At 52.4% G+C, this 57,671-nt stretch carries 33 protein-coding genes; 21 read left to right on the top strand and 12 right to left on the bottom strand.

All coding sequences use genetic code 11. The features are described 5' to 3' along the window. Window positions 1-445 precede the first annotated feature (445 nt). Together KCR01S_RS03620 and KCR01S_RS03615 are read left to right on the top strand one after the other, a co-directional pair. On the top strand, window positions 446-1,234 hold the full coding sequence (locus KCR01S_RS03620; protein WP_061279792.1) for a histidine phosphatase family protein: 789 nt from the start codon (window positions 446-448) through the stop codon (window positions 1,232-1,234). Between the two features lie 64 nt (window positions 1,235-1,298). Continuing rightward, window positions 1,299-2,624 carry an OprD family outer membrane porin gene (locus tag KCR01S_RS03615; RefSeq protein WP_061279791.1) on the top strand — a complete coding sequence of 442 codons (1,326 nt, stop codon included), beginning with the start codon at window positions 1,299-1,301 and terminating at the stop codon, window positions 2,622-2,624. A gap of 78 nt (window positions 2,625-2,702) precedes the next feature. Here KCR01S_RS03615 and ansP read toward each other — a convergent pair whose 3' ends face one another. The 6 genes from ansP to KCR01S_RS03585 form a co-directional block, all read right to left on the bottom strand. Next, a complete protein-coding gene (ansP, locus tag KCR01S_RS03610) occupies window positions 2,703-4,145 on the bottom strand; it encodes an L-asparagine permease (protein WP_061279790.1) in 1,443 nt (480 codons plus the stop codon). A gap of 283 nt (window positions 4,146-4,428) precedes the next feature. Next, the gene (locus tag KCR01S_RS03605; protein ID WP_061280017.1) at window positions 4,429-5,022 is read right to left on the bottom strand and encodes a hypothetical protein; all 594 of its coding nucleotides are present in this window, start codon (window positions 5,020-5,022) and stop codon (window positions 4,429-4,431) included. A gap of 164 nt (window positions 5,023-5,186) precedes the next feature. Next, window positions 5,187-6,293 (bottom strand): DUF4056 domain-containing protein, encoded by a 1,107-nt coding sequence (locus KCR01S_RS03600; RefSeq protein WP_061279789.1) that lies wholly within the window; start codon window positions 6,291-6,293, stop codon window positions 5,187-5,189. Continuing rightward, window positions 6,294-7,424: a BamA/TamA family outer membrane protein gene (locus KCR01S_RS03595; RefSeq protein WP_061279788.1), complete on the bottom strand. Its 1,131-nt coding sequence runs from the start codon at window positions 7,422-7,424 to the stop codon at window positions 6,294-6,296. Then, a complete protein-coding gene (locus tag KCR01S_RS03590; RefSeq protein WP_061279787.1) occupies window positions 7,424-8,371 on the bottom strand; it encodes a porin family protein in 948 nt (315 codons plus the stop codon). The genes KCR01S_RS03595 and KCR01S_RS03590 overlap by 1 nt, the downstream gene beginning before the upstream one ends. Window positions 8,372-8,403: 32 nt before the next feature. Then, entirely contained in the window at window positions 8,404-9,462 is a 1,059-nt protein-coding gene (locus KCR01S_RS03585) for a BamA/TamA family outer membrane protein (protein ID WP_233269646.1), read from the bottom strand. 407 nt (window positions 9,463-9,869) lie between these two features. Here KCR01S_RS03585 and KCR01S_RS03580 point away from each other — a divergent pair, with 407 nt between their 5' ends. Beyond that, window positions 9,870-10,268, top strand: coding sequence for a hypothetical protein (locus tag KCR01S_RS03580; protein ID WP_061279786.1), 399 nt, complete (start codon window positions 9,870-9,872; stop codon window positions 10,266-10,268). A 56-nt stretch (window positions 10,269-10,324) separates the two neighbouring features. On the opposite strand, the gene KCR01S_RS03575 is transcribed toward KCR01S_RS03580, so the two are convergent. From KCR01S_RS03575 to KCR01S_RS24855, 4 genes are all read right to left on the bottom strand, one after another. Next, a complete protein-coding gene (locus KCR01S_RS03575; RefSeq protein WP_167348808.1) occupies window positions 10,325-11,581 on the bottom strand; it encodes a beta-barrel domain-containing protein in 1,257 nt (418 codons plus the stop codon). Then, window positions 11,562-13,739, bottom strand: coding sequence for a type I secretion system permease/ATPase (locus tag KCR01S_RS03570; protein ID WP_061279785.1), 2,178 nt, complete (start codon window positions 13,737-13,739; stop codon window positions 11,562-11,564). Before KCR01S_RS03570 ends, KCR01S_RS03575 begins: the two co-directional genes overlap by 20 nt. Then, a complete protein-coding gene (locus KCR01S_RS03565) occupies window positions 13,736-15,181 on the bottom strand; it encodes a TolC family outer membrane protein (RefSeq protein ID WP_082767927.1) in 1,446 nt (481 codons plus the stop codon). The genes KCR01S_RS03570 and KCR01S_RS03565 overlap by 4 nt, the downstream gene beginning before the upstream one ends. Window positions 15,182-15,418: 237 nt before the next feature. Next, window positions 15,419-30,505: a BapA/Bap/LapF family large adhesin gene (locus KCR01S_RS24855; RefSeq protein WP_061279784.1), complete on the bottom strand. Its 15,087-nt coding sequence runs from the start codon at window positions 30,503-30,505 to the stop codon at window positions 15,419-15,421. A gap of 1,928 nt (window positions 30,506-32,433) precedes the next feature. Here KCR01S_RS24855 and KCR01S_RS03555 point away from each other — a divergent pair. From KCR01S_RS03555 to KCR01S_RS03500, 12 genes are all read left to right on the top strand, one after another. Continuing rightward, the gene (locus KCR01S_RS03555; protein WP_061279783.1) at window positions 32,434-33,171 is read left to right on the top strand and encodes a glycine zipper domain-containing protein; all 738 of its coding nucleotides are present in this window, start codon (window positions 32,434-32,436) and stop codon (window positions 33,169-33,171) included. A gap of 89 nt (window positions 33,172-33,260) precedes the next feature. After that, the gene (locus KCR01S_RS03550) at window positions 33,261-33,743 is read left to right on the top strand and encodes a hypothetical protein (RefSeq protein WP_061279782.1); all 483 of its coding nucleotides are present in this window, start codon (window positions 33,261-33,263) and stop codon (window positions 33,741-33,743) included. Between the two features lie 130 nt (window positions 33,744-33,873). Next, window positions 33,874-34,986: a tellurite resistance domain protein gene (locus KCR01S_RS03545; protein ID WP_072277078.1), complete on the top strand. Its 1,113-nt coding sequence runs from the start codon at window positions 33,874-33,876 to the stop codon at window positions 34,984-34,986. A 50-nt stretch (window positions 34,987-35,036) separates the two neighbouring features. Beyond that, window positions 35,037-36,542, top strand: coding sequence for an SrfA family protein (locus KCR01S_RS03540; RefSeq protein ID WP_061279780.1), 1,506 nt, complete (start codon window positions 35,037-35,039; stop codon window positions 36,540-36,542). A gap of 17 nt (window positions 36,543-36,559) precedes the next feature. Further along, window positions 36,560-39,628: a virulence factor SrfB gene (locus KCR01S_RS03535; protein ID WP_061279779.1), complete on the top strand. Its 3,069-nt coding sequence runs from the start codon at window positions 36,560-36,562 to the stop codon at window positions 39,626-39,628. After that, window positions 39,628-42,342 (top strand): virulence factor SrfC family protein, encoded by a 2,715-nt coding sequence (locus KCR01S_RS03530; RefSeq protein WP_061279778.1) that lies wholly within the window; start codon window positions 39,628-39,630, stop codon window positions 42,340-42,342. Before KCR01S_RS03535 ends, KCR01S_RS03530 begins: the two co-directional genes overlap by 1 nt. After that, the gene (locus KCR01S_RS03525) at window positions 42,336-43,337 is read left to right on the top strand and encodes a hypothetical protein (RefSeq protein WP_061279777.1); all 1,002 of its coding nucleotides are present in this window, start codon (window positions 42,336-42,338) and stop codon (window positions 43,335-43,337) included. The genes KCR01S_RS03530 and KCR01S_RS03525 overlap by 7 nt, the downstream gene beginning before the upstream one ends. Beyond that, window positions 43,334-45,295 carry a vWA domain-containing protein gene (locus KCR01S_RS03520; protein WP_082767926.1) on the top strand — a complete coding sequence of 654 codons (1,962 nt, stop codon included), beginning with the start codon at window positions 43,334-43,336 and terminating at the stop codon, window positions 45,293-45,295. The genes KCR01S_RS03525 and KCR01S_RS03520 overlap by 4 nt, the downstream gene beginning before the upstream one ends. Beyond that, complete coding sequence (locus KCR01S_RS03515; RefSeq protein ID WP_061279776.1) at window positions 45,295-46,020, top strand: ABC transporter ATP-binding protein; 726 nt, start codon at window positions 45,295-45,297, stop codon at window positions 46,018-46,020. Before KCR01S_RS03520 ends, KCR01S_RS03515 begins: the two co-directional genes overlap by 1 nt. Beyond that, entirely contained in the window at window positions 46,010-47,224 is a 1,215-nt protein-coding gene (locus KCR01S_RS03510; RefSeq protein WP_082767925.1) for an ABC transporter permease, read from the top strand. The genes KCR01S_RS03515 and KCR01S_RS03510 overlap by 11 nt, the downstream gene beginning before the upstream one ends. Window positions 47,225-47,271: 47 nt before the next feature. Next, window positions 47,272-48,840: a formylglycine-generating enzyme family protein gene (locus KCR01S_RS03505; protein WP_061279775.1), complete on the top strand. Its 1,569-nt coding sequence runs from the start codon at window positions 47,272-47,274 to the stop codon at window positions 48,838-48,840. 45 nt (window positions 48,841-48,885) lie between these two features. Further along, window positions 48,886-49,389: a hypothetical protein gene (locus tag KCR01S_RS03500; protein WP_061279774.1), complete on the top strand. Its 504-nt coding sequence runs from the start codon at window positions 48,886-48,888 to the stop codon at window positions 49,387-49,389. Between the two features lie 56 nt (window positions 49,390-49,445). Here KCR01S_RS03500 and KCR01S_RS03495 read toward each other — a convergent pair whose 3' ends face one another. After that, window positions 49,446-49,901 carry an IrmA family protein gene (locus tag KCR01S_RS03495; RefSeq protein WP_072277077.1) on the bottom strand — a complete coding sequence of 152 codons (456 nt, stop codon included), beginning with the start codon at window positions 49,899-49,901 and terminating at the stop codon, window positions 49,446-49,448. 392 nt (window positions 49,902-50,293) lie between these two features. Here KCR01S_RS03495 and adiA point away from each other — a divergent pair, with 392 nt between their 5' ends. After that, window positions 50,294-52,561, top strand: coding sequence for an arginine decarboxylase (gene adiA / locus KCR01S_RS03490; protein ID WP_061279773.1), 2,268 nt, complete (start codon window positions 50,294-50,296; stop codon window positions 52,559-52,561). Window positions 52,562-52,682: 121 nt separating this feature from the next. Next, on the top strand, window positions 52,683-53,213 hold the full coding sequence (locus tag KCR01S_RS03485; protein ID WP_061279772.1) for a helix-turn-helix transcriptional regulator: 531 nt from the start codon (window positions 52,683-52,685) through the stop codon (window positions 53,211-53,213). Between the two features lie 56 nt (window positions 53,214-53,269). Here KCR01S_RS03485 and KCR01S_RS03480 read toward each other — a convergent pair whose 3' ends face one another. Continuing rightward, window positions 53,270-53,836, bottom strand: coding sequence for an HdeD family acid-resistance protein (locus KCR01S_RS03480; protein ID WP_061279771.1), 567 nt, complete (start codon window positions 53,834-53,836; stop codon window positions 53,270-53,272). Window positions 53,837-54,079: 243 nt separating this feature from the next. Here KCR01S_RS03480 and hdeA point away from each other — a divergent pair, with 243 nt between their 5' ends. The 4 genes from hdeA (at window position 54,080) to hdeB (ending at window position 57,447) form a co-directional block, all read left to right on the top strand. Continuing rightward, a complete protein-coding gene (gene hdeA / locus KCR01S_RS03475; RefSeq protein ID WP_061279770.1) occupies window positions 54,080-54,394 on the top strand; it encodes an acid-activated periplasmic chaperone HdeA in 315 nt (104 codons plus the stop codon). Between the two features lie 326 nt (window positions 54,395-54,720). Next, window positions 54,721-55,485 carry a helix-turn-helix domain-containing protein gene (locus KCR01S_RS03470; RefSeq protein WP_061279769.1) on the top strand — a complete coding sequence of 255 codons (765 nt, stop codon included), beginning with the start codon at window positions 54,721-54,723 and terminating at the stop codon, window positions 55,483-55,485. Window positions 55,486-55,601: 116 nt separating this feature from the next. Further along, the gene (gene adiC / locus KCR01S_RS03465; protein ID WP_061279768.1) at window positions 55,602-56,939 is read left to right on the top strand and encodes an arginine/agmatine antiporter; all 1,338 of its coding nucleotides are present in this window, start codon (window positions 55,602-55,604) and stop codon (window positions 56,937-56,939) included. A 190-nt stretch (window positions 56,940-57,129) separates the two neighbouring features. Next, window positions 57,130-57,447, top strand: a complete 318-nt coding sequence (gene hdeB / locus KCR01S_RS03460; protein WP_061280003.1) for an acid-activated periplasmic chaperone HdeB — start codon at window positions 57,130-57,132, stop codon at window positions 57,445-57,447. Window positions 57,448-57,671: the final 224 nt, after the last annotated feature.

Raw genomic sequence — 57,671 nt, 5'->3', positions numbered from 1 at the left:
AAGCAAAAAAAAACCTAAGACATTCGTCACAGTCACCCTGCGCAACGAATGTCTTAGGTTTTGCCTTATTCAGTAGCAATCCTGATATAGCGTTGGAAATTACCCGTTATGCGGCGTCGAGTCCACAGCAAATTTCAACCTCTGTGACTCAAATCTAAAAACAGATTAAGATTCGACTCTCATCCCTCGCCGATTATTTTACTTTACCTGCGTGATTACTCCTTAATTAGTACAGTCCCTATTAATATATGAAGAAGATCACAGATATCATCCTCTGTTATTAAAAATGGATGCCATCAATTTCTGTTGCTGATATCTTGCCGAAAAACTGGATTGTTACTGTATATAACAGGCAAAACCTGCATCACCTTCCGATAACGCTAATCGCTTTCGGAAAGGGATGCAGGTTTTTTGTTTTTGTAGCAAAAAATAAAAAGGAAATCTGATGAAGAGATTATTAATTGGTCTGCTGGCATTGACGGGTGCAATGACCTGCTCAGCCGCAGAAACCGCCCCCTCAGCGCACGATGACACCATCAATATTTACTTCGCCCGCCATGGGAAGACGCTGTTTAATACCTTTGATCGCGTACAGGGGTGGGCTGATACCCCGCTGACGCAGGACGGTATTCGCGTGGCGCGTTATTTGGGCGAAGGCTTAAAGGGGATCAAATTTGATCGCTTTTACTCCAGTGACGCCGGCCGCCAGCGGGAAACCATGGCCGTCATTACTCAGCAGATGGGCGTAACAAATTACCACCTCAACGAGCTACCTGGGCTGCGCGAAGCCTTCTTTGGCGGCTTTGAAGGCGGTTTTAATAAAGATATGGCCCAGGCCGGAGCCAAAGCGCTGGGGCTTGCTGATAGCGCTGCGCTGTTCAGCGCCATGAAGGCGGGAACCCTGTCGGTCGAAGACTCACAAAATGCGCTGGCCAAGGCCGACGAAAAGGGACTGGCGGAAAACTATGCGCAGGTTAAAAAGCGTACCCAGGCCGCGCTTGCCACGATCGTCGAACAGGCAAAAGCTAACGGCGATACAAATGTATTAGCGATCTCCTCTGGGACCTCAATGCAAATTATGATCTCAGATTTAACCACATCGCCGGAGAGAAATAAGCCTCTCGCCAATGCGGCGGTAGTCAAAATAACCTATAAAAATGGCCAGTACTCCGTTCCGGAAATTGGCACACTGAAATACATTGAGGCCGGGAAAAAGAATTTAGCCGCACAGTAATACCCTTTTATCTTTCAGGCCGGCCGGTAGCCATTGCTACCGCGGCCTTATTCTGGGATATCACATGAAAATAAATACAATAGCAGCAGCAATATTATTGCTGGGATGTCACACGTCGGTATGGGCCATCGATAACGATGGGCTTAACAATTCATTGCTAACCAACCCACTGTTTAGCGACTCCACAATGACTTTGTCATTTAAGAATTACTGGAAATATCTGAAGGAAGAAAACGCCAATCCCAAGCATGTCCACAACGCCTGGGGTCAAGGGGTTGCCGTGGATTATCAGTCGGGCTATTTCGCTGATTTTATCGGCTTTGACGCGGTGTACTATGGCGCAGTCAAGCTGGGCGCCAGCGACTATTTCAACTCGCGCGGCGTGCTGTATAACAACGGTGATGGCAATAAGAAAAGTAATGCTGAAGGCTTCTCGAAATTTGGCCAGCGTAATATTAAGCTCAAATATTCTCTTGCCGACGCGCATTTTGATGCGCGCTGGGGCTGGCAGGTGCTGAAGAACTATGGCGTGATTTCAACTTCAACCCGCCTCTCCCCGACCACCTACTCGGGGATCAGCGGCGGCGTAAACTATGGTGGCCTTACCCTGCGCGGTGCCTACGTTGAAAATTCGATGGACCGTAACTCGCCGGACAAAAAACAGTTCCAGACCAATACCGGGGCCAAGATAGACCATCTCGCCAGCGGCGAAGTGCTGTGGAAAAGTGATCTCTTTGACGCCCAGTATGGCTACGGCGAGAGTGCAAACTACCTGCGCCGCCATCTGCTGTTTACCAAGCTGAGGCCGGTAGAACGCCTGACTATTGGCACGCAAACCTACGCCACTCACGCGTTAGATGAGTATCTGGCCATGCCGGCCAGTAAGCGTGATTTTGATAATAACGCCTGGCATTTTGCCATTGATGCGTTATGGCAAGCCGACCACTGGAGCAGCAAATTTGGCGTCGGCTATACCAGCGCTAAAAAAGAAAATGAAATTGGCTTCTATCCGCGCCATATGAGTAAAAACTCACGCGGTACTTTTATTTCGATGGCCTATGCCGGCGATGACTATATGCGCGACGGTGAGCTGGTGCTGGCCAATATTTCGGAATACAAACTGACGCCGGACCTTGCGGTCGGTCTTGCCGGTAATATCGCGCAGTTTAACTACAAGGATAATCACGTCCGCAGCGGCGAGATTAACGCCTTCACCCGCTGGACGCCGTCTTCTGCACCGATGAAAAATCTCACCGTGTGGTTAATGTTTGGCCCGGGATGGTCTTATAAGATGAGCGGTAAAACGCCGGTATTAACCGATGGACACTATACCCGCACGCATACGCTCTCGTCGGAAGCGATTATCGAGTATCGATTCAAGATGTTTTAAGGGTGGCGCAGAGCAGAATTAGCGCGCAAGAAATGGTGTAGAAAGACAGCCCGGAGAGCATGCTCTCCGGGCTGATGATTATGGTGCAGTGCGGTGAATTTCCGCCACGCGCTTACGCACGCCGTACCAGCCAGCCACCAGCAGGATGGCAATCAGCGGCAGAGAGGCAATGGTGTATGTGCCGTTCGGATAATCGAACGCCATCAGCACCAGCACGCTCAGCAGGAACAGCAGCGTTAACCAGGAAGTAAACGGTGCGCCCGGCAGCTTAAAGCTGACATCCGCAGCCTGCCCTTCTTTGATCGCTTTACGCAGACGCAGTTGGCAAACCATGATAAACGCCCACGATGCGATAATGCCCAGCGATGCGAAGTTCAGCACGATTTCGAACACCTGAGACGGTACCAGATAGTTGAGGAATACCCCCACTACATACACCACCAGCGTCGCCATGATGCCCGCATACGGTACGTGCTGGCGGCTCATTTTGCTCATGAATTTCGGTGCAGAACCGCCCATCGCCATCGAACGCAAAATTCGTCCGGTGCAGTAGAGGCCCGAGTTCAGGCTGGAGAGCGCGGCGGTCAGTACCACGATATTCATGATGCTGCCGATATAGGGTACGCCCAGCTTCGAGAAGAAGGTCACAAACGGGCTCTGTCCCGCTTGATACGCCGTCCACGGCAGCAGCAGAACCAGCAGCACCACGGAACCTACGTAAAACAGGCCAATACGCCAGATAACGCTGTTGATCGCCTTCGGTACCATGGTTTGCGGGTCTTTACATTCCCCGGCCGCGGTTCCCACCAGCTCGATAGAGGCAAAAGCAAACACCACGCCCTGCACCAGCACCAGCGCAGGCAGCAGGCCGTGCGGGAAGAAGCCGCCGTTATCGGTGATCAGATGGAAGCCGGTGGCGTTGCCATCCAACGGTTTTCCGCTGCCCAGATAGACGGTCCCGACCACCAGGAACACCACGATGGCCAGCACTTTCACTAACGCAAACCAGAATTCCATTTCGGCGAACCACTTCACGCCAATCATGTTCATGGTGCCGACGATAGCCAGCGCCCCCAGCGCGAAGACCCACTGCGGTACATCACCAAAAGCGCCCCAGTAGTGCATATACAGCGCCACGGCGGTGATATCGACGATACCGGTCATCGCCCAGTTGACGAAATACATCCAGCCGGCGACGTAGGCGGCTTTTTCGCCGAGGAATTCACGTGCATAAGAGACGAAGCTACCGCTGGAAGGACGGTGCAGAACCAGCTCGCCAAGCGCGCGCAGTATGAAGAAGGAGAAAATACCGCAAACCAGGTAGACCAGCGCCAGCGCCGGGCCGGCCATCTGCAAACGTGCACCAGCGCCGAGGAATAGTCCGGTACCAATAGCACCGCCAATCGCGATCATCTGCACCTGACGGTTGCCCATCGCTTTGTGGTAGCCCTCTTCGTGGGCGTTAAGCCAGCGCCGTTTTGCCGCGTGTTGCTCCGCAGCCTGTGTGTTTTGTGTTTCCATCGTTTCCCTGTTACCTGTCTGATTAAAGGAATACATTTGGCCGCGCGAGAAGGAACGACTGTCCGCAACGGCCACAGGGTTTTTCCCGTCATTCTATGTAGGGATAAAACCGCCGCGAAGCATCCTACCCGCAATCAATAAGCGGCGCAAAACAAACGATTGCCTTCCCCCCATAAAAAAAGCGGCTCCCGAAGGAACCGCCATAACTATCGAATATTAAATAATATTTATCTTATCGATAGTTGAATATTATTTCAGCGCTGCGGAATTGGCCTTTCCATTTTCAGGAAGAGCGCTTTCCGCCCAATAAATTAACCGATGCGCCTAAGCACAGAATATAGCCAAACAGCTCGACGCCTTCTTCAACCATATTTTTAACAATACGCACGTAGCCCTCTTGTAAAATGGACTGCCACAGCATCGACATGCCAAAAAGTCTGGAGAATATCAAGATAGTCAGCAGGCCTGAGACCATCACGCCATAGGAAGGCGTGCTGGTATAAGCTATTAGCTGCCGGGCGACACGCGCAGGATCACGCACGGCATACAGGATGCTCGCCACGCTGACGAACAGCGCAAACCAGACCCAACTCCCGTGGCGAATAAGGTCAAAAACGGCGTCCAACTCACGGATAAGCATGGCCAGGAAAAAGCCTGCAATCAACACGTTACATTGTCTCATGGCGCCGTCTCGCCGCGCACGAACCAGATGAATCAGGACGATGATGAAGAGAATCGACTCTTGTACCACCTCGGTAAAGGAGGTTTCCGACAGGCCATTTTTGAGGATATTAACATCAACATGCAGACACAGTACGACGACCACGACAGCCAGAGCGAAAAGAATCACGCGCAAAAGTAAATTAATTAAAATCATAAAAATCACTGCTTTTTATAAAACCGGCATTTTACCCTGCTCCTCCTGATTGAACTTATCCTTCTGTGCCACATAAATAACGATATTTAGCGTTTACTGCCGTTAAACAAACTTCATAATAATCTCGTACTTACCCTGATAAATAATCACCACTAAGACATAACTTATTTTTGCATCCGCTGCAGTTGCACGTTATCAGATGCCTGAGCCTTATCGGCTAGCGCCTGAAATTGTGACCAAGTGTAAAATGAGGCCGGTACCGGCAATTGCTGCATCTCATTGCCGGGGTAAATTTGCAGTTCACCCAGTTGCGATAGCGGATACCCCACCACCGCTGCCGGGAAGGTTATTTGGTACGGTGCGGCTTTTTCAAACGCGACCGGCGTCGGTAGGCGATGGTTATCCAGGCTGTAGTTTCGCTTTAGCACCAGAAATTTATCCGGCACCCGGCGCTTGCTGTTCCACCAGTCGCCGTCCAGTTCGCGGAATTTACTTTCCGTTTCACTTTGGCTCACGGCACCCAGGCCTTGCAGCGCCCGGCTTAATTCGCCGGTCATCGCGATGTTATACTCCGCCACGGAACCGGCCTTGCCCTGAAGGATCACCGTGATGGCGAGCCGTGCGCCCAGCAGATTGGAGTAGAGATCTTCCGGAGAGAACGCCGATATCTCTTCCGAGAAACCCGGCACCGACTGAAAACCATACCACTGTGCAATTTCATGCCACTGTGCCAGTTGAAAAGCGACATACCCTGATAGCCACGCCGCAAGCGTATAGCGCTGCGTTAGCGATGCTGGCGGAGTAAAGCCATTAAACTGGAGTCGACGGACGCCCAGTTCATTACTGTAGAAATACCGCCAGCGTTGGCCAAGCTTGGGGTAGAGCTGGCTAAAAATAAAAAAGGTGTTATCCGCCGTATCGCGAACATGGGCAATATCAATAAACCCGCCGCGGTGGGTGTAGATAAGCCCATTATGCTCTTCGCTCAGGCCGACCAGATTTTTCACTGCCCCCAGCGCGCTGTCGTTATATTGATGATGGCCGAGGGTTTCCAGCGTCAACACGTTGCCGATTTGATAAATAGGGATTGGAACGCCCACGGCTCGGACGTGGAGATCGTAGCCAAAGGCACAGCACGGTCGCAGCGATTCGGGGGCCGAAAGTTGGCCGGCTACCGGTGAGATAGCCTCTGCTTTTTTTGTCGGGAAAAGGGGGGCATCGGCCTGCACACCCGCCGTAAGCAGCAGTAAAAACATCCACCATTTCGCCATTCAGAATGCCTCCGCGACCTGGAAATAAAATCCGGCGCTCTCTTTGCCAAAACCCAGATCCAAACGAATATTCATGGCAGGCTTCACTTCGAAACGATAGCCTACGCCGGCCGTTGGCAGCAGCGGATGATGGCCGAGGTCGCTGATATCGTCCCCCAACGCTCCTGCACCAATCCAAAGGACATATCCATGACGCCAGTCTAGCTTCCGTCGATATTCTATCTGTCCACTCACCACATCATTGTCCCGATAACGCCCCTGATAGTAGCCACGCAGACGCCTGTCGTCCCCGGCCAGTGAAAGCATATCCCAGGGCACATCGCCGCGCGTAAAGCGCCCCCACAGGTCAAAAGCCAGTACCGTTTTTTCATTCAGTAAATGATAACTGTCGTATTGCAGTTCGGTCGCGCTGAAATGGCTATCGGAACCCACGGCAGGATCGAACCACGTGTATTCTGCCTTGAAGAACTGCCCCCGCTCGGGACGCGTGACCACATCGCGGGAATCATAGTGGAGGCTAGCCGTAGCGCCAGAAGAAAGAGGCGATGATGCCGCATGATTGCGCGAAAACGTGTCGCCGGGATGGGGGTTGTCAACGTTTGCCTGCATCGATGAAAAATCCCAGCCAGCGCCGAGATAGAGGTTTTTCACCACTTCGCGCATCAGGACCGGCCGCAGACGCAATGAATTATTGGTGTAGTGCTGTTCACTGCCCTGCGCGGCGTCATAACCAATCCCCCAGAAACCCGTGGGCACTTTGGCAACGGAACCATCAACGAATAGGCGCCAGCGATCGGCGCTAAAAAAGGTGTAATTATTCAGCCCCAGCCCGAGCGCCCCGCTGCTGCTGACAAAACCGGTAAAAGACAGCGACGAGTTCTGCGTACGGCGATCATTTGGATCGACCCGATAAATACCGGCTACCGCCATGCCGAGGCCGAGCTTGAGTTCCGGCGTATAAAAAGGGCCGGGCAAAACGCTCCAGTTCACCCCTTTTGCCGGATCGTACTGATTATCGGCGCCCAGCGTTGACAGCAGGGCATCAACCGATTTGCGATCCAGCGTCACGGCGGCTGCTGGCCACGTCGCCAGCAAACACAGGCTCACCAGGGCACCGAAATAGCTTTTCATCAGAAGCGATATTCACCGGCGATAAAAAAGCTATTACGCTCATTAAAGCCGATCTCAGTAAGCAGGTTGAAACGTGGAGTGATTTCATACTGTGTGCCAACCAGCATATTCCACGGAGAGGTGAGCCGTTGCTTTACCGCAAAGCGCCCTTCACCGCTCTGATTAACCGCGTCAATCAGCGGCTGTAGCGAAGCGGGCATATTCAAATCGGCAAGGCTGCCTTTAAACTCCTGCTGCACATCCTGATACATGCTGCCCAGCCATACGCTCAGGTGCGATGGTCCCCACGGCCCTTGTAAATTGAAGCGATACCCGACGCGCGGTGAAACGGTCAGCGCCGAGATTTTACCGTCTAGAATATTGAAATCGGTACGCGTGTAGTTGGTATCCACCAGCGTGAACCAGTTACCCACCCCTCCGGCAAGGGTGATCCCCGTCCCCAAGGTGGTTCCCTTAAAATCCAGCGTGAAATCAATATTTTGTAGAGAACCGTTCTCGTACAACCGATGTACAGAGCCCGCAATCAGACGATCGATTCCGCTGTAGCGCGAAGGATCCGCATCAACCGAAACGTTTGAGACGGACGATCCGCGCGAATGTCCCACCAGGCCGTAGACATTCAGAAATGGAAAGACCCACATATCGAGGCGCAGCGTTTCCGTTTTACTTTGCTCGCGGGTATGACCCGCATCGATGTTAAACATGTCGGAAGGAATAGGATGATTGCCCAGCGCCAGCCCCGAAAAGCTGATGCTATCAACATCAATATTCTGCCGCATATTCATGTAGTTAAGATTTATACCGAACGGTAGCGGGATGGCGTACCCGCGCGCCCGCGCCTCATCGCCCCATATCGGGAACGTGCGCCCATCACCAGCATCCTCGGCGTGGGCGACTCCGCAAAGGAGCAGCAGCGGCACGACGGTTCTTATTCTTATCCATCTCATCGTATCTTTTCCCCATCAGGATTGGCGGTGAGTTACAGCCCGGAGCCAACGTTAAAATAGAGCGCCTGCTCGTGCTCACTAAAGGCAACATCAATGCCGGTGCGTAGCCCATATTCACGCGCAATCAGGTAGCGAAATCCTGTTCCCCATCCAACTTCGGCGGAGTGATAGAGCTCATCGGTGCTGTCCACGGCGCTTCCGGCGCCAATAAACCCCTGCACAATCCAGCGCGGCGTCACCTGCCAGGCCAACTGCGTTTGTACGGTACTGACATCGGTTCCCTGATAGCGATAGCGTGAGATGCCACGCAGGTCGATGTAGGGACGCGCCATCGGCGACAGATGCTTATCCTGCTGTGACAGGGTCTGATAGCTGCCGGCCAGTGACAGCGTCCAGGAAGGGTTTAGCGGCAGGTAAACTTTGCCATCAAGGGTGAGTAAATCGTAACGATAATCGCCCCCCAACGCCTGGCCGTAGAACTGATACTCCCCTTTGAAGGATACCCCGCGCTGCGGCCAGAAGAAGTTGTCGGTCGTGTCGTATTCCGCCACCACGCCAAAACTGGATGAAATACTGCTTTCGCCCAGCACCCGACGCCACACCCGATCGACCAATGGATTATCGCTGGCCGAAATGTCCATCTTTGCCCACGTCTGCGAGCCGCCGAGAAACAGGGGAGTATCACCGAGGCGAAAGAGCAATTTTTGCATTCCGCCGTAGCCTTTGGTTTCGCTATGGATAGCGTTGTTGTTGCCAAAACCGATAATGTCGCCGGTATAGATATCGAGATTAATGTTGGCGTAGCCCCCCGCCACCAAATAGCGGATATGATCCTCCCGCCAGGTTCGGCGATGGCCGCCGCCAACAAACCAGGTACCGTTTTGCGTCGCCCCGCCGCCAAAGGCGCTGATGGCCGGGGGAATGAAATGCCCGTTACCCTCGTGGCCCTTACCGTGCAAAAACAGACCAAATGCACCGCCACCATAGCCCACGGCAGGCTCGGTAATGACCACGGGAACCGGCAGAAAGCCGTAGGGGTTGTCCTGAAGATAACGGCTCATATCAAGCATACCGTCTTCAGGATCAATCATACTGGCGGCTTCAGCACGCCAGCAGAATAAAAAGATGATAAGCGCCGCGACCCAACGCCACGTAGAAAAGCGATAACCGCCCGCAGCAACGCTGCCGACACGCAGAAAAACTGGCGACCAAAAGCCGGGCATACCCCTGTTCATGACTCTCACCCAGAATAAAAATTATCGTTATTTTTAGAGTAAAATGTCTGTCGCCGGTCAGGCTTATTTTAGCTTAGACCAGCATCAGCCCAATTCAAGCTACGCTGAAGATATCCGCAATAGAAATTGCGGCAGGCATGATAGCCTGAAAACAATACGTTAGCATCAGGTGGTTAGCGATATTTTTATTTAAACAAATCAATAATTGAAATAGCATAATAAATATTGATAATACCCCCTCATTTTATTTCAATCGGTTATTTATGCGTAAGCTACACACTCTTATTCTTTCAGGCGACCTAACGCCTCACGATGCCGAAAGCACGGATATCCTTTCAGTGATAGAAAACTTCCAACCTATTGTTATTAAAGATGATATGCCAGAAGGCATCAGCCTTTCTGAAGTTCATTCCATACATCAAATAAATAACTACAGCATTGAGCGAGTTATTTGCCATTTAAGGGAAGTACATTTTCAGACGACAGATGTCGATGATATTTTTGCCAAACACAGTGATATTCATCGGGCCTGCGTCGCGCTAAGTCAGATGGAGAGAACGCGACTATTGAACAATTATTATTTAAATTCGTTAAATTTACCCGGTCTCAAAGGGCTCCATAATTCATTGACCGCATTGTTTCAGCAACTGGAAAAAAGATAAGCGCTCAGCGTCTGAACCAGGACGGCGTCAGCCTTCGCTGGTCTTCAGCACGGCCATTACCTCTCACGCAGGGCCTCTTTAACTTTGTTAAATGGTTTCACCAGATAATCCATCACCGTTTTTTCGCCGGTTTTAATATCCACGTTGGCGATCATTCCCGGCACAATATTGAAGTGCTTACCGGCTTTATTCTGCAAATAATCATGCTCGGTACGGATAAATACCCGATAGTAATAAACTTCCGGCTTCGCCTCATCCTGGATGGTGTCCGGAGAAATACTGTCCACGACGCCCTTCAGGCTGCCGTAGATGGCGTAGTCGTAAGCGGTGATCTTCACCAGCGCCTGCTGATCGGGATGGATAAAGGCAATATCGCGCGGCGACAGGCGCGTTTCGATCAGCAGATGGTCATCCCGTGGCACGATCTCCATCAATTCGCCGTTGGGAGGTATCACCCCTCCCAGGGTGTTGACTTTGATCTTTTTGACGATGCCTTTTACCGGCGAACGCACCGTCATACGCGTCACGCTGTCGGTTCGCCCGCGGATGATCTCAGCCAGAGAGGCAGCCTCAGCCGTCGCTTTCGCCAGCTCCTCACGCGCCTGTACTAAATACTGAGAACGCAGGTCGAGAATTTTAAGCTGAAGATCGGAGCGCTGCCGCTCCAGCCGTAGCACCTCCACGCTGCTGGCGGCCCCGGTTTTCGCCAGCCGTCGCGTGATCTCCAGTTCACGATTGACCGCTGAAAGAGAATCCGCCACTCGCGCTTTAGAATCAGTAAACTGGCTACGCCGCAGGTTGTACAGTCGCGTTTCCGACGCCACCAGCTGCGGCGCATTTTTAAGCTCAGGGGGGAAAGTCAGCGGCAGTTCGTTAACCTCCGCCGAGAGCCGCGCGCTGGCGGCCAGCGCCGCCTGATAGCGGGCCACGCTTTCACCGACGTTTGACTCCGAGCGGGTAGGATCAAGACGGGCAACCACTTCGCCCGCTTCCACTCGCTGCCCTTCACGCACGTTGAGCGCCACGAGGATGCCACCATCCAGCGATTGCAGAACCTGCTCACGCGAGCTGGGGATCACCTTGCCGGTACCGGTCGAGACTTCATCCAGGGTGCTGAATGACGCCCATCCCCAGGCCACCAACAGAAGCAGGCCACATAAGGTCACTATGCGTCCAGATTTTGACAGGCTTTGATTATCCAGGTCGTTTTCACCGTGATCGCCGTTCCAGTTCAGCGGTTGGGCGTTAGCCGGTGTCGGAATTGGCGCCTGCTCCGGAAGCATGACGGCGGTTTCAGGCTGGTCGTCTTTCATTATTCACCTCCGCATCGTCGGCGCTTCTCGGTGCCATCGCCTTCTCTTTCGGCATATCCATCACCAGCGCGCCATCTTTCAGCACCAGCACCCGGTCCACGACAGACAGCACGGCGCTGCGGTGGGTTGCAATAATCAGGGTGCGTCCGGCCAGCCACTGACGCAATCGGTCGAGGAAATCACGCTCGGTATGCTCGTCAAGCGATGCGGTCGGCTCATCAAGCAGCACGATATTCGGATCGCGCAGCATCAGACGCGCCAACAGGATCGACTGACGCTGCCCCCCGGAAAGCCCTAGCCCACCTTCCATCACGACATGGTCGAGCCCGTGCGGTAATTTGCGCACCAGCACATCGGCACCGCACATCTCCAGCGCCGCAAAAATTTCATCATCGCGCGCCTGCGGCGCTCCCAGCGTCAGGTTATCGCGCAAGGTGCCGTGAAACAGCCGGGCATTTTGCGTCATCAGCCCGGTATTGCGTCGCAGATCGGCAACATCAATATGCGGCAGACTCAGCGAATCAAGCCGCAGCTCGCCCTGTTCCAGCGGTACGCCGCCAATCAACGCCTGAAGAAACGTCGATTTTCCCGCACCGTTGCGGCCGAGCACGGCGATACGCTCCCCGGCGGTGATCTCAAGCTTAGCCACCCTCAGAGGGACCGTCGGTGAGTCGGGGCGGTAGCGGAATGCGGTATCGGCAAACTGATAGTTGCCGTGCAGCACATCACGGTGCAGGCGCTGGGAATCACCGCCGTTTTCCACCGGAAGCTGCATAATGCTATCAATACCACCTTTCGCCGCTTTCGCCTGCTGCCAGCGCGCCAGCACTCCGCACAGCGCCGCCATTGGCGCGATCATGCGTGAAGAGAGCTGCGATGCGGCGACGATTGCCCCGGTGGTCATATCGCCGCCAATCACCATCGGCGCCCCCACCACGATCACCACCGCATACACCAATCCCTGAATTGTGTTTCCCCAGGCCAATAGCCCCTGAGTCAATCGTCGGCTCTTCATCCCGGTCTGAGCGGTGATACGAATGTAGCTATTCCACTGCTGCAGAAAGCGGTTTTCAGCCTGCATCAGCTTGATATCCTCAAGCCCCTGCACGCTTTCCACCAGCACGGCGTTACGCAGAGTTGACTCTTTGACGTTCTCGTTGGCGAGGTCCGCCAGTTTTTTTTGCAGCAGCAGGCCCGGGGCTATCATCACCAGCGCAGCTACCGGCGGGATCCATGCTAACTGCGGGGCAATAATCGCCATCACCAGTAAAAACAGGAAGAAGAATGGCAGATCGGCGATGACCGAGACGGTGGTCGAGGTGACCATTTCGCGGATCGACTCCAGCTCGCGCAGCTGGGAGATAAAGCTACCTGTTGAACGCGGCACCACGCTGGTACGCAGCCGCAGGGCATGGCCAAATACCCGGTCAGAAATACGCATATCGGCCTGTTTACCGAGAATATCGCTGACGTGGCTACGCATCAGGCGCATGGCAAATCCAAAGGCCACGGCAATCAGCACGCCAATAAACAGCACGTACAGCGTCGGGTAGGACTGCGCCGGGATCACCCGGTCATAGACCTGCATCGAGAAAATAATCCCGGCCATGGAGAGCACGTTGATGATCAGTGAAGCCAGCATTACGTGCCAGTAAGGCTTACTTTTGACTCTCACCAGCGCATTTAGCCAGCCGGGATTAAATGCCGCCAGATACTCTTCGGTGCGGCTGTCGCGCGCCATTGACGCCGGACGAAACGCCACCACCACCTGAATACTGTCGAGCAGCCCGGCCAGCGACTGAGTGACAATCAGGTTGGCATCGCGGGTAAAGCTGACCCCGACGTTTTCCTGACCATCAAAGCTGTGAATGATCCCTATCTGCCCTTCCTTGAGCTGTACCACCAGTGGCAAACGCCAGCCGGAGACGTCGTCGCGTTTCTCATGCAGCCGCCTCGCCGTTAGCCCTACGTGGCGCGCCATGTTGTTTAACGCAACGCTCAGCGGTTTACCCAACTGCCAGCGGGCCATCGCCTGCAGCCCGCCGGGGGAAAATGACAGGCGATAGTGCGTCGCGACCTGGCTGATGACGGCAACCCAATCATTGAGCGCACGGGCGTCCAGCGTCTCCTGCTCGGCAATAGAGCTCTTCCCGGTCATGGTTGGATCTCCACACCCTGAATGGATTGGTTATTGAGCGCAAACTGCTGGCGGGTGCGCCCGGTGTTGTACAGACAGTCAAGCTGTAGGGTGCGCAGCTGGCTTTGTGTTTCCTGTTGGGTAAAGCGTGCCTGATAGACTTCCTGTTCGGCGTTCAGCACATCCAGGAAAGGACGCGATCCCAGGTCGAGATATTGCTGCTGGTACAGCTCGCGGGTTTTTTGCGTCAGGAGCTGCTGGCGCGCCTGGATCTGCAGCGCCTGTTCGAGGCTGACCGATGCGTTTTGTGCCGCGCTGAGCTGCTGACGCACTTCGAGCTGGGCGCTGCGCACCGCCGTCGTCGCTGCGTCAAGGCTGTACTGGGCAGCATCGCGGTTGGCGGTCAGCCCGCCGCCCTGATAAATCGGCATTTTGACCCGCACATAGGCTGAGTATTGGGTGCGATCGAGCTGTTCGCTGTTGGCATAGCGGTCGTTGAGATAGTGGGTGACATCCGATTCCACCGAAATCGTCGGTTTCATCTGCGCTTCCGCTCCCGCCAGCTGCGCCGCCGCCTGATTAACCTGCGCTCGCGCCGCCAGTACCGATGGCACCAGTTGGTCATCGACGGAAGCTACGCTGCAGGACTTGCCCAGATTTTGCGGGAACTCATTGCTGACTCTTGCGATATTATTCCAGCCCAGATAGGTCGAGAGCGTCGCCCGCCAGCGTTCCAGATTGGCCTGGTACTGCGCCAGCGTCGCCCGCGCGCCTTCGATACGTGCGTCGGTTTGCACGACGTCGGAGAGCGAACTCGCCCCTTCGCTATTACGTTCATTCGCCAGCTTGCCAATCTGTTGCAGCGAGCTGAGCTGTTCTTCCGCAATCGCCACCAGCTCCTGATAGCCCTGAACCTGAACCAGCGCGGCGGCGGTATCGTGGGCCACTTTATCAATACTTAACAACACAATAGCCTGTTGCCCCGCCACCGCAGCGTTGGCTTCACGCACCGCGCTGTCCGTCAGGCCAAAATCATAGAGCATCTGAGAAACCGACAGCACCACTGAAGGCACGTTACCGTGGTTGGAATAGCTGTTGGTAACGCCGTTATTCAAGCCAGCGCTAATTTGCGGGTAGTATTTGGCGCGGGCGACGTCGATTTTTTCCGCGGTACTCATCAGCTTACCGGCCTGCGTGCCGATGTCTGGGTACCACTGAACGGCGCGCTGCACCGCCTGGGTGATATTCAGATTGGCAGGCGGCGTGGCGCTGGCGGCAAGGCCAGGATCGCGCCCTCTGAGATTAGGCAACTCATCGCCTTGCGCGATTTTTTGTGGATTGATTTGCCGGGCCGTTTCCGTATCCGAGCGCCCCCACGCCGCCCATGCATCAGACAGCAGCAATGGCTGGATACAGACCGCTAACCAAATCAGTGTTGTGCGCTTACCGCTTCGCATTCCCATACAACATCCCCAATACTATCAATATGTTGGCCTGAACGGCCGTTTGTAGTTTTATGACTATTGATGAATATCCGTACCCGCAGTTTTATCCCTTCCATAGGGAACAAGCGGGTCAGAGGGTCGTGCTCCTGAGATCGTGCCGTCCTGCTGCGACAACCGTTAGCCCGTCTGACGACGGGTTAACGGCGCGCGAGAGACTTCTTCGGGCCGTCAGGCCCGCTGCTACCTTGCAGAACGTTATCCGTGGTTAGCCGATGAGTCGTGGTGCAGCAGCTCCTCCAGCGTCGGTTGCACGCCGTCGAGCGTGATAAGTTGCGTTGATTGGTACTGCGTCCCTGCGCCGTCACGGTCAATCGATACGACCGTGTCGCCCGACGCCGTGTGTTCTATAGATAAATATTGGCCGAGATCCTCAGATTTACCACTCCAGTCGGTCAGTAGCTTGCTGATATCTATATGATCGCCGTCACTAACTGAGAAATCTGTCCAATGATTGTTATGGCCATTGCCGCCGGTCGCATCGTCGTTATCCAGCAGATTAAAGACCACCGTATCCCCGCCTCCGCCGAGCGTATAGGTATCGTCATAGGCGCTGCTCGCCGTGGTGTCGGACTTGTCGCTGCCCTCAACGTGCGGATGCAGATCAATGATCAGATTCCCGTGACTCAGGCTGCCGTCTGGAGCCTTGATGGTGTAGTCAAACTGCTCGCGCTGGGTCAGATCCGCCACGCTCACGCCCTCACGCAGGGTATAGCTGTAGCTGCCATCGGCGTGCAGAACCAGCGTACCGTAAAGCCCCTGTAGGGTTTGCGACACCCCGCTGCCCGCCGTCTCGGTCACCTGCTGACCGCTTTCATTGGCGAAGGTGATGGTGCTCCACAGCGAACCGAGTGCGATTTCAGCAATCTGCCCTTCCACCGTGACGCCCGCCGCTGAAGCTTCCGGCGTCACCGCCACGCTGGTCAGTACCGTGCTGAATTCGCTGTTCAGCGCATTGCCCGCGGTATCTTGCAGCAACACGCTGTACTGGCCGTCGTGAAGCACGGCGTTGTCCAAGTTAATGCTGGCCGTCAAGGTCGTGGCGTCTGTCGTCAACGTGCCGGTGGCAATCAAATTCCCCTGTGCATCAAGGATTTGATAAACCGCCTGCCCGCTGGCGGTTGGCAGTGAAGAGAACGCCAGCACCAGCGTTGAATTCTCCAGACTGTCGGTGCTGGCCACCTGCAGCGTCGAGGCCTCGGCCGTCGTTTCGCTGGTAGTTGCCAGCAGCGTGGCCGCCTGCGCCGTAGTCTGTGCCGCCGTTGAATCCTGAACCACACTTTCGTCGGCAACCAGCGCCATGGTGGCCATCATCGACTGGCTCGTTATCGACGATCCAACAGACGGCAGCGAAATGGTCAGGGTTGAGGTGCTCACCGATGAGCCGTTGCGAATAACGTAGGTGAACGTTTCCTGGCCCAGCGAGGTTGCCGGCTGGCCAGTACGTAGGGTATAGGTGTATCCCCCTTGCGCGTTGATGACTAAGTTGCCGTAGTTGCCGACAATGGTGGTGGTGCCGGTGGTAGCAATCGCCTGACCATTCACATAACTCACTATTGTGCCCACAGGCGCGACATCCGCTCCTCCACTGCTGCCCGCCCCGGTTATCACGTTGCCGGAGATAGATTCAACGGCAGCCTGATAGGTATGGGTGACATCATTACTGGTCGATAACGTGGCGATACTCCCCACAGCAACGCCAGTATCTGCTTTCAGCAGGAAGACGTAGTGCCCCGCGCCCAGCGTAATAGATTGAGACTGTGTTCCTGCCAACGCCAGAACCTTGATCCAGTCGTTATAGATTTTTTCCTGCTCATACTGACCGGTTGTCGGGTTAAGTTTGTAGATATAAAGATCAAAAGTCGACAGTAGGGCGACCCCAACGACGCTACCGCCTAGCGTAAAGGTTCGGGTTGAGTTTGTAGGAACATCAACCTGCAGTTGTCCGGCTAAACTGACATTGACGCCCAGCACATCCCCTAACCCAACACTAGCCACAATAACCGAAGAGTTGCTCACCCCATCGGTAGAGACATTTGCAGGCGTAGGGTCAACCTCGAGCGTGACTTTATCGCCGTTGGCGTGAAGGTTAGGCAAATTAAGATCGATTGTCAGCGTCGCATTACTGGTTGAACCATTTGGCGCTTTCAACTGGTAGGTAAAGACATCTGGCCCGGTGATGCTGGACGGAGAAACGCCGGATTTCAGGGTGTAGGTATACCCCCCCTGGGCGTTAATAATCAACGTTCCGTAGGTACCCACGATGGTGGTCGAACCGCTTGCTGCGACGGAGCTCATGCCGGTGGATGACCCGCCGCTAGCTCCGCTCACCACCGTACCATTTGGCGCACTATCAACGCCGCCACCTCCCGCGCCGGTAATGACGTTACCGGTCGTGGTCGCCCCAGCGGAATCGACAAAGACGCCGGTCGTGACATCAGATGTCACCTTCAACTGGCTACTGGTCAACAGTGACAGACCGTCATCTGCCTGTAGCAGCATCGCATAGTCACCAGCTGGGAGGTTCAGCTTCGCCGTCCCTGAGCTTCCAGCCAACAGCAGCACCTGCAGGAAGTTATCCACCTTCTGGTACATGCTGTAGGTACCGTCACCGTTGGACTTGTAGATATACAGATCGAACGTCGACAGTAGCGTCACGCCCACCGCACTTCCCTGGAGTGTCAACGCACGTGAAGCGCCTTCATCAACGTGGAAGGTCGGCAGTTGGCTGCTTTGGATGACATTTAGCGACAACAATTCGCCTACACCCAGCTTCAATACGTTCAGGCTTTGCGACGCGGTATTGTTCGGGGCGGTAACCTGTTGAATCGACGTCGTCAGCGTCAGTCCAGCCTCATCGTTAACCGCATTGAGGATCTGTGTACCGATAGTCGGATCGATATTGAGGACAAATGCCGGTGTTTTCACCCCGATATTTCCCGCTGCATCGACGGCATTGAAGGTAAAACTATGCGTGCCGGTCGTCAGCGCCGTCGTTGGCGTCCATGTCCACTGCCCGTTGCTGCCAGCCGTTACCGTAGTCACCAGGCTGGTGCCATCATAAATATTGACCTTGCTGTTGGCTTCTGCGATGCCGGTGAAGGTTGGCATCGTGTCGTTGGTGATGCTGCCTGAAGTCAGGTTTCCCAAATCTGCCGCGACATCATCGTACACCGTCAGGCCGGTAATCACGCCAGGCGCGACGGTGTCAATGGTCAGGTTAAACGTCGGCGATGAGCCGCCGATATTGCCTGCCGCATCGGTCGCCGTGGCCGTAAAAGTATGTTGCCCATCGGCCAGCACCGCGGCTGGCTGGAATGACCATATCCCATTGCCATCGGCTGTGGTGATGCCCAACACTTTGTTGCCGTCATACACGGTAATGGTGGCATTTTTCTCAGCCGTGCCGCTAATCACCGGCCGACCGTCGTTGCTACTGGCGTTGTTGTTCAGTGTTCCGGATACCGGGTCGACCGCATCCGTCACCGTCAGTACGCCAATCGTCGCGGGCAATTTGGTGTCGATAGTGAGCGTGAAATCTGGCGAATGTTCGCTCGAGTTACCTGCCGCATCGCTGACGGTCGTTGAGAACGTATAGGTACCATCGGCTAACACCGACGGGGTGAAGCTCCATATGCCATTACTGTCGGCCTGTACAGTGCCCAAAATGTTGCTGCCGTTGTAGATAGTGACTATCGCATTGGCCTCAGCGGTACCGTTCAGGGTTGGCGTATTGTCATTGGTTGAGCCGTTGTTGGACAGTAATCCCGTCCCCGGAGAAACATTGTCGATGACGGTGATGTTGCTTGCCACCGGAGGTGCCGTCGCGTCGATATTCAGGATAAATACCGGTGACGAACCGCTGACGTTACCCGCCGCATCGCTCACCGTAGTGCTGAAACGATGTTCCCCATCAGCAAGCGCCGCCGTGGTATAGCTCCAGGCTCCGGTGTTATCCGCCTGCACCGTTGCCAGCAGCTTGCTGCCGTCATAGACGTTAACCCAGGTATTCGGCTCTACGGTACCGCGTAACGTCGGCGTATTGTCGTCGGACAGCGCCCCGCTCGCCAGATCGCCCTTAACAGTACCGACGTTATCATTGACCAGCGGTATCGTACCCGACAGCGGTGTCACCGTGTCGACATTCAAAATGAAGGGGGCAGTTTCCGCACTGGTGTTACCTGCCGCATCAGACACCTTCAGAGTCAAGCTGTGAGGCCCGTCCTTCAGCGAACTGGAGGGCGTAAACGACCAAATCCCCACTCCGTTGACCGTGGCACGGCCAATTTCGATGCCGCCATCAAGGACAATCACGGTCGTATTTGGCGTACCACCAATGCCCGAAATCGTTGGCAGACTGTCGTTGGTTGACGTCCCACTCGTCAACACACCAACTCCCGGAGAGATATCGTCGGTGACGATATAGTTGAGGATCGCCGCCGGAGCTGTCGTGTTGACGGTCATCACAAAGGTTGCCGATGGCAGGCTGACGTTGCCGGCCGCATCGGTTGCCGTGACGGTGAAGCTGTGCGGACCCGGCTGTAGCGGATTGACCACTTGGTAACTCCACGCCCCCCCGGGCCCCGTGGCGACAACGCTATCCACCAGAATACCGTTATCGTAGATCTTAATGGTACTCCCCAGCTCAGCCGTACCGCTCAGCATGGGTTTAGTGTCGTCGGTCACGCCACCGTTCGTCACATTACCCACAATCGCGCCATAATCGTCATAGATCGTAATGTTCCCTGGCGCAGCTGGTATTACATTATCGATGGTGAGATTAAAGACCGGTGATTTGCCGCTTTCGTTACCCGCCGCATCCGTAGCGGTGACAGACAGTGTATAAGCAGCATTGTTCCATGCCGTCAGTGATGTGTAGCTCCATGAACCATCGGCCAGCGCACGGGTGGTGCCAATAATGTTGCTACCGTTATAAATCGTGACCAGCGCATTGGCCTCGACGCTCCCGGCAGCACCGGTCAGTACCGGATGAGTGTCGTTGATGGTCGTGCCACTGGTCACATTGCCGGTCACGGGCGCAATGTTGTCGGTCACGGTAAAGGCCAACGGCGCATTCGGGGCCTGGGTATCAATCGTCAGGGTGAAAGGCGGCGAGGCAATACTGACATTACCCGCTGCATCGGTGGCGGTTGCCGTAAAGGTGTAGGTCGCATCGGTCAACGAATTTGGCGCAACGCTCCATGTACCATCAGCCCTAGCGGTAGTAGTACCAATAATCGTCGAGCCATTGTAGACATTGACCGTACTGCCTGCTTCTGCGCGTCCGCTGATAATCGGCGTGCTGTCTTTCGTCGTCGCACCGGTCAACAACGCCGTCGATCCGACATCGTTCGAGACGCTCAACACGAGAATCGGTGCAGGGTTAACGGTATCAACGGTGAAGTTAATTGGTGGGGTCACTGTGCTAACGTTACCCGCCAAATCGGTGGCAGTGACCGTCAGACTATGGTTGCCGTTGAGCAGAGTTGGCGTGGTGAAACTCCACGAACCATCCGCATTCGCGACGACCGAGCCCAAAAACACGCTGCCGTCATAGATAGTGACCGTGCTTCCTGCTTCCGCGCTGTTCGCAGCGCCGGTCAAGGTTGGCGTGGCATCGTTAGTATAGCCATTGGCGACAATGGTTCCCTTCACCGGGTCAACATCGTCGGAGAGGGTGATGTCCTTGACCATCGCTGGTGGTGTGGCATCTACCGTCAGGCTAAAGTTCGTGCCCGAGCTGGGATTGCCCGCCTGATCGACCACCGTAATAGTGAAGTCATGTTTCCCTTCCCCCAGTGGTTTAGTGGGGGTAATTGACCAGAGTCCGGTAAGACCCAGCGTCGCCCTGCCTATTTCGGTAGAGCCTTCCATAATGATGACCGTGCTACCCACTTCCAGCAGCGGTAAAGCTATGCCACCGCTAAAGGTCGGATTCTTGTCATTGGTCGTACCACCGTCGTTGATGCGGCCCGTTCCCGGCAGCACATCATCCGTCACCGTCAGCGACGTCACTGCACCCGGTGTGGTGGTATCCACGGTAAACTGGAACAGCGCGGAAGGCAGCGTTGTATTAACGCCGTTATTCACCGTTGTGGTGATCAGGTGCGACCCTTCACTTAACCCCGATGGGGTGAATGACCAGGTTCCGTCGCCTTTCACCACGGTCGAGCCAATAGCGATAGGGTTGCCATTGTCGTAGAAGGTAATGGTTGTGCCAGCTTCCGCTATCCCGCTGAAGGTTGGCGTATTATCGTTGGTATAACCGCCGTTAGCGATAGGCCCCTGTACCGGGTCTGTATTATCCATCACGACCAGCCCGGAGATACCGCCGCTCAGCACAGCTGTATTGATATTTAAATTAAACTCATCCGTGGGCTGACTTTCATTACCTGCGGCATCCATTATTCTGGCAGTGAAGACATGGTCGCCATCAGCAAGCGGTGCATCCGGCGTAAAGCTCCAGATGCCCAGGTTATCGATCGTTGCGCTACCGATAAGCGTCTCACCATCGTAGATATTGATGATTGAACCCGCCTGATTGCTTAGCGCCACGCTGGTAAACGTTGGGCGGTTATCATCCGTTTTGCCGTCCAGAATCTCACCCAGAATTGTTCCGATATTATCATTCACAATCAGTAAGCTGAACGATATTGGCGCCTCGGTATCGACCGTGAAAACCAAATTCCCGGAAGGGTCGCTGGTGTTACCCGCCGCATCTGTCGCCGTGACATAGAAGGTGTATTTCCCATCATCAAGCGAGTCCGTCGGCGTATATTGCCACCGTCCTTCGGCATCGGCAGTGACCGTCGCGACCTTAACTGGCGTAGCTGTTCCAAAGCCCTGATAGATAGTGACCGACGCATTGCCTTCCACCACACCGCTGAGCGTAGGCTGAGCATCGTTTGTCAATCCGTTATGGTTAATGGCTCCCTGATACCACGCGACGTCATCGGTACCGGTAATCGCCTGCGGCACCGCTGGGGCGGTGGCATCAATATGAAGAACAATGGGCGGCGTCGGCTCGCTGACGTTACCGGCTTTATCGGTCACTTTCGTCGTCAGACTGGCGACGCCATCATCGAGTTCATCCGTTGTAAAGCTCCAACTGCCGTCAGTCGCCGTGACTTCTACGCTCCCCACAAGCTTCGTATCGTTATAGATACTGACCATTGTTCCCACTTCCGCCTTGCCGGTCAGCGTTAGCGTGTTGTCGTTAGTGAGATCCCCTGTTTTTAACTCGCCGACAATGCCACCTGCCACATTGTCGCTAATCACCAGGTTTACCACCGGCCCCGGCGCCACGGAATCAACCGTAAAGATAAACTCCGGCGAGGCAACACTCTCATTACCCGCCGCATCGGTCGCCGTCGCGGTGATGGTGTATTCTCTCTGTTCGAGCGCGGTGGGATAGGTAAAACTCCAGCTGCCATCAATCAGTGATGCCGTCGTGGTGCCTAAAGGCGTTGTGCCGTCATAGAGGGTTATCGTGCTGCCTTTTTCTGCCGTGCCGCTAAAGGTCGGTGTCGTATCCCGGGTATAACCATTGGCCGTAACCGCTCCGCTGCCGACGGCAAGATCCTCGGTAACGTTAACCGCGTCCATCACCGCTGGCGCTTTCGTATCAATATTCAGCACCAAATCCGGAGAATGCTCGCTAACGTTACCTGCTGCATCGGTCGCCGTTACGCTGAATACGTGTTGCGAATCCGTCAGGTCTGACGTGGTATAGCTCCATTTGCCGTCTGTACCCGCAATAACCGTATCAACCGCATTTCCATCCTGATAAATCGTGACCCGCGCATTGCCTTCCACCACGCCACTCAGCGTTGGCGTCTTGTCGTTGGTTAACCCGCTGGCTGGAATGTTGCCTTCATGAAGTGCCCGATTATCGGTTGCAATAATCGCCCCAGGCGTGGTGGGAACAACGGTATCCACATGGATCACGAAGGGTCCAAATGTAGTACTTTGGTTTCCTGCAGCATCTTCAACAACGGTGGTATAGCTATGTTTTCCCTCGGTCAAGGCTGTCGTGACCTGATAGCTCCAGTCTCCATCGGCATTGGCCGTTACGGTAGCGACCCACTTCCCATTATCAAACAGCAACACCTTGCTGTTGCTCTCGGCGGTGCCGCTGATGACGGGCGTCGAATCATTCGTTGAATCGCCATCGTTGAGGTCAACTGCCACCGGCAGCACGTTATCTGACACCACAAAGCTGCCAACCTGAGCAGGTTTCACAGTATCCACCGTCAGTTCGAAAGCAGACGAGGCACCGCTGTTATTCCCGGCTTTATCCACCACCATCGTCGTGATGCTGTAATCACCATCGGTGAGCGTTGGCGTAAAGGCCCAGACGCCGTTACTGTCCGCCGTTACACGCCCCAACTCGGTGCTCACGCTATGGTCATTGTTATAAATGATAACGATAGTTCCCGCTTCAGCATTGCCGCTGAAGGTTGGGTTTTTGTCGTTAGTGCTGCTCCCGCTGGTCAGTTGGCCTACTACCGGAGACACATCATCGGTGACCGTCATATTCGTGACGCCATTTGGCGCGGCAGTATCAATCGTGAGATCAAAAACAGGTGACGCCGGACCAATGTTACCGGCGGCATCGGTTGCCGTGGCCGTCAGATGATAGTCGCCATCGCGAAGAGCGCTGGTTGGCGTGAAGGTCCAACTGCCGTCGATTTTTGACGCTGACGCGGTCCCCAGCACCGCTTTGCCGTTATAGATGGTCACGGTGCTTCCCGGCTCGGAAAAACCATTAAGCGTAGGGGTAGCATCGTTGGAGCTTTGTCCACTCTGAACGTTCACCTTCACAGGATCCACATCGTCAACCACCACAAAGGTCGGCGCGCTGGTTGGTGCATTGGTATCCACTTCAATAACAAAATCTGCAGAGGCGGTACTGGAGTTACCGGCAGCATCCGTCACCGTCACCGTAATGTGATATTCCCCCTGTTGGAGTGGCGCTGGCGTGTAACTCCAGCTGCCATCATCACCGGCGGTGACCGTGGTCAACAGATCCAGGTTAGGGGCGATGCCGCTATATACCTCCACCTTCGCCCCCGGCTCCACCTTGCCGCTAAAGGTTGGTGTGGTGTCGTTGGTACTACCGCCGTTCGGTACATTCCCGATGACCGGGGCTACGTTATCGGTGATAACCAGCGCAGTGACAGGATCTGGCGCAATGGTATCTACGGTAAACACAAAGGACGGCGATGGTACGCTGACGTTGCCTGCCTCATCCGTTGCCGTGGCCGTCAAGCTGTAGTTGCCGTCCTTGAGCGAAGGCGTCGGCGGTACGTTAGGTGAAAAACTCCAGTCTCCGTTGGCATCGGCTTGACCGGTACCAATCAGCGTGGTGCCGTTATACACATTAATAATCGTGTGTGGTTCAGCTTTACCGCTAAGTATCGGTAACGTCTCGTTAATGTCCATACCACTGGTCACTGCACCGTGGCTATCTGTAACGGTAATACCGCTAATTTTTTCAGGGGGAATGGTATCGATAGTGATCGCGACCTGATTGGAGCTCTCACTAGTGTTACCCGCCGAGTCGATGGCTTTTGCGGTCAGCTCATGAGGGCCTTCACTCAGAACAGGCAGATTAATTGACCACGCGCCGCCGGAGCCCGCTACCGTAGTGCCCAAAACAGTGGTGCCATCGGTGTCATACACCACGATGGTGGCACCTTCTTCGCCGACGCCTTTGAGGGTTGGCGAAGCATTATTAATCGTGACGCCATCCGCCAGCGTCACGCCGTTGTTTTGCAAAATCATCCCCGTCATCGCAGACGGCGCCGTGGTATCGACGGTAAAGTTTATCGGCGGAGAAGCCGTGCCGACGTTGCCCGCGGCATCGGTTGCGGTTGCCGTCAGGCTATACTGCTTATCACCTAATGCAGTCGTCGGTTTCACGCTCCAGTTACCGTCAGAATCAGCCTGAACGGTGGCGATCAGCGTAGTAACATTCCCTTCTGTGTTATAGATTTTGACTGTACTATTGGCTTCTGCACGACCGCTCAAAGTTGGCTGAGAATCATTGGTATGGCCATTGGCACCGACCGTACCAAGCGTTGGCAAATGGGTATCAGTGACGGTAATACCGGTAATTTGCGCAGGTGGCGTCAGATCGATGACCACAACGGAAGGTTGAGAGGCGGCGCTAACGTTGCCCATCGCATCGGTTGCTTTCGCAGTAATGCTGTGCGGGCCTTCTGCGAGGGCTGAAATCGGCACCGACCACGCACCGTTCAGGTCGGCCTGAATAGTGCCCAATACCGTGGTACCGTCGGTATCATAGATAGTCACGTTGCTGTACGGTTCACTGTTGCCGCGCACCGTGAGAGTGGTGTCATTGGTACTGCCTCCAGGCGCCACGACGCCAGTGTCTGCCGAGATGATAATCCCACTGACTGGAACCGGCGGCGTGGTATCAATCGTCAGGGTAAACGCTGGGGATTTCACGCTGGTATTTCCGGCGGAGTCAGTGACCGTCGCGCTCAGGCTGTGTGGCCCATCGCCCAGCGGCAAAGTCGGGGTAAAGCTCCACTGTCCTGTGCTGTTTGCCTGCACGGTACCGAGTACGGTGTTGCCATCATAAATCGTCACCGTGGCGTTGTTTTCAGCCCTGCCCGTCAGCGTTGGCGTATTATCATTGGTAAAGTCCCCAGCCTTCAGCACACCGGTGCCCGGCTCACGATCGTCACTCACCACCAGGCTACTAATCGTGTCGGGTATGCCAGTATCCACCTCCAGGTTAAAAGCGAGAGATTCGGCGCTTGCGTTCCCCGCCGCATCGCTGACAATTGTCGTAATCGCGTGCGAGCCTTCGCTCAATGCAGGGTCAGGGATAAAGCCCCATTGGCCGTCCGCCCCCGCCGTCACGGTTCCGATAATATTGCCGTTATCCTTGATCGTCACCGTCGTACCCGGTTCAGCCGTCCCGCTAATGATAGGCGTCGGGTCATTGGTTGAGCCGCCGCTTTGCAACTGACCAATACCCGGCGTGGCATCATCAACAATGTGCAGATCGCCAACCGGCTCTGGCACTACGGTATCCACATAAATCACATACGGCTGGGAAGGTTCGGACTCAACGTTATTCACTGACAGTACGAAAGTCATGCTGTGCATGCCATCTTCGAAAGGAGTGTCTGGATACCAGGACCAGCTGCTTGCGTCTTCTAGCGTGACCGTCCCGACCAATTGTCCATGGTCATAGACCATGATAGTGCCATCGGTGGTACCTGGCAGCGTTCCGCTAAACTTCGCCTGGTTATCATTGGTGGAGCCACCGTTGGCTATTGGTCCAATGTCCGGCGGCGTACTATCTAAGACCGTTACATTGGCGATCGCATCAGGCGTTAACGCTACCGTGATGGTGAATGGCGGTGTGATGACACTGACGTTACCAGCAGCATCGGTCACCTGGGTGGTAATATCATGACGGCCAATCTCAAGCGGCACGTCGGGGGTAAACGTCCATGTTTTATTGCTATTGACCAGCGCCGTTCCCAGCAGTGCGCCGTTATCATAAATACTCACCGTGGTACCCGGCTCAGCGGTACCGCTAAAGGTCGGCTGGGTATCGTCCGTCTGTGAAAGATTGCCTAACGGCCCCTTTTGCCCGCCAACATTATCCATCACCGTCAGCCCTGCTACCGAATTAGGCGCCAGAGTATCAACAATAATCTCCACCGCCGTCGTCGGCTGGCTGGTATTTCCTGCTGCATCAACGGCGACCGCAGTCAGGCTGTGCGAACCGTCGGCCAACGGCGTCGCCAGTTCCAGACCCCAGTTACCGTTAATATCTGCGGTCACGCGCGCAATCTCACGCGTACCATCGTATATAACAACCTGTACGCCCGGATCGGCCTTGCCACTTAGGATCGGCGTACTATCATTGGTTGCTTCGCCTGAGACGATGGTACCCACATTCGGCGTTTCATTGTCGGTGGCAATAAACAGCGTCACCGCGCCAGGCGCGACGGTATCCACGCCCAGCACAAATTCCGGGGATGGAGCGCTGACGTTACCTGCCGCATCGGTGACAGTCGTAGTGATCGTATGCACGCCCTCGCCAAGTGGTGCATTTGGGATAAATCCCCACTGTCCGTCGCTGCCAACCTTCACGCTGCCCAGCAGTTGGGTTCCGTCATACAGCGTTACGGTGGTTCCAGGCTCAGCGTTGCCGCTGATAATCGGCGTGCTGTCATTGGTCATACTGCCATTTGTTAACTGACCAATATTCGGTGCCCGGTCATCAACAATGACTAAATTCGTCACCGGTTCAGGCACCGTCGTATCAACTGTTAGCACAAACGGCTGCGATGGTGCAGACGGACCACTCCCGTTATCAACGATAAAGGTAACGCTATGTGTGCCTTCTTTCAGCGCCAGTGACGGTGTAAAGTTCCATTGGCCGTTACCGTCTGCCTTAACGCTGGTTAGCAGCACACCGTTATCATAAATAGCTATCGTGCTGTTAGCGGCCGCACTACCGGTGAAGGTCGGAGTAACATCGTTGGTCGCCGCACCATTTGCCAGCGGCCCCTTAACGGGATTGGCATCATCCGTCACCACCAGTCCACTAATCGGATCCGCCACAGGCGTAATCGTCAAATTAAAACCTGGCGACGGCGGGCTCACGTTACCCGCGGTATCGGAAACCACGGTGGTGAATTGATGCAGACCGCTGTTCAACGGCATCTCAGGGGTGAAACGCCATTCTCCGGCCGAATCAACCACGACCTGTCCCAGCAGCGTCCCGCCATCATAGATGCTAATGGTACTGTGCGGTTCAGCTCGGCCGGATAGCGTTGGCGATGTATCGTCTGTTGTACCTCCGCTAGTCAGCGTGCCTTTTACCGGCCCCACATCATCAGTCACGGTGATACTGTTTGCCGCCAGCGGTGCTGAGGTATCGACGCTAAATACCAGTTCAGTCGTTGGCTGGCTGACATTTCCAGCGGCATCTACCGCCACGACGGTCAGCCCGTGAGGACCATCGCTCAGCGGTGTCGTCAGTTCCAGTCCCCAATGACCGTTAGCATCGGTGACGGTATGAGCAATCTCAATACCCTTGTCATAAATAATGATGTCACTGCCCGGCTCTGCCTTACCGCTGAGCACCGGAGTGGCGTCATTAGTGACCTCTCCCGCCGTAATGGTTCCCACCGTTGGCGCTTTATTATCGGTAACAAGAAGGTCCGTTACCGGGTGGGGAGCCCTTGAATCGACCACCAGCACAAATTCAGGCGATACCACGCTGTTGTTACCCGCCATATCGGTGACAACGGTGGTGATATGGTGCGTACCTTCGCTAAGCGCGGGTTTAGGCGTAAAGCCCCACTGTCCATCTTCGCCGACGAGCGTACTGCCAATAATGCTGCCGTCATCATAGATGCTCACCGTCGTCCCCGGTTCGGCGGTACCACTGATAATTGGCGTACCGTCATTGGTCGAATCCCCACTTTGCAGCTGGCCAATTTCCGGATTGAGATCGTCAATCACCGTCATATCACCCACCGCATCAGGAGTCTGGGTATCAACGGTTAAAATATAGGGTTCCGACACCGTCACCCCGGCATCGGAGGAGAACGTAAAGCTGTAGCGATTATCTGCCAGCGATGGCGGTGTGAAATGCCAAATTCCCTGAGCATCTGCAGTAACAGTGCCAATTTCAACACCGTCGATATAAACCGTTATCGTGCCTGACGCAGGACCTTTACCGGTGAATTCTGGAGTGGTGTCGTTAGTTGAGGCACCGTTAGTCAGTTCCCTGGATATCGGATCGACGTTATCATCGACCGACGTCACGGTAACGTCGGTCGATGGTGGGGTGATCTTAAGAATAAAGGTCTCAGAAGGGTCGCTCTTATTGCCTGCCGCATCGGTGACGACGATATTGAAGTTGTAACTTCCCCCAGCCAACGGCACGTCAGGGGTAAAACTCCAGCTGCCGTCGGGGGCCACGGCGACGGTCCCCAATAGCGTTGAACCATTATAGACACTGACCGTGGTACCGTCCTTCACGCTGTCAACGGAACCGCTAAAGGTGGGCGAACTATCCGTCGTTGTATCGCCATCTGTTAGCGTAACAACTGTTCCTCCCGCATCGTCACTCACCGTAAATTCAGAGATTGTCGCCGGTTTTACGGTATCGACATTAAACAACAGAGGGTCAGTGGTTGGCCCGACGTTTCCGGCCAGATCGGTGGCATTTGCAGTCAGACTGTGCTTACCTTCTCCCAACGCAGTGCTTAATTCCAAGCCCCAGTTGCCATGCACATCGACTAACGCACTGCCGACCAATTTACCATAATCATAGATATTCACGACGCTGCCTGGTTCGGCCTTGCCGCTAATAACCGGTGTGTTATCGTTAGTCGTTTCACCTGCCGAGATAGTCCCAAGAAGCGGAGTCTGATTATCGGTGGCGATGAGCAGCGTGACTTCCCCCGGTGAATGGGTATCGATAGTCACTACATAAGCACCGCTCCTCCCAGAGCTAATTCCATCTTTGCTCACCGTGGTAGTGAAGCTATGAACTCCATCGGCTAGCACTGCGGTCGTAAAACTCCACGCCCCCTTCGCGTCAGCCTTGACCGAACCCAACAGGGTATCTCCGTCATAAATTGTGACCGTGGAATTTGCCAACGCGACACCACTTAGCGTTGGCGTATTATCATTCGTGATCCCACCTTTGGCGACAGGCCCCGTATTTTGCTCAACGTTATCGGTAATTGTCAGATCCGAAGTATTATCAACCTGATTCAGGCCGTTGCCAGGAGGAGTGACAGGATCGGTACCACTATTATCATTCGGGTCTGTATCTACACTGTGGTTGTGGTTACCTGTACTACCGATACTGGCAGCAGCAGCGGCCATACCGGCGCCCACTCCCAGCGCACCCAAAATCCACGGCATCGCCCCTTCCGTACCGCTCTGGACAATCAGCAGAGTATCGATATCGGCCAATGGCGCAAAATGCAGCCCGGTGGCCGGCTCTTTCACCCACCACAGCGCGCCGTTTTGATCCTCCAAAACCAGTTCACTTCCGTGACCTTCGGCATCCACCGTAAAATAGTTCTCAATGGTTATTTTTTCGCCGTCTTTAAGCGTAATAACCAGATCGTTTCCATGGCGATCCAGTTCGGCTATGTCCTGTGGGTTGATATTTAGTTTTACGATGCTCGGCGAAATAACGCTTGCGGATTCACCAGAAACGGTTGAAGTAGTCGCGCCACTCCGGGCAGTAATAGAGATATTAGCCATATGATTAGAACCTCGTCACAGAGCAGCAATGAATGATTTATTGTTAACAGCCAATCAAAAAAATATCCCGGTATATAACTGACTAATGAGCCGTGGCGCGGGCCATGGGTGCATGGCGTCGTCCCATCAACGATATAAAAATGAATAAAATCAAAACACTGTAATTATATTTAGATAATTAATAATTTACTTGATTAACTATTTTGCGTATTTAATTATTGGTTGTAAAAAAAAGATGACAGAATATGTTGCCTCTGATTTCCATTTTTAACAGTTGCATCTATAATTATTCCCCACAGAGTGGGGTCGTTAGATAAACCTTCCGCAATGTCCAATACCGATGTAAAAAAGTCGGCCCGTAGCAATAAAACATCTACGTTAAAATTTGTGATTTTCTTCATGTAATTTTAAACCCATCAAGTTCGAAAGCCCCAGGGTTCACGCCGGTATAAGAAAATCATACATTTTTAAAAATCTTCTCATACGATTGTATGACATGAATTGGTTTTGTGTAGTAACAACATTGGTTGACGGCTAATATAAATACGAATAAAATCATGAGTTAAATTTCAACCACTTGATTTTACTAAATAAATTAAAAAATCAGATTCGGAAGAATCCTACTGGCAAACTATAGGCTAATGCCTTAAGTTAAATTTTACTATTTTCCAGTGATATAAAATATATTCTTAAGTAGTGCTTAAATGAGTTTTACAATCACCGCATATAATAAGTTGATGTGTAATGTATAAAAGGTGAGTAGTCTGATTTTTATAAATAGCAATAAATTGCCATTAAATATCTAGCAGCCATTTCTTGATTAAACCACCAGCGGTCCGAACTCACTCATTGTGTTATTTTTAGCGCTGTTATCTTTAGCGAGACAAAATAATCTTTTAGCCATGCTAAATAAATACAGAAATGATCTATGATCGGGCGACAGTCTGAGGAAGACATGGGGTACAAAATGGTGAACGGGCAGGCATCGCTGAGGCGAAAGATCGTTCCATACCGAACAATCGTCTGGCACACATCCGTCCTTCTTCACATGCAGAAAAAAGCGCCCCGACGTTAGCATTGCGGTAACAGCAAAACCTGCATCAACGATGCGTGAGTCACTCGCGACTGGATACTCACCGTGCTGGGCCACAAACAAAAGAAATACCCGTTAAACGTCCAGCCAGTCCATATGCAAAAAAACTAACAACACCAATTATTAAAATTGAAATTATTGTCAATTGTATTTTATTACTCGTAAGGCTCCTTCCCTGGCTTTATGTGAAATCAGGACCAAGCATCATCATAAAGTCAGCTATTTGTGGACGCGATATTACAGAGATATTTCCCGGTAATGTGCATTCAATAAAGAAGCCCGGAACGACCGACGGGTGTGCAAACTGAGAAATAGCACCGGGATAATCAACCCGCAGCGTACTTCTGCATGCCAGTCACCGCCTTTGGTTCATTTTTTGATTTGGATTAATCAATTTAATCAGCATTTTAGCATCGCACACTGGAAAAACTGATACAGTTACGATAAATTCATACTATGAATGACTCTGTTTGTGTTGGTTTTCATATTTTATGAAACGCACCGTTCTTCAGGCATGGCTGGTGACATAAGCCGGCGTCTCAGAACCCAGCAAAAACAAGTTACAACCGCAACATGAAGTGATATAAAAAAACAAATAATTTACATACGGCATCGAGGTGGAATAAGGTTCCATTTTCATTCTCCTCGCAAATAATAACACAATGCAATTAATTTACGGCTTATTATTAAAGCCCTTAGATACCCCTTTATTCGGTTTCTAATAAACAACGCTGCATTGTGTTAATGCCTAATATGAAATCATTACTTATTCGAAACTTTTAGGTCATAAAGCTTATTCATCGCCATTTAATTATTTTTTTAAGGAAAAAAACTTGTGAATGCGTTTAACCGAAATACCGCCTGCCTTTTGATCTCTGCAACTTTACTGCTTAGCGGCTGCGCCAATACAGGAAGCTCTCTGCTATCAGGGACAAAACCAGATCCCCGTCTGACGACCACTGAGCAGTCCCAGTTCTTTAGCGCTTCCGGTGCTCAAGGTTGTGGTATTGGTGCAGTATCCGGCGCCGCGCTCGGCGCTTTGGTTGGCGCACTGGCTGGCGATACCAAGAAAGCACTTGCCGGTGCCGCCATTGGTGGTGCAGCTGGATGTGCTGCAGGTATGACGGCTAACTATTATCTTGATGGTCTGAAAAAAGATTACGCATCAACATCCGATCGCCTGCAGGCCATGGACACGGATATCAGCAAAGATACTGCCGCAGTTGAAAAATCGACCCTCGCGATGAAACAAGTGATTAGTGAAAACCAGGCGACCTTAACCAAAATCAGTATTCAAAAAGATAACGCTGGGTTTGATAAAGCCGGTGCGAAAGCCCAACTCGCGCAAATTGATGCCAACATCAGCAAAATGAAAGAGACCATGAAAGGCATGAAGGACAAAGAGTCTGCCTATAAAGTCGCTATTCAAGGACAAACCGCCACCACGGCTGCTGATAAAAGCAAACTGGCAAATCTGAACCAGGAGTATGCCGATCTGAATAGCAAGATTAGCGCCCTGGAAAAAGAAACCAACGGGCTGTTCGAACAACGCCAGGCTATTTCTCTGGGCTAACAACTTTCGGCCGATAAGATTATCGGCCTTTTTTCAGACGGCTTTTTCTTATAAAGCCTCATTTTTTGACTCTATTGATGGACTATTTGATGAGAAAATACTTAATTCTCGCCTCTCTCGCGCTAACCGGTTGTACCACGTCACCGCAGGACTGTGATTTACATGCACAGGACCCGAGCTTTATAACGAAGCTGAGCTGCGCGACTTCCGGTGGCTATCGCCAGCAGGTCAATCAAAAAGAACAACAGGTTCGACTCAGCCAATATGAAAATGAGTCAGCAAAACAGCAGCAGTCCTATACCCAAAACAGGCAGCAAAACGTAAATCAAAAACTGGCAGATGAACAAGCAAGGTTAAACGCCGTGCGCTCTGACCTGTCGCAGACTCTCGCACAACTCAAATCCAGCAAAATAAAAAGCACTGAGCGTCAGCAGGAAATAAAGCGATTGCAGGAGCTACAGAGACAGTCTCAGACAGCCACCAGTTCCAGTGAAATTACGGCAATCGAAAAGAAAGTTGCGGAAGCCAAGCAGAAAATAAAAATTCTTGAGGAAGCCAATACCCTTCGCTAAAGCGCTCGTAAAAGTGGCATGAAATACAGTTGCCACTTTTATCCGCGCGCGGAAGAGGACCGCGCTAGCTTGCTGATATGCGCTTGTACGCATACCACGCATATCATTAACAATTACAATGATTTTGGTTATGCAACGATTAACAACTGCTGCGCCTATTGATGAAGCAACTCTGACAATCTATCAAGAGACGGTTGCCATCATTCACCGTCATCTTCCTCCGTCTCTGGCCCTGCTCTATGCCACGGCTCGTCGCAGTTCAGAAGGTCACCTGGAATGGTGGACTGAACGCCAGGGTCTGGCTAAACCCTTTTCGGCTTTGAGCGAAGCGGAACAGCTCTCCGTACAAGGTAAACGTCAACAGTATCAGGATATTCTGTCGGGGCTTATCGGCCTACTGGCCGCCCGTGGCGAAGAGGATTCGGCGCACGCCTTACAAACGCTGTTAACCCATTCAGGCGACCTTAGCTGCTTTAGCGTGGGCGGTGAACCGGTGTTAATCAACTGGGCGATTGTCAATAAAGCCGCGCCGCCTCCAGTGGTTTCTACCCCATGGTGGCGACGTTATCTGCCGTGGCTGTTCGCACTGTTGCTGTTGTTGCTGCTTCTTGCCTGTGCCTGGTGGTGGTTTGCACATCGCTCTACCGTGGTGCCCCCCGTCGTCACGCCGGCCAGCACCGAATTAACCCATGCAAATCCCAGTATCAATCTCGTGAAGCGCAAGGATTTCGGGCGAATCAAAATTAACCTCACCTGGCAACAGGGCAATCACCGTGAGCCTATCGACCTCGATATCGCCGCCTTCATTCGTTTTAAAAACGGCAAGATAAGCGGCGCCGAGGCGCTGAGTAAGTTCCTCGGGGACTATGACAAGCCCCCTTATATGCTGCTGCAAAAAGATCTCCGTGAAGGCAATGACCAGGATGGGGAATGGCTTTTCATTAACGGCAGCCACTGGCAGGACATAGATGAAGTCCTCATTTATAGCTTCATTTACGGCGGTGCCGATAACTGGCAAGGAACGGATGCCACCATCACGGTCTACGTTCCCGATCAACCTGCGATTAAATCCACGCTCACTGATGGCAATCAGCGCAATAACGTCGCGGCAATCGCCAGACTTAAAAACGTCGATGGCAATATCAAAGTTGAGCGTCTTGACAGTTTCTTCCCCGACAGGGAGTCGCTGGATAAACACTATGGCTGGGGTTTTGAATGGACGCCTGGCGCGAGCAAAAATTAGCCTGCATCACTGTGGCTTTTGTTAAATCACAGCCTTTAAAGGTTTAGATAATGCGAAATTCGATTCAGGGACCACTGCTGCGTACCGGGCATAACTCCTCATTTAAGGCTTTGGGTGAGACTGGCTATCCGGTTTTCAAGATGGCTTTCCAGCTGCGTGAAGCCATATACCGCCTTGATGCAGGACGCGATCTGGCCCGCCATTTAGCCATTCCGCAAAACGATCAGGGAGGCGACAGAACCGACTGGTATAGCAGCTTCCCAGGCGATGTTATTCCGTGGAGTGGTGCAAGCGAGACGGAGCGGGAATCGGCGCGCCAGCAGTTTAATGAGTTTCAAATGGCGGTGCAGTCGCTTAGCGAGCAGTTGCTTAATGCTGAACAAAGCGGAAGCGGTGGCGATCGTCGGGTCTTTGCCCAGTTACTCAAATCGGTGACACATTTCCCTGATTACGAGTTTGTTTACCTCGTGAACGGGATTTTGGTCATTACTTTTTGGGGGTTTGTCCATCCAGAGGGCGAGCAGCGCAACCCGATGCATTGGTTAAGTCCCTCCTCGGTACCCACATCATCCCTTGCCGCTGCAGCCCCGCTGGCACAAACAGAACAAACCGTGGCGCCCGTCGCCGCGCCTGTTGTCGAGAACGTGGTTCGTACTCGCCGCTGGGGCTGGCGCTGGCTGTTATGGTTGCTGCTGGCTTTGCTATTACTGGCGTTGTTATTGGGATTGCTTCGTGGATGCGTACCGTCACTCTCACTGCCCGGCCTGCCCGCCGTCTCCGCGGATAAAACCGCCGTCGTGGCGGACCCGGCCGTGGAGCGTCCACTGGTCAGCGCTCCTGATGTCACCCCCCCGGTTTCACGAACGGGTACAGAAACCGTCACGGGCACGCATATCGCCCCTGGCGTTGTGGAAGGCACAGCCGTGAATACACCTCGCGCACTGGAGCCAACACCGCCAGGTATTTCACCAGCCGGTGCAACAGACGCAGAGGCCAGCGGTGATAACGCGCTGTCAAAGCCGGGCACCAGCGACGCTAATGCCACGGATGCCGCGAATGAGGCCCGCGCTGAGCAATCGTCAGCCCCGGTTCCTCCAGCCGTCCCCGGCGATGCTGAAACTCAAACACCCCCTGGCATTGAGCCCGTCACCGCACCGCCGCTTCCGTCCACTCAGCAGGGCGAACCGCTGACCCTTCCCACTTCTCTCCCCGATGGCCCAGCGCAGTTTCTTAACGGCGAGTGGCGGGTAAATGGCGGGATTCAGGACAAGCTCACCGGGCGTCCTTTGCAATTGCAATATAACTTTGCCCAAGGCAATGGCAGCGTCAGCGTTCGCCAGTCAAGCGGCGTCACCTGCCGCGGCGCCGCGAGTGGCCATGTGCAGCAAGGTGCACTGAGCATTACCAATCCTGAGCAGATGAAATGTAGCGACGGCTCTAACTTTATTGTGCCGACAATCGAGTGCAAATCACCTGCTGCCGGCCATGCCGATTGTATTGGCAGCAACGACGGGGAAAAAACTTTCCCTATTCGTATGCTTCAACCTAATTCCTGAACAGGGACGAGATAACTATGTTGCCTGAGATTGTATCTTTTGATCGTCAAATTACCCTGGTGGGTGACTCCGGGATCCAGTTTATGGATTTTGGTTTGTCCCTTGGTCGCCTGCCCGCTGGTGAGTTTGTCAAATTAGCAAACGGTGTACTGACCCGTTTAATCTATAACGAGCAGCGCGATTACTATTTCTATCAGCCCACCCCCGATAATATTGAGAAGGCCAAAAGCCAGTACGATATTCCCGTGGAGCAGAGCCTTAAGCTGTTTGATGGTGTATGGCTACCGCTTCCCCTGCTGCGTTTTAGCCCCCCAAATGTCTATCAAGAAGGGCCTCTAAACTGGGCGCGTTTTCGTTTAGTCAAACTGCCTGAGCCCGATATGGATGGGCATAGCCATCGCATGACGCTGGCTATCGATACCCGCATCATGGCCAAACAGCAGGCAGCCGCCGACCTTAGTCCGAATCAGGAAGATGTGAATGCCGGTGCGACCTTCTCCGTCGCAACGGCAACCTATGCTCTTAACTGGTATCTCACTCAGGATTGGATAACGGACTGGCTCAAAGAGGTTTTCAAAGAGGCGAGCAAAGGTCGGGATATCGACGAGCGAGAGCAAGAACTTAGCCAACAGTATCCACTGGCACATTACCTCAATCTTCTTTCATTGATGGCGATTCCAGTCGAAGGTCTGCAAAGCCAGACGGCTCCTGTTATTGAGTTGCCACAATTCAGAGTCATTGCTAATCGGGAAACCAACGCCATCAAACCGATTGCCGTTGACCTGATTCTTGATGTCGGTAATTCACGAACCTGCGGCATTCTGATTGAAGATCATGGGCAGTCAGGCTCAGGCATGAGGCACAACTATGTGCTGAAACTCCGCGATCTCAGCGCGCCGGAGCATGTCTATACCGAGCCTTTCGAAAGCCGGGTCGAATTTTCCCAGGCCTTCTTTGGTAAAGATCACTGCTCTGTGCGCAGCGGGCGCCACGACGCATTCCAATGGCCCACTATCGCCCGGATTGGCGGCGAAGCCAGCCGTTTAGCCGCGCGTCGTAAAGGCAGCGAAGGATCAACCGGTTTATCTAGCCCTAAACGCTATCTTTGGGATGAGAAATTTTATGGTCAGGGCTGGCGTTTCAACGGCAGCTATGTGCAAGACAGCAATCCACTCGCCACCGCGGCCCCGTTTGCCAATCTGATCGATGAAAGGGGCGAAGCGCTGCACACCATTGAAGATGAAATGGATCGCATCCCGGTCTTTACGCCGCGCTACTCACGTAGCTCGCTGATGACCTTCATGCTGGCGGAAGTACTGACCCAGGCCATTAGCCAAATCAACAGCCCGGAACAGCGCATCCGTCAGGGTCATGCAGGTATCCCGCGCCAACTGCGCCATATCATTCTCACCGTTCCGCCCGGTATGCCAATGGCCGAACGCTGCGTGCTTGATGAGCGGATGCGTCAGGCCGTCGGCCTGGTATGGAAATCACTGCGCTGGCACAACGGCGAGAACGATCCGTACGAAGACGAGCAAGAGGATCACACTCAGGGCAGCATCAAAATTCCACTGCCTAAAATCAGAGTTGAATGGGATGAAGCCTCTTGCGCGCAGTTGGTCTACCTCTACACCGAGATTAATCAGAACTTTGCCGGTCACCCGGAGGAGTTTTTCAATGCCATTGGCCGAGCCGATCGCGACAACCGTGAAAGCATCACCATTGCTTCAATCGACATCGGCGGCGGAACGACCGATCTGGTGATCACCGATTACCGTCTCGATCGTAATGGTCTTGCCGGCGGCGGCGCGAACGTGCATATCATCCCCCACCAGCGTTTTCGCGACAGCTTTAAAATAGCAGGCGACGATATTCTGCTGGATGTGATTCAGTCATATATCCTGCCTGCTTTAGAACTGGCACTGCGTGAAGCTGGCGTTATGTCCGTTGAAACGCTGATGTCTCAACTGTGCGGTTCGCAGAATATTAGCGCTGCCGAAGCCGTACTCCGCCAGCAACTCAGCCTGCAGCTTTTCGTCCCGCTCGCTTTACATATTTTGGGCAAATACGAGCAATACGATCCGCTGGATGAACAAACCCATATTCTTATCAATCAGCGTGTTGGTGAGCTACTGCCGGTAGGCTGTATTCGTGATGAAGTAGAGGGATTTGTTCGCCGTGAAGTACAGAAAGCCGGCGGACCAACCGATTTCAAACTGGCGGATATCATGCTCAATCTGCCGCTGACCAAACTACATGGCGATCTCTGCGCTGGTAAGTTCAACATTGATAAAGTCCTCACCGCACTCTGTGAAGTGCTGTCCTATTACCATTGCGATCTGCTGCTGCTGACCGGACGTCCATCGCAGCTACCGGGGATTCAGGCGATTATTCGCCGCAACCTGCCGTTACCCCCGGGACGGATTTTACCGCTGCATGGTTATCAAACCGGCACCTGGTATCCTTTCCATAAAAACGGCCATATCGACGATCCGAAAAGTACGGCTTCCGTGGGTGCCATGCTGACGCAGCTATGCGCGAACCACAGCATCCCCAATTTCCATTTCCGCACCTCAGCGCTGAAGCCGTATTCAACGATTCGCCATGTTGGCACCATTGATATGGACAACCTGATTCGCGATGCCGACATCGTTTATCGCCATATCGAATCGGAAAATGGTCAGATAAAACTGCCAGCCATCACCGATGAAAATGGTGAAAAAACCACGCAGAGCATCATTATGCGCGGCGATCTGCGATTAGGTTATCGCCAACTGGATGCTGAACGCTGGGCTGCGGCTCCGCTTTATACCCTGCGCTTTAGCGATGAAGGACGTAAAAAATTCTCAGCCGCTTTGTCCGCGGATAACGGTTCTCCGTACCTCAAAGTCCGACTGACTATCGATAAAGGCAAGCGGGCTCGTCAACTCGGGTTGATTAGCGATCGTCTGACGATCGCCGATGTCAGCAGTAACACCGATAAGTCATTTAGCAAACGTGATTTAGATCTTGAACTCAATACCATGCCTGATACCGGGCTCATTGATAGCCGACACTGGCTCGACAGCGGGAGCGTTAAAAAATAATGAATAGCGAGCAAAAATCTCTCACTCAGGGTTGGGCTGCTATCGCTCAAGGATGTCTGGACGGGCTCGGTTGGGTCGATAATGTACGTACTGGATCACGTCGCCTGGACAATGAAGCGGACAAACTTAACCTGAGTTTGCTGCGCACGCGCAACCTGGCCAATAGCCTGACCCAGGTCGCCAGAACGCCAATGACCGTTGGCTTTTTCGGTATTTCCCAGGCGGGTAAATCCTATCTTATTTCAGCACTGGCCGCTGGCAGCAACGGTTCGCTGGAAGCGCTGTATGGTGAAAGACGCGTCGACTTTATCAAAGAAGTTAACCCGGTAGGCGGCGGTAAAGAGGCTACCGGTTTGGTCACTCGTTTTACCCGGCAGGCCCCGGCAGCGCCCGCTGGTTACCCGGTCCCACTACGCCTGTTCAGTGAGATTGACCTGGCTAAGATTCTGGCGAATGCCTGGTTTAACGACTTTAACCATGAGCAATTGAGCTATCAGCTTGACCAAAGCCGAGTTGAAGAGCGCCTGCGCCCATTCCAGCAACGTGCAGCGCAAAGCCAACACGATAACGGCGTCAGTCAGGAAGATGTTGTCGCCTTATGGGATTACCTGAACGCCTCCTTTAAAAAGTCCGTTGAGAAGCTGGAACACGCGTATTGGCCGCAGGTATTGAAAATTGCGCCGACATTAAGCCCTAATGAGCGTGCAGAGCTCTTTTCACTGCTGTGGGGGGAGCAACCCGCCCTCACCGAAACCTACCGTTCATTAGCCAATGTCCTGGCGAAGCTCAATCATGCGCGGATGGTATTTGCGCCTCTGGAGACGCTGACCGACCACAGCAGCGGCAGCATCATGAACGTAGACAGCCTTAACCGGCTGGGCTCCAGTCAGGATCGTAATGTCGAGATCCGCTACTGGAAAGAAGAACAACAAATTGGCAGCGCCAGCTTAACCCAGGCCGAGCTGGCGGCATTAACCACCGAGCTGATTTTCCCGCTGGCAGAAGTGGAAACCAATAGTGTCGTCGAGCAGGTGGATCTGCTCGATTTCCCAGGCTATCGCGGTCGTCTCAAAATAACCGCACTGGAAGAAGCCGGTCGCGATGGGCTTAATGCGATTTCGCAGTTGTTGCTGCGCGGTAAAGTCGCTTACCTGTTTGAGCGCTACACCGATAACCAGGAGATGAATGCGCTGGTGGTGTGCGCCAGTTCCGCCAAACAAAGCGATGTTGCCGATGTAGGGCCGGTCTTAAACCGCTGGGTTGAAAAAACGCAGGGTAAGAGCGCCGAAGAACGCAGTGGCAGTAAACCAGGGCTGTTCTGGGCAATTACCATGTGTGATATGCGTATCAATAACAGCCTGCAACACACGGAAAGCCAGCTAAAAGAAGGCTGGGAAGGCATGTTACACATGACCTTACTGGAGCGTTTCTCACAATACGACTGGCTTCAGCAGTGGGGTCCGAATCAGCCGTTCAACAACTGTTTCCTGGTGCGCAAGCCGGGGCTCGACAACCCTTTCCTGAGACTGGAAGGCAGCGTCGGCCAGGAACAACTTCGGGAAGTGGAGATTACCGATCGTTATCGCGACGTGCTCGACACCATGGGCAACACCTTTGTCTGCGGTAAAAACGTGCTTCGCCACGTGGCCGAACCGAAAGCGGCCTGGCAGGCCATGCTCGAACTTAACGACGGCGGGATGGCGCGTTTAACTAAGGCTCTGCGCGGTGTCGCTCACCTGGATTTCAAACTTCAGCGTTTACAGCAACAGCTTGTGCAATGCCGTCAGGAAACGGGCGATCGAAGCCTTGGCCGCTGGTACGAAAAAGACGGCGACGGACAGATCGTGAAAAAACAGGCCATTGCCAAAGAGCTGTGGCAGGGATTGTCAGCGTGTTCTCACAGTATGGGAGAGATGATCGACCGCCTCGATTTGCCGACTCAGGAACTCAATAACATCTATCTGAGTATTCGCGATCGCGAGCAGGAGTCGCCATCCGACAGCGAAACCCCGGCAACCAACGCTTTTGCTGCGAGCCCGTTTGGTAGTAATCCGTTCGGGGATAACCCTTTTGCCAGCGATCCCTTTGCTGCTGCGCCCGTTGAGGCTTCCGTTGTTGATGCACCGTCCACCTCTACGGACGAACGCATTGGTCAGGATGATGACTTCGCCCATCAGGCCTTTAAAGCGTGGGTGGCTCACCTGCGAGATCTGTCTCAGCAGACGCCACAGTGGCGCCAACTGGGTATGAGCAGCGAACTGATTAATCAACTTAGTGAAGAGCTTATCACCGCAGCCACGCGTATGGATTTGGAAGGCACATTGAAGCGCGCCCTTGCCGGTCAGGAACAAGCGGGAACACGTCGCGAACACCTAATGGCGCGCCAGGTTTTGCGGGCGCAACTGACAATACGTGATTTTATCGCTTGGTTTGGTTATCTCACCCTACCGCCAGAAAAAGTTCCCAACAGCTATGTGGGCGAGAAAAATAAAGTGTTTATGCGTCAGACGCCGCTGACTAACGATGAATTACCTCAACTTGCCGCCGTCGCACCACAGCCGGGCGTCTCCTATCTGGGTGACTGGCTATCCGCGTTGATGAGCGTCGTACTGGACAACGCGGGCCACAGTGCCACACGGGATATTTCCTTCGAACATAACCGCCAACTTGGCCAGATTATCAGCCAATTGAAACAAGAGAACATGCCATGCTAGCCAAAATCATCGCCTGCCAACCGGCAGAGCCGGGTATTGCACAACTGATGGTCCGCCTGCGTGGCGATACAGCAATACTGCCCGAGCTAACCTTTACGCTTTGCAATAATAAGCTGGAATATCTGCAACCCGAAGGTGGCTGGAGTGCAGCACCGCACTGGTTTACCGTGAACGGCGGTTACGCATTAACCAACGGCAGCGGCTTCCGTATTGGCGCAACCTTGCTGGACCCGCTGCTGGCAACCGCAAGCCAGGTCCAGATTCAGATAAAACTGGCCTCAGGCGAAATGCGAAACACCACGCTGCAGCTGGTTCGTGATGAACTGCTTTCATCGGAGGCCAGAGGTGAAACGGGTAACTACAGCGGTAGCAGTATGCTGGCAACCCCAGAAACGGCCAGTACCCCCGTCGCCGTATCTGAAACCGTTGTTGAGCCGGAACCCGCCGCGCCGATTCTCCACACTGAGGAAAGGCCGCAACAAAAGTCCAGCCCCTCCCGTCTGCCGGCGATCGGCGCGGCAGTGCTCACCTTAGCGGTTATTGCTGGCGCACTGTGGTGGTTTTTAGGTCGGGATAAAGCCCCGGACATTATCCCTGACGTTCAGGCTCAGCAAGAAACACCAGCCGCAGCAGCGGAAACGCCTACGCACAATAACTGTTCTGTCGCGAGTTTAAGCAGCCTTAACGAGCTGGATTTCGTACAAAGCTGCGTACAGGACAAGCTTGATAGCGACAAACTGTTGGCCATTATCCAGTCGGCAAAAGAAGCGAAGAAATGCGGTGTGGCGCAGCGTCTGTATGCAAATCGCGCTCAGGGAGGCGATACCAAAATCGCACTCGTATACGCAGGTGAATACGACCCTAAATACCACCAGCCAAGTGAATGTTTTAAAGAACCGGATAAAGATACCGCGGCCTACTGGTACGAAACGGTACTGCAAACGGAGCCTGACAACCAAACGGCTAAACAGCGCCTTGAGGAGCTAGGAAAATGACCTGGAATCCAATGAGACGCCTGGCCCTGCCGTTGTGCGGTCTATTGCTCAGCGGGCATGTCTTTGCCGCCGATGGCGATAAACCGCTGCTCCAGGAAGGGAAAAAAACCTTATACCAGCGTATTCTCACAACGCCTGGCTGCAAACTCGGGACCGCCGCTGGTGATGACAAAGGCCAGCTACAGCCCGCCTTTAGCAGTCTGTATGTGTATCAAAAAGAAGATGCGAACGGTCAAAGCTGGCTCAAAGTGGGGCCCGACAGCTATGGCAAAACCATCGGCTGGCTGCCCAGGTCATGTACTGTCGATTGGAAAATGCAGCTAACGCTGGCATTTACCAACCCGGCGAACCGTGACCGTTTGCTATTTTTCAAAGAGAAGAAAAGCCTTGATGACATTCTCTCGGCACCAGACCCCGTGTCACTGGTTGCGCCACTGCGCGCCAAGCTGAAACGGGACGGCCATGCTGAGGGCATTCAGGCTCAGGAACCCGAGTATTTTGTCGATCTGCAAAAGCAGTTCTATCTGCTGCCCATCCTGAGCGGCGAAGAGGTCATGACGGAAGATGGTTTCTACACGCGTCTGCTTAACGTGGCCTCCGTTAGCAAAGCAGATGCTGCGCCGAAACAAGAAGAGAGCGTCAACCAGCTAAAAGGTTTTAACGCCTCTGTTGTTTTCGTCATCGATTCGACCATTTCAATGGGGCCGTACATAGAACGCACCAAAGAAGCCGTCAATAAGATCTATGACAAGATTAAGCAAGAGCATCTGGATGGGCAGGTTAAATTTGGTCTGGTTTCGTATCGTTCAAACACCAAAGCCGTACCAGGCCTTGAGTACCGCACAAAAATCTTCGCTGACCCTAACCATGTTAAAGATGGCGCAGATTTTCTGAAGAAAGTAGCCGACCTTAAAGAAGCAAAAGTTTCGAGTTCTCTGTATGACGAGGATGCGTATTCCGGCGTGCTGTCAGCGATTGATGAGATTGACTGGAGCCCATTCGGCGCACGTTACATGGTCCTGATTACCGATGCAGGCGCCATCGACGGCAGCAATAAACTGTCGGGCACCGGCCTTGATGCGAGTCAGCTTCGTCTGGAAGCCGGTAACCGCGGCATTGCTATCTATACGCTGCACCTGAAAACCCCAGGCGGCAAAGATAACCATGCCAAAGCCGAGAGCCAGTACCGCGATCTCTCAAACTTTGATAGCACCCATTCTAATCTTTACCAAGCCGTGAATGCCGGCGATATCAAAACGTTTGGCCAACAGGTTGATGCCCTTGCCGCTGCAATTACTGAGCAAGTGAAGTCGGCGTATATGGGAGACGCAGCAATTGGCAGCGCCCTCTACGCTAAGGACGATGGCAAAAAACTAACGCCGGAACAAAAGCTGCTTCAGGATACCGCGTTAATTGGTCATGCTATGCAACTGGCTTATCTGGGTAAACGTAACAGCACCCAGGCTCCGCTCGTTTTCCAGGCCTGGATAAGCGATCGCGATCTGATCAAACAAAACATTCCCACCACCGATGTCCGTGTTCTCCTGACCAAAGGCCAGCTTAGCGATTTAAGCGATGCCGTTAGCCAGATCCTTAAAGCGGCAAACGAGGGAATGATTTCACCAACCAAAATGTTTGAACAGTTGCGTACCGTCGCCGCAACGATGGGGACAGACCCTAACCAGCTTAAACAGCAGGATAATGCCCGAATTGGCGACCTCGGCGTTCTGGGAGAATATCTGGCCGACCTGCCTTATAAAAGCGAGGTTCTGAACCTCGACGAAGAGACATGGAAAAGCTGGGACGGCTTGTCGCAGGAGAAATTTATTCGCACCCTCTCCTCTAAACTTCGCCATTACCAGAAATACAATGCCGATGTCGATCGTTGGGTTGAGCTCGCCAAAGGTAGCGATCCCCGTGACCGCGTTTATCCAATCCCGCTGGAAATGATGCCCTGATGTTACGCATCGAAGATTTGTGCGTTGTTCGTGGGCAGGACAGCCATGCCCACCGAGTGTACCTGCCGCAGCTTACGCTGCGGCCAGGTCAGGTGGTGGCGGTTACGGGAGAAAGTGGCTGTGGCAAAAGTACCTTGCTGGAGGCCATTGGTTTATTGCTCCACCCCAGTAACATCGGGCGGTTTGAGCTGAATGAAGGCGAACGGCAATTTGACATTGCGGCGTTGCTCCATGGCGAGCGGCATAACGAGCTGGCAGGTATTCGCGCACGCCAAATTGGCTTCGTGCTGCAAAATGGCGGTCTGCTCCCCTATCTGAGCGTCAAAGATAACATCTTGCTACCTTGTCAGCTGTTGGGGTTGACTCCCGACAAAGCCATGCTGAACAGAGTCATTGATGCGCTCAAGCTGTCGCCATTATTGGCCAAATATCCGACCCAGCTATCGTTTGGTGAGAGGCAGAGAACCGCTTTCGCCCGCGCAATATTACACCGTCCTGCCCTGGTGCTGGCGGATGAACCCACTGCGGCGCTAGATCCTTATAACGCCGAGAAATTATTCAGTTTGTTTATTGAGTTAGTCCACCATGAGGGCATGATGGCACTGGTTGTTTGCCATGACTGGCCACTGGTTCAACATTTCAACTTGCCCTGTTTGACCGCTCAGCCAGTGCCGCTTATCACCTCATCGGAGCACGAGCCGGGAGGAACCTATTTTGTCCTTTAACCGAACCAGACTACTGGGTCGCCTGGCGATGCAAGATCTGTGGCACGATCGCATTATCTCTTTTTGCATCGTCTCTTCTCTTGTCGCGGTCATCGCCCCCTTACTGCTACTTTTCGGCCTGCGTTTTGGAATTGTGAACCAATTACAAAACGATCTTACCCGCGACCCTCGCAACCTTGAGATCCGTATGCTGAGCAGCGGTAGCTATGACCAGAATTGGATCGATCGCCTACAACAACGCTCAGATGTGGGCTTTGCCATTGGACAAACTCGCTCCCTGAACACGCTTGCCGACTTGCAAACCGATAGCACGCATTTTATTGAAAGCGCGGAAGTCATTCCGACCGCTGCTGGCGACCCTTTACTCGGGGCGCTTGAGCTTCATCAGGAAAATGAAGTCGTTATTACTCAGGAAGCGGCGCGAAAACTGGCCGTTAATCCTGGCGATACTCTCACCATGCGGGTAGGTCGCCTGCTTGATGACCGCCGCGAATGGGGCCGCAAAAACGTTACCGTCGTGGGTATTTTGCCCGCAACCTATTTCAATCGCGCCGCCATTTTTACACGCCCTTCTTTGCTATTGGCGCTTGAAAATTTCCGCGACGGTTATGCGGTGAACGAACTGGGGATCGCCAACGGTACTCCGCTTAATGGCAAACCGCCGATCTACGCCCGTGCCAGACTCTACGCCCGTGATATTGACCACGTAGCCAGCCTTGAACGCGACCTCCGGGCTCAGCGCATCGAAACGGCCAGCCGCCTGGCGGATATTGAGAATGTGAAAAGTATCAATCGGGTATTGGGCATTATTTTTAACACCATTGCCGCCACCGCACTCATTGGCTGTATCGCCTCGCTTATTGGCTCATTTATCGCCAATGTCGATCGCAAGCGAAAACATATTGCCGTACTCCGCTTGCTCGGCTTCACCCGCCCGGCGGTCGGAGCCTATGTCATTATCCAGGGTTGCCTGCTCAGCCTGATGGCCTATATCGGCGGTTTTGGGATCTATTTTTTAGCAAGCCAGGTATTTAACCGGGCTCTAGCCGGCAGTCAGGCCACAGGGCAGATGATTTGTAAAATCACACCGTTACACGGCCTCATGGCCCTGCTATTGACCGTTGTCGTGGCGACGCTGGTCGCCGGTATCGGCGCCTATCGCGCCATTAATATCGAACCTGCGCAAAGTCTGCGCGAGGTATAACCCATTTTATTTATTTGCCAATGCATCTATTTTTGCGGAGATCGTTCATGACCCTCACTCCTTCCACATTATCGCGCGGGCTGGCGCTTGCACTGCTGGTACAGATCTCCCCCGTGCAGGCAGAGCCCTGGGCTGAGAAAACCTATAACCCTAAGCCTGATAGTGAAGATATTGTGTTACCTATGCCCTGCGAAGGCTCAATGGTTTTCCGCCGGGTTGAGATTCCAGTTTCTGGCCCTCTTGATGATATTCCCATTACCTTAGGTGAAGATGGCGGTGAATGGGGCTTTGTTGAACACAGCTATCCGACGTTTATTGCCGGTAGCTTTACCGAGCCCCAAAAAAATAAAGGCCGCTACTATTTGATGGCTAAATATGAGCTAACGGCCTTGCAATATCAGGCATTAACCAGCGGCTCCTGCCCTGCCCCTTCACGCAAACTTAGCGTCCCGGAAACCAGCATTAGCTGGTTTGATGCGGTAAACCTTGCCGATAAATATAACCAGTGGCTACGTACTAACGCCCTCGACAAACTGCCGAAGGAAGATGGTAATCCGGGTTTTTTACGCCTACCGACCGAAGTTGAATGGGAATTTGCGGCTCGTGGTGGCTTGAAAGTGAATAGTGCGGAATTTCGTGATTCCCACTATCCGATGGATGACATGAAAAACTACGAGTGGTATTCCGGCCCGCAGTCTTCTAACAGCAAAGTCCAGCTCGTTGGCCTGCTGAACCCAAACCCTCTCGGCCTGTACGATATGCTGGGCAATGTCTCTGAGATGATGTTCACCCCATTTTACCTCAATAAAATCAACAGACTTCATGGCCAGGCCGGTGGATTTGTTGTCCGCGGCGGCAGCGTGATGTCAAATGAGTCTGAAATCCGTAGCGCCACTCGTAAAGAAATTAACTATTACGATGAGGCCCAACCTTTCACCAGTAAAACGACTGGCCTGCGTCTGGTTCTGGTTTCCCCAGCCATTACATCAACCGACCGCGTGAAGTTGCTGGAAAAAAACTGGGCCGCAATCGGTGAAGATAAGCCGGGTGTGAATAAGAAGAATGAAGAGTCAAAAGACACCGCAAAAGCCCTGGGAAGTCTCGCGTCCGGCGTTGAAGACAGCGAGTTGAAAAAGAAGCTTAAAGATCTGGAAAACCAGCTCCGCGCCAGCAACCAGCAACAGCAAGAAGAGCGAGCACAGTCGATCCGCGCCAGTCTTAACTTAGGCTCGTTCCTGTGCACCAAATTACAAGATGACGGGCGTTTCCTTGATTTCCTCAATCATAACTATGAATTGCTGTGCAAAGATAAAGACGACGCCGACAAAAACTGTGCGATCCGCAAAACCAAACTTGGTGAACAAACCGACCGTCTGCAGCAGCTAACAAGTTACTACGCTAGTAGCCTGGTAGACTCCGCCACCCTTTATGGTGAAAGCGCTCTGAAGCAAGAAGTGACCGTTTTCAATCAAATGCTCACCTTGAATAAACGACTCTCCGGCCTTAAACCATTCCTCACCGCACATTGGCAGAATCAACAAAAGTATCTGGCCAACGGAAAAATTGATACGACGGGCTGGCTGGAAACGTGCAAGAAAATTAACAGCGCTAACTAATTTTCACCTGTGGTTAAACGTACGGATCTATTAAGGAGAAAAATCGTGAAATTAAGCTTAAAAATAGCGGCCATTACTCTAGGCTGTATTGTTGTCGCCCAAACGGCCCTTGCTCAGTCGTATAGCAATGAGGATCAGGAGCAATTAACGCTTGAGTGCCTACTGACCAACAATAAATTTGCCAGTGCCTTTATTGCCCAGGATGCAGCGGGCTATGCATTAGGTACGACATCATCCCCCACAGCAGAGTTGAATCTCGTGACTAATCAACAGGGGATTACGGCTTATTACAGCGCAGAGATGATTGCTGGCGGCAATTTATATTGGATACGTATCGTAAAAGGGCCTTATGAGTATATTGTCTACGATAAAGAACAGCGTAGCGATATGGCTGGTGTGGTCGTAACAAAAAAGGGTAAAAAAATCTTCCACAAAGAGTGTAAAGAACCGATAAAAGTCGGTACGCAAAGCGATAGCAGTATCTTCAGTCGGGCCGCACAAGAAGATGCGGATGGCGATCGCATCATCGACTTAATCAATAAGTCATAAGCGTTTATCATGTGAAATGGGGATGCATTCAGTATCCCCATTTCAGAGACAAGCAGTTATCTGCTCTGCCCCACGCTTATTTTCAGCGGTTGATAATATTGCGGGTCAAATACCGTCGTCGGCAGTGCGTGTACAGAGCCATCCGGGTAGATTTCATCTACTTTGGTGATGACGATGTTGGCGGTATTTTCAACCGCATCACAGCTAAATTCTGTTGCCGCATCAATAGACCGAGTGGCGTCGCTATCACCAAACGGTTCAACGTCAAGCGAGCCTGTTTCCAGGGCTTTTCCCGATTTATCCGTTAACTGTAGCGATATGGCAAGGGCTTTGAATTCCCCATCACCGCCGTTATCCAATCGGAATACCAACGAGCAAACGCCCTGAATCCAGGCACTGTCCGTATTACGGATGCTAATATAACGTTGTTCGCTCTCTGCACTGATTGCCGTGTGATTCACACCAAAGAAAATACTCATAAAGAGCAAACCGCCAATAGCTGATTTCATCATTTTCCCTTTTTTATTTATCCCAGACTCGTTAATGTATAAAACTATGCCAATAGAAATATTACACTATAAATTATGCGGACACACCTCAACAGAGAGCCATATAAACATTAATATTTGCTTTTTTAGTTTCACTAAGCGACGGTTAACCCTGCTATTGTAATCATGAAATTTCCATCACTACCCCAACGGAATCAAGACTGTAGTAATTCAAACATTATTCTCCCAGAATCACGTTGATTAAAAAATCGCGAATTCCGGTTAACTCACACCATAAATATCAGAATCAGCCATAAAAATAATTGCCCTGTCGATAACCTGCCCCGCTGCGTTTACTCCGTTTTTTCTCTGGCGTATTACTTATCGCGTTCTACGACAACCAAGAGATAAACGAGATGAGAATATTAATTGTTGAGAGTGAATTTCTTCACCAGGACACCTGGGTTGGCGCTGCGGTGACTCGCCTGGTGCAAGCGCTAAGCCGCCAGAGCGTCGAAGTTATGCAATCCCACTCACTCGACGACGGTTACGCCATTATCGCGTCCAATGAAGCCATTGACTGCCTGATGTTCAGCTATCAAATGGAACAACAGGATGAACATCAACGAGTGCGCCAACTGCTCGATAAGCTTCGCGAACGTCAGCAAAATGTGCCGGTTTTTCTGCTGGGTGAGCGAGAGAAAGCCACTGCGCTAATTGACCCGCAGCTGATGGAGCTTATCGATGAGTTTGCCTGGATTCTTGAGGACTCCGCTGATTTTATCGCCGGCCGCGCTGTCGCCGCCATGCATCGCTATTGCGAGCAAATGCTGCCGCCGCTGTTTTCCGCGCTGGTGAAATATAACGACATTCATGAGTACTCCTGGGCCGCCCCTGGTCACCAGGGAGGCGTCGGTTTTACGAAAACCCCAGCAGGCCGGCTGTATCACGACTACTACGGTGAAAACCTATTTCGTACCGATATGGGCATTGAGCGAGTCTCTTTAGGATCGTTACTGGACCATACCGGTGCCTTTGGTGAGAGCGAAAAAAACGCAGCGCGAGTGTTCGGTGCCGATCGTTCCTGGTCAGTGGTGGTGGGGACATCCGGTTCGAACCGCACCATTATGCAGGCCTGCATGACCGATGATGACGTGGTGGTGATTGACCGTAACTGCCATAAATCCATTGAACAGGGTCTGATCCTTACCGGTGCAAAACCGGTCTACATGGTGCCAAGCCGAAACCGCTACGGCATTATCGGACCTATCTATCCGCAGGAAATGCAGCCGGATATATTGCAAGAAAAAATACGAACCAGCCCACTCACCCACGAATATGCCGCGCATAAACCGTCTTATAGCGTGGTGACCAACTGTACCTACGATGGCGTTTGTTATAACGCCAAAAATGCTCAGGCGTTGCTGGAACAGACCAGCGACCGTATCCACTTTGACGAAGCCTGGTACGGCTACGCGCGTTTCAACCCGGTGTATCACGATCACTATGCGATGCGCGGCAACCCCGGCGACCACTCCGGCCCTACCGTTTTCGCCACCCACTCCACCCATAAATTGCTCAATGCGCTGTCCCAGGCGTCCTATATTCATGTCCGCGAAGGGCGCGGTGCGGTGAACTTCTCGCGCTTCAATCAGGCTTATATGATGCACGCCACGACTTCACCGCTGTACGCTATTTGCGCCTCCAACGATGTGGCCGTTTCGATGATGGATGGCAATAGCGGGCTGTCGCTCACGCAGGAAGTGATCGACGAGGCGGTGGATTTCCGTCAGGCGATGGCGCGACTGTATCGCGAGTTTACCGACAATAACGACTGGTTCTTCAAGCCGTGGAACAAAGAGACGGTTATCGACCCGAAAACCGGTAAAGAGATTGCCTTCGAAGATGCGCCAGCGGAGCTGTTGAGCCACGACCAGAACTGCTGGATTATGCGCCCAGGGGAAAGCTGGCACGGTTTTCACGATCTACCGGATAACTGGAGCATGCTGGATCCTATTAAGGTCAGTATTCTCGCCCCTGGAATGGGGGATGACGGCAATCTGCTGGACAGCGGTGTACCCGCCGCGTTAGTGACCGCCTGGCTGGGCCGTCGTGGTATCGTGCCGACTCGTACCACCGATTTCCAGATAATGTTTCTCTTTTCAATGGGGATCACTCGCGGCAAATGGGGAACGCTGATTAACACACTGTGTTCCTTCAAGCGTCATTACGATAGCAATGCGCCGCTGGCACAGGTCATGCCGGAGCTTGCCAATCGCTATCCAGAAACCTATGGCGCAATGGGGGTACATGACTTGGGCGATAAGATGTTTGCCTGGCTGAAAGCCAACAACCCGGGAGCCTGTCTGAACGCCGCCTACGCGTCACTTCCGGAAGCGATGATGACACCGCGCGATGCTTATCAGGCCATTGTTTCCGACAACGTCGAAATGGTACCGATTGAAGGTTTACAAAAACGCGTCGCTGCCAATTCCGTTATCCCTTATCCACCGGGCATCCCAATGCTGCTTTCCGGGGAAAACTTTGGCGACAGCAACAGTCCGCAGATTGCCTACCTGCGCGCACTTCAATCCTGGGATCACGAGTTCCCGGGTTTCGAACACGAAACGGAAGGGACAGAAATTATTGATGGCGTTTATCACGTGATGTGTATCAAGGCCTGAGATAATCGACGGTTTTTCGCCCGATATCGGGGTCTAAAACCGGGTAAAAGTAGTCAATTTAAATCCTGAGTCTTATTTTGCGCGGGCCCACCCCGCGCTTTTTTAGTCATGGAGCCAATGTATGATTTTAATGGTCACCAAAGATGAATTCCTTTTTCAGGGGGTGGCACATTTATTCAATAATGAAAATGTCATCAGGTTAGAAACTATTGCCGATATCATGCGCCACGCGACGGATGCCAATACTAAAATCATTATCGATGTCTATCATAATAACGTTATCAACGATGATGCGGTCCGGATCATCGAGTCACTCAGCGTGGACCGCATTGTGGTGCTAGCGCCTTTTCACATCAGCAGGATAAAAAGCCGCGCGGCGCTCTTTTTTGTTAACCGTAGAATGCCGCTGGAAAACTGGCCCTCGCTGCTGACCGCCGCCAGGGTGCCCTATAGCAAACCGAAAATAAGTTTCTCGCATAACCAGGTTAAGATTGTCAGCCATTTTTTGCAGGAAGAAGACAACGACGATATCGCTTCTGCGTTGAATATTTCCGACAATACCCTGCGTAGTCAAAAATTTAATATCATGCTCAAGCTAAAACTCCGCAGGATGAGTGATATTGCCACTCTCAGCATCTCCCCTTACTTCTGAATATGATCTCTGGAGTACGATCTACCCGCTCGGGTAGATCGTTTGTAATCTCTTCGTTATTTATTGAATAACCGCCCCAGCGACCAGCAGTTTAACGCACTCACTATCAGTTCAATCCCAACCACCAGCGAGACCATCACAATTGATGCCTGCGGTGCGGCAGTAATAAAGCACCAAGCGATGAGTAAGTCGAGCACGCCGATAACAACCTGCAGCCAGCTCCCCTTAGTGTGACGATGCCGGAACCACGCCATAATACGAATAACACCACCGAGAGCAAAGAGACCGGCAAGGACAGAGGCTATAGCAAACAGACCAAATTCTGGCGCAGTAATAAACAGGTATCCCATCACCACATAAGCAAGGCAGATCAGGATCCCCGATACGATCGGCCAAAAATTATGTCGCCGATTTTTTATCATGATCGCAATTAAGGCAATACTGCTACAGATCAGCGCTATCCCCAAAATCAGGCTAAGAATATCCCCTGATACAAATGGAAAGGAAATAAATAATATTCCTGAGATAAACATAAGTACGGCAATAATCCGTAGCACATTCCTTTGCCTTCTCAACATTTTTGCATCCAGCTTGGCAATAATTTCATTATTTATATTTAACATACTTCACCTTCATGATTGGAGAGTTAAAACACAGCCTAAATTTACAGTAATTAACCCGCAAGCAATAAACCAAATTAAATAATAAATTCTGATAACAGAATCTCAAAATAAACACAACACCTTGATATATAATGTTTTTTGAGAGCCTTCGTTAACAACACAAAAATACCAACTCGCTGATTAGTTACCGGGATAGTGATATACTCACCTCGTGACATTAAATGTAATATTGAGGATTGAATAATGAAAAAAGTATCCGCGATTATTGTTGGTAGCCTAATGCTGTTCCCAGTACTGAGCCAAGCCGCTGAAACTCAAAAACCAATCAATAACTGGAGCTACGAAGATTTCCTGGCTCTGGACTCCTCTTTCCAACCAACTGCCGTGGGTTTTGCAGAAGCATTAAATAATAAAGATAAACCAGAAGATGCCGTAATGGATGTTAAAGGAATCGAAACCGTCACCCCTGCCATTGTTCAGGCATGCACTGAGAACCAAAAAGCCAGTTTTAAAGACAAAGTCAAAAATGAATGGGATAAGTTGAAACAGCATATTTAATTGATACATTGCCCGTTAGGTCGTTCTGGCTTAACGGGCCGCCAAGGGACAGGAACATTTTCATTAGAAGCACACCAAGCCTGCTGAGATTATTTAAAACTTAAGTTTTCCTTATATTTTTGCAATCTTAATCACCCCTCATCACCCTTCGTTCTATCTTTCCATTACTGTCAAAAAAAATTTACACCACCATTTTTACTATCGTAATTGCCATTATCATTAAGTAGTGTATTTTATGCCTGCTTCACATTCATCATACAATTGTTTTTACCTCAATACCCTTCTTTTACTTTGAGGTTTTTTGTTCGTATTCCTGGAGTGCGTGTATGAGACTAAATAGCAGTGCCCCTTGTGTCGTTGTGCTTACCGAAAAAGATGTCGAAGTCAATATCAACGACAACACTTCATTAATATTACCCGCGAACCATCTAAACATATTAGCTTGCAATAATAATGTGATTGATTTTTCCTATCTGGATAATGCATTAGTTGCGCACATGAGTCGCTCAATCCTGAATGATTATTTACAATTTCTGAATAGAGATCTGACACGGATCACCCCATGGCCAAGACAGGCAACGCCCATCATTTCCTGTCACTGCCGGACACCGGAGGTGTTCCGCGAGGCGGCGCTGCATAGCGTGCTTGAAACCAGCGATAGGTGCGAAATTGAGCGTACCCGCTCATTGCTCTTTACCGTCCTGTCCGTCTTTGTTGAGAGTCCAGGGTTTATTGCGCTGATCATGCAGATGCTCCGTAATAGCGTCAAAGAGAGCGTCTACCAGATTATCCAGAGCGATATTCAAAAGGAGTGGAATTTAAGTCTGGTTGCCAGCGCGCTGTGCCTGAGCCCGAGCCTGTTAAAAAAGAAGTTGCAGAGTGAAGACACCAGCTATAGTCAAATAATAACGGATTGCCGGATGCGCTACGCTGCGCAGCAGTTGCTGATCGCCGATAAGAATATCTCACAGATTTCGCAATTATGTGGTTATCGCAGTACATCCTATTTTATTTCCGTATTTAAGACATTTTACGGTATGACACCGTTACATTATGTCACACAATATCGACAACAATATCTTACCGCCTGACGCGGTTAAGATATTAGCCAGAATAATGTCAGCAACGGATATACCCCTCTACGCCCGCTAAAACCGTAGCGGCGATACGGTATTATTTCTTCCGATTTGTATTCAGGAGAAATATTATGTCGACCGACGCAGATGCGAACAAAGTAGGTCTAATTCCTGTCACCTTGATGGTTTCCGGGAATATTATGGGCTCGGGGGTTTTTCTGTTACCTGCCAACCTGGCGGCAACCGGCGGGATTGCTATCTACGGATGGCTTGTCACCATTATTGGCGCGCTAGCGCTGTCCATGGTGTATGCCAAGATGTCGTCCTTAGATTCCAGTCCCGGCGGTTCATACGCCTATGCCCGCCGCTGTTTTGGCCCTTTTCTCGGTTACCAGACAAACGTCCTGTATTGGCTCGCCTGTTGGGTGGGAAATATTGCCATGGTGGTAATTGGCGTTGGCTATCTCAGCTACTTCTTCCCTATCCTCAAAGATCCCATGGTGTTGACCCTCACTTGCGTAGCCGTGCTGTGGGTCTTTGTTCTGTTAAACATCGTCGGCCCGCAAATGATCACCCGAGTACAGGCTATCGCCACCGTGCTTGCGCTGATCCCTATCGTCGGGATTGCGCTCTTTGGCTGGTTCTGGTTTAAGGGTGAAACCTACATGTCCGCCTGGAACGTCAGTGGACTCAGCACGTTTGGCGCAATCCAAAGCACCCTCAGCGTGACGTTATGGTCCTTTATTGGTGTCGAAAGCGCCTCGGTTGCGGCAGGCGTGGTGAAAAATCCAAAACGCAACGTTCCGATTGCCACAATTGGCGGAGTGCTGATCGCTGCCGTTTGCTATGTGCTATCAACCACCGCAATCATGGGGATGATCCCAAATGCCGCACTGCGCTTGTCCGCTTCACCTTTTGGCGACGCCGCACGCCTGGCGCTAGGCAATACCGCCGGGGCCATCGTCTCATTTTGCGCCGCAGCGGGTTGTCTTGGTTCTCTCGGCGGCTGGACACTGCTGGCTGGCCAAACCGCGAAAGCTGCCGCCGATGACGGCCTGTTCCCACCTATTTTCTCACGCGTGAATCAGGCGGGCACCCCGGTTGCGGGGCTACTTATCGTGGGCGTATTGATGACTATTTTCCAGTTCAGCAGCATTTCCCCGAATGCGGCAAAAGAGTTCGGGCTGGTCTCTTCAGTCTCGGTTATTTTCACCCTTGTACCGTATCTGTATACCTGTGCAGCGCTGCTGCTGCTGGGTCACGGCCACTTTGGGAAAGCTCGCCCGCTGTATCTCTTCATCACCTTTATTGCTTTTATTTACTGCATTTGGGCCGTGGTGGGCTCCGGTGCGAAAGAGGTGATGTGGTCATTCGTGACCCTGATGGTGATTACTGCGTTCTATGCGCTGAACTACAATCGCATTCATAAAAATCCCTATCCGTTAGATGCACCGGTGGATAAGGCTTAGCGGGTAATAAGCAAACCGTACACCTTAAATAAGCAGAAATAACACAATGAGCGTCAAAAAATACCACTAATGGCTATTTTCGGTTGCCAATCCGCGTTTTGTTTTTTGGCACTGTATTATCTCGTTATCCGACATATCACGTATTGCCGGTTATATCCGTCACTCAATAGGTATTAAGGAGTTTATTATGATTAACAAATTTACACTGTCTACCGTCGGAATTTTCGCCAGCGCATTACTGGCCACCGCTGGGGTCAGTGCCGTGGCCAAAGAAGTCACGCCGAGAAATATGAGCTGCCAGGAGTTTATCGATCTAAACCCACAAACCATGGCGCCGGTGGCGTTCTGGATGCTCAATAAAGATGTCGATTTTAAAGGTGGCGATTTCGTCGATTTCAATGAGACCGAAACCACGGCGGTGCCACTCACGCTAGAGATTTGCAAAAAACATCCGCAAAGCACGCTGCAAGAGATTAAGGGCGCCGTCAAAAGCGAACTCAAAAAATAGTCGCCACGCACTGACAGCCAAGAAAATGTCCCCCTTTTATTTTCTTCCGGCAAATACCTCACCCCGGGGTTGTCAGTCTTGCACCCTTGCCTTTTGAGCAAGGGTGTAAATTCACTTTATGAATTCATCTTTCCTTCATCAAAAATCTTCAGCGCTTAGCATCAGATTCTCACCATTAGTTCCCCAATATGGAAAGAGCAGATAAACGCACAGCGATTAAACGG

The organism is Kluyvera cryocrescens NBRC 102467 (genome assembly GCF_001571285.1).
Classification (GTDB): domain Bacteria; phylum Pseudomonadota; class Gammaproteobacteria; order Enterobacterales; family Enterobacteriaceae; genus Kluyvera; species Kluyvera cryocrescens.
This window is presented reverse-complemented; position numbering and strand designations above follow the sequence as displayed.

Bases quoted from the DNA above. Each gene is read 5' to 3' on its own strand.
- KCR01S_RS03575 (WP_167348808.1), bottom strand. From the start codon at position 11,581: ATGAAAGACGACCAGCCTGAAACCGCCGTCATGCTTCCGGAGCAGGCG.
- KCR01S_RS03600 (WP_061279789.1), bottom strand. From the start codon at position 6,293: ATGGCGAAATGGTGGATGTTTTTACTGCTGCTTACGGCGGGTGTGCAG.
- KCR01S_RS03590 (WP_061279787.1), bottom strand. From the start codon at position 8,371: ATGAGATGGATAAGAATAAGAACCGTCGTGCCGCTGCTGCTCCTTTGC.
- KCR01S_RS24855 (WP_061279784.1), bottom strand. From the start codon at position 30,505: ATGGCTAATATCTCTATTACTGCCCGGAGTGGCGCGACTACTTCAACC.
- KCR01S_RS03545 (WP_072277078.1), top strand. From the start codon at position 33,874: ATGCAACGATTAACAACTGCTGCGCCTATTGATGAAGCAACTCTGACA.
- KCR01S_RS03505 (WP_061279775.1), top strand. From the start codon at position 47,272: ATGACCCTCACTCCTTCCACATTATCGCGCGGGCTGGCGCTTGCACTG.
- KCR01S_RS03535 (WP_061279779.1), top strand. From the start codon at position 36,560: ATGTTGCCTGAGATTGTATCTTTTGATCGTCAAATTACCCTGGTGGGT.
- KCR01S_RS03530 (WP_061279778.1), top strand. From the start codon at position 39,628: ATGAATAGCGAGCAAAAATCTCTCACTCAGGGTTGGGCTGCTATCGCT.
- KCR01S_RS03520 (WP_082767926.1), top strand. From the start codon at position 43,334: ATGACCTGGAATCCAATGAGACGCCTGGCCCTGCCGTTGTGCGGTCTA.
- KCR01S_RS03580 (WP_061279786.1), top strand. From the start codon at position 9,870: ATGCGTAAGCTACACACTCTTATTCTTTCAGGCGACCTAACGCCTCAC.
- adiA (WP_061279773.1), top strand. From the start codon at position 50,294: ATGAGAATATTAATTGTTGAGAGTGAATTTCTTCACCAGGACACCTGG.
- KCR01S_RS03495 (WP_072277077.1), bottom strand. From the start codon at position 49,901: ATGATGAAATCAGCTATTGGCGGTTTGCTCTTTATGAGTATTTTCTTT.
- KCR01S_RS03570 (WP_061279785.1), bottom strand. From the start codon at position 13,739: ATGACCGGGAAGAGCTCTATTGCCGAGCAGGAGACGCTGGACGCCCGT.
- KCR01S_RS03525 (WP_061279777.1), top strand. From the start codon at position 42,336: ATGCTAGCCAAAATCATCGCCTGCCAACCGGCAGAGCCGGGTATTGCA.
- hdeA (WP_061279770.1), top strand. From the start codon at position 54,080: ATGAAAAAAGTATCCGCGATTATTGTTGGTAGCCTAATGCTGTTCCCA.
- KCR01S_RS03485 (WP_061279772.1), top strand. From the start codon at position 52,683: ATGATTTTAATGGTCACCAAAGATGAATTCCTTTTTCAGGGGGTGGCA.
- KCR01S_RS03540 (WP_061279780.1), top strand. From the start codon at position 35,037: ATGCGAAATTCGATTCAGGGACCACTGCTGCGTACCGGGCATAACTCC.
- KCR01S_RS03585 (WP_233269646.1), bottom strand. From the start codon at position 9,462: ATGATTGATCCTGAAGACGGTATGCTTGATATGAGCCGTTATCTTCAG.
- KCR01S_RS03620 (WP_061279792.1), top strand. From the start codon at position 446: ATGAAGAGATTATTAATTGGTCTGCTGGCATTGACGGGTGCAATGACC.
- KCR01S_RS03565 (WP_082767927.1), bottom strand. From the start codon at position 15,181: ATGGGAATGCGAAGCGGTAAGCGCACAACACTGATTTGGTTAGCGGTC.
- adiC (WP_061279768.1), top strand. From the start codon at position 55,602: ATGTCGACCGACGCAGATGCGAACAAAGTAGGTCTAATTCCTGTCACC.
- KCR01S_RS03515 (WP_061279776.1), top strand. From the start codon at position 45,295: ATGTTACGCATCGAAGATTTGTGCGTTGTTCGTGGGCAGGACAGCCAT.
- KCR01S_RS03550 (WP_061279782.1), top strand. From the start codon at position 33,261: ATGAGAAAATACTTAATTCTCGCCTCTCTCGCGCTAACCGGTTGTACC.
- KCR01S_RS03615 (WP_061279791.1), top strand. From the start codon at position 1,299: ATGAAAATAAATACAATAGCAGCAGCAATATTATTGCTGGGATGTCAC.
- KCR01S_RS03605 (WP_061280017.1), bottom strand. From the start codon at position 5,022: ATGATTTTAATTAATTTACTTTTGCGCGTGATTCTTTTCGCTCTGGCT.
- KCR01S_RS03470 (WP_061279769.1), top strand. From the start codon at position 54,721: ATGAGACTAAATAGCAGTGCCCCTTGTGTCGTTGTGCTTACCGAAAAA.
- ansP (WP_061279790.1), bottom strand. From the start codon at position 4,145: ATGGAAACACAAAACACACAGGCTGCGGAGCAACACGCGGCAAAACGG.
- KCR01S_RS03480 (WP_061279771.1), bottom strand. From the start codon at position 53,836: ATGTTAAATATAAATAATGAAATTATTGCCAAGCTGGATGCAAAAATG.
- KCR01S_RS03595 (WP_061279788.1), bottom strand. From the start codon at position 7,424: ATGAAAAGCTATTTCGGTGCCCTGGTGAGCCTGTGTTTGCTGGCGACG.